The organism is Pseudomonas sp. MF6396, from assembly GCF_002018915.1.
GTDB classification, from domain to species: domain Bacteria; phylum Pseudomonadota; class Gammaproteobacteria; order Pseudomonadales; family Pseudomonadaceae; genus Aquipseudomonas; species Aquipseudomonas palmensis.
Genome location: NZ_MVOK01000010.1, coordinates 115,344 through 171,044, shown reverse-complemented (window position 1 = coordinate 171,044; position 55,701 = coordinate 115,344). Strand labels below are relative to the sequence as shown.

Genomic DNA, 55,701 nt, shown 5'->3' with positions numbered 1-55,701 from the left:
CACCTGGTAGCCAGGCGAGTCGGTGGGCACGATAAAGGCACTGATGCCGCGCTTGCCGGCTGCCGGGTCGGTCACCGCGAACACGATCACCACGCCGGCATTCTGCCCCGAGGTGATGAACTGCTTGCAGCCGTTGAGCACATAGTGATCGCCCTCGCGGCGCGCACGGGTTTTCAGGCTGCTGGCATCGGAGCCCGCCTGGGGCTCGGTCAGGGCAAAGGCACCGAGCATCGCGCCCGTGGCAAGCGGCGTCAGAAACTGCTGCTTCTGCTGCTCGCTGCCGAACTTGAGGATCGGCACGCAGCCCACCGAGTTGTGCACGCTCATGATGGTCGAGCAGGCACCATCGCCGGCGGCGATTTCCTCCAGGGCCATGGCGTAGGCGACATAGCCGGTGTCGCTGCCGCCCCACTGCTCCGGCACCAGCATGCCGAACAGGCCCAGCTCGGCCATCTGCTCGATAGCCTCCCGTGGGAAACGGTGCTCGCGGTCCCACTGCTCGGCAAACGGCCGCAGGCGCTCCTGGGCAAACTGGCGAACGGCGTCGCTGATCTGCTGTTGTTCATCGTTGACTAGCATGGCGCACCTCAGTCCAGACACTCGACAGCCATGGCCGTGGCTTCGCCACCGCCGATGCAGATGGCCGCGATGCCGCGGCGCAGGCCCTTCTGGCGCAGCGCGGCAAGCAGGGTCACCAGAATACGTGCGCCCGATGCACCGATGGGGTGGCCCAGGGCGCAGGCGCCGCCGTGGATGTTGACCTTGTCGTGGGGCAGGTCCAGCTGCTTCATCGCCGCCAGGGTGACCACCGCGAACGCCTCGTTGATTTCGAACAGGTCGACCTCGGCCAGGCTCCAGCCGGTGCGCTTGAGCAGCGCATCGATGGCGCCGATCGGCGCGGTGGGGAACAGTGCAGGCTCGTCGGCGAACGCCGCATGCCCGTGGATCACCGCCAGTGGCTTGAGGCCTCGCTGCTCGGCCTGGGACCTGCGCATCAGCACCAGCGCCGCCGCACCGTCGGAAATCGAGCTGGAGTTGGCTGCCGTGACCGTACCGCCTTCGCGAAACGCCGGCCTGAGCTGCGCGATCTTGTCCAGGCGGGCCTTGGGCGGCTGTTCGTCGTGGCTGACCAGGCGGGTCTGCCTGCCCTCGGTCACCTCCACCGGCACGATCTCGGCGGCAAAGCTGCCGTTCTCGATCGCCTGTTGCGCACGGGTCAGCGAGGCAATCGCAAAGTCGTCCTGAGCCTGGCGGCTGAAGCCCTGGGCCTGGGCGCAGTCCTCGGCAAAGGTGCCCATCAGGCGACCCTTGTCGTAGGCATCTTCCAGACCGTCGAAAAACATGTGGTCGATGACCTTGCCGTGCCCCATGCGGTAGCCGCTGCGCGCCTTGTCCAACAGGTACGGGGCGTTGGACATGCTCTCCATGCCGCCGGCCACCACCACCTCGGCGGTACCGGCCAGCAGCAGGTCATGGGCCATGATCGCGGCTTGCATGCCCGAGCCGCACATCTTGTTCAGGGTGGTGCAGGTGGTGCCCTTGTCCAGGCCGGCCCCCAGGGCCGCCTGGCGTGCCGGGGCCTGGCCGAGACCGGCTGGCAGCACGCAGCCGAACAGCACCTGGTCGACGCTGTCGGCAGCCACGCCCGCACGCTCGACGGCTGCGCGAATGGCGGCAGCGCCCAGTTGCGGTGCAGTCAGGCTTTTGAGATCGCCCTGCAGGCCGCCCATGGGCGTGCGCACGGCGCTGACGATTACGATGGGATCATGGGACATGCTCATGCGGTTCTCCTGAATTACTTGGCAGCCATGCGCAAGGCACCGTCGAGGCGGATCACCTCGCCGTTGAGCATGCTGTTTTCAATGATGTGACGCGCCAGCGCCGCGTACTCCTGCGGGCGCCCCAGACGCGGCGGGAACGGCACGCCGGCCGCCAGCGAGTCGCGTACTTCCTGGGTCATGCCGGCCATCATCGGGGTTTCGAAGATGCCCGGCGCGATGGTCATCACGCGGATACCGAAGCGCGCCAGTTCGCGGGCGGCCGGCAGGGTCAGGCTGGCAATCGCGCCCTTGGAGGCAGCGTAGGCCGCCTGGCCGATCTGCCCGTCATAGGCGGCGATGGAGGCGGTATTGATGATCACCCCGCGCTCGCCGTCGGCGTCGGCACCGCCTTCGGCCATGGCCGCTGCCACCAGGCGCAGCAGGTTGAAGCTGCCGATCAGGTTGACGTTGATCACCCGGCTGCAGCTGTCCAGGCCGTGCGGCCCCTGCCTGCCCAGGACCTTCTCGGCGCCGACGATGCCGGCACAGTTGACCAGCCCGTGGAGGCTGCCAAAGGCGCTGACGGCCGCGTCCACGGCGGCCTTGGCCGGGGCCTCCTGACTGATGTCGGCCACGGCGAAACGGGCCTTGTCACCCAGGGCTTGCGCCTTGGCTGCAACGGCCTCGGCGTTAAGGTCCACCAGCATCACCTGGGCACCGGCGCCGATCAGCATCTCGGCGGTGGCGGCGCCCAGCCCGGAGGCGGCGCCGCTGACGATGAAGTTCTTGTTGGCAATTTGCATAAGGGGTCCTCAGGCGCTGGCGACGGGCGCCGGCGCGGTGTGTTGTTTGGCTATTTCCTGATTGCGCAGGATGAAACGCTGCAGCTTGCCGCTCGGGGTCTTGGGCAGCTCGCCGACAAATTCGATTTCGCGCGGGTAGGCATGTGCATAAAGGCGCTGGCGCACATGCTGGCGCAGGTTTTCGGCCAGCTCCGGCGTGCCCTCCACGCCGCTGGCCAGCACCACGAACGCCTTGATCAGTTCGGTGCGCTCCGGGTCCGGCTTGCCGACCACGGCGGCCTCGATCACCGCCGGGTGCTCGATCAGCGCGCTTTCCACATCGAACGGCCCGACCCGATACCCGGAGGTGGTGATCACGTCGTCGCTGCGCCCGACAAAGCTGATGCTGCCGTCTTGGTTCAGCTCCACCGTGTCGCCGCTGAGGTAGTACTTGCCGACGAAGGCCTTGGTCTGGACCCCGTGGTAGCCACCGAACCAGCACAGCGGTGACTGCTCGCGGTCCACCGCGAGGATGCCGGGCTGGCCGGGCGGCAGTTCGTGCTGCTGTTCATCAAGCACAACGATGCGATGACCCGGGATGGCAAAGCCGGCCGAGCCCAGGTGCACCGGGTGACGCAGGCCGTGGTGGTTGCACAGCACCATGCCCAGTTCGGTCTGGCCATAGTGATCGTGGATGGGCACCTGCAGGTGTTCGGCGAACCAGCGGATCACCTCCGGGTTGAGCGGTTCGCCGGCGCTGCTGACCACCCGCAGGCGGCCCTTGATCGGCTCGGCGAAGGCCTGGCCGGCAGCGATCAGCATGCGATAGGCCGTGGGCGACCCGGCCAGGTTGGTGATGGCGTACTTGTCGATCACCCGGCAGGTACTTTCGACACTGAACGGGCCGTCGAAGAAGGTGGTGGCCTGGCCCAGCGCCAGCGGCCCGGTGACGGCGTAGTACAGGCCGTAGGCCCAGCCGGGGTCGGCCAGGTTCCAGAAGTTGTCTTCGGGGCGCAGGTCGATGGCGTCGCGCATGTAGCCCTGAAACGCCACGATGGCCCGCAACGGCACCGCCAGCGGCTTGGCCGGGCCGGTGGTGCCGGAGGTGAACATCAGCAGGAAGGGGGCCTCCCCGGACAACAGCACAGGCGCGCAGTCGGCGCTGGCAGCGTCGAGGGCAGTGTGAAAATCCAGGTCGCCGCTGCCGGCCTGGGCATCGACGGTAATGATCCGCGCACAGCCCTCGACCTCGTCGAGCTTCGGGCGGTTGGTGCGGTCGGTGACCACCACGCGGGCGCCGGAACTGTGCAGGCGGTGCTCGATGGCCTTGGGCCCGAAGGCAGTGAACAGCGGCTGGTAGACTGCCCCCAGGCGCCAGGTGGCGAGCACCGTGACCAGCAGCTCGACGGTGCGCGGCAGCAGCCCCGCCACCCGGTCGCCCGGCCCCACGCCCTGCGCCTTGAGCACATTGGCCAGGCGTGCGGCGCGCTGCTGCAGGTCGGCAAAGGTGTACTGCGCGCAGGCCCCGTCGTGGCGCTCCCAGTACAAGGCCACGCCGCCCTCGGCGGCGTGCCGGTCGCAACACTCGACGCAGGCGTTGAGCGCACCCAGGTTGCCCGCCAGCACGGCATCGGCAGTGTGCAGGTAATCGAAAGCACGCTGCGCGTCGTGGTAATCACGCATTGCCAGACTCCTCGTTTCTTATTGTTGGAATAGAACGAATGATCTGACGATAGTCGCGCCACCAGCGCGCAGCGACAATGGCCAAAGCTGTCAATCTGGATGACTGGTTTGGCCACTGCCTGCACAGCCCCCGGGGCTAGCCCGCAGGCGACGCGGCAGCCTCCAGCGCCGCCTGGGTCAGGCGCAATGCCAGCGCCTGCACTGCCGCCTCGCGTTCGCTGCGCAATGCGTTCATTCGCGTCAGGTACACCCCTTCCTGCAGCGTGCCCTGTTGCGCGGCCAGCACCTCGAGTCGATCCCAGAACGGTTGTTCGACCTGCTCGAACTCGCCTTCGTGAGCCTGGCGCAGGTAGGCCAGCCAGAAATCCCGGCCGCTGATGAACGTTGCCAGCTGGTCGGTCTGCTCGGCAGCCAGCACGACCCGCTGGGCCTCGTGTATCTGTGCCGGGGCCACGGCGGCCACTTCGGCGAACTGCATGTTGCGCGGTTGCCCGGGCAGGTCCAGTGCAGCGGCCAGACGGGTGCGATAGGCCAGGCTCACCTCGACCTCGTCCACCCCACGCGCCTCCTGCGTCCTGGCCTGGATGTCGGCACGCGCGAACTGTTCGACCTGTTCAAGACGAAACAGACGCCGCGCAAAAGCGAGCAACGCTTCGCCCTGCTGCTCGTTCGGGCTGTCCGCGCGCACGGTCTGAAACAGCAAATACCGCACTTCGAGCGCACTGTAGGTGGACGACACGCTGTCCACGCACGTGGTCGGGCTGGCCGCCAGCTCGAACAGTTCCTCGCGCAGCGCCGTGTGCTGCGCCATCGCCTCGAGCATGCGCCACACGCGCTGGTCCAGTTCGGCCCGGGTATGCTGGAAATCCGCCGACCCGGTCAGTTCGGTCAGCAACTGGAAGATGTCTGCGGCGCCAGGCTCTGCAATCAGGCTGTCCCAGTAACGGCTGCGCACATCCAGCTGCGCCTCGTTCGCCAGCTCCAGCCATAGTGCGCGGGCTTGCGCAGTCGTTTCAGCACGTACCATGACACCGGCCGCAGCCTCCACCACGGGCAGCAACTGCTGCAGATCGTTGATGCGGTCCCAGGTGGCCTGCGGCAGGGGGTTACGCTGGAGCAGGTAGATGTTCAGCGACTCGGGCACGAAGAACGTCTCCGGCAACTGGGTGATGAGGTTGTCGCGCAAGTCGACCACATCCAGAAACGGACATTCGAGCAACCCGGTCGGGAACAGCTGCAGGCGCGTACTGCGCAACCACACGTGGCGCAAGTTGTACATGCCGGCCATGTTCGGCAGGATCTCGATGGGATTGTTGTCCAGGTTCAGCACTTCAAGCCGATGCAGGGACGCAAGGGTATTGACCCCGGTGTTGCGCAGGTTGATCTGGTTGAGGTTCAGGTTCACCTCACGCAACCAGTTCATGCCGTTCAAGGCAGGCGGTATGCGCCCGAAGCGGTTGTTGGCCAGGTTGAGCCAGCGCACGCCGACAAAGCGTTGCAGGAAGCTGTTCGACAGCTCGGTCAGGCCCATGCCCACCAGGCTCAGGTCTATCACGTGGGAAAAATCGATACCGGCCCCCAGCGGCGGCAGATGCCCCACCGGCATCGCCACCAGGTTCAGGCGATAGCCGATCAGCGTGCCACCCCCATTGGTCACGCGATCGGTCTGTCGTCGCCAGCACCGGCGCAGCTCATCGGCCACCAGGCGTCGCCACTCGCGGGACTGGCCAAAGACCTCCCGACACCACAGCTGCAGGCTCGCATCGAGGCGCTGGTACTGGTCCAGCAGGCGCATCAGTGCCGTCATCGGTTCAACCGAGCCCCCCTGCAGTTCGGTCAGAAGCACATCGATCTGGAGTTGGTCATAGCCCGGGAACAGCACACGCACCACACTGACCAGGGACCGTCGTGTCGCACTGCCCCGGCCACTGAGCGGATACCCGATGCGACCGTCGGGCAAGCGTTGGGGCGGGCTGAAGCGCCCGGCCGAGCGCGCCTGCCCGATCAGTTGCGCGGCCTCGGAGGGATTGGCCAGGGCCCGCGCAGCCAGGGCCTCGCGCATTTGTGCCGCGCTGTCATGACGCGTCCAGCCCAGGGCGCGACGCTGCTCGCGCGTCAGGCAGCAGGCAATCGCCTCGAACATCCCCTGGGGCGCCGGGATCTCGTCGTCGAGCTCGTAGCCTTCAGTGTCGTACACCGAAAACTGCCCGTCGCGACGCACCAGCACGCGGGTCTGGCGGGTATCGCTGAGTGACAACTGGCGCTCGATCACCCGCCCGCTGGACGAACCTTCGCGCAGCTCCAGGTTCAGCCCGTCGGGCCAGGCCGGCATGCGTCGCAGCAAGCCGAAGGCCAGGCCCACGCTGTCGTCACTGTGCACGTTCTGCAGGCACAGCCCCTCCAGCGCCCTGCTCAATCGCGCCTCACGCAAGGTGTGGCGTGCCTGCTCGGCGACCGCCAGGGGAATGCGGCGAGTCTGATCCATCATCTGGCGCTGCGTGGCATCGGCCTGCTCTGCCAGCGCCTGGGCATAGCGTCGCGCCAGCCCGGGAAAGTCACGTTGCAACAGGCTCACACGGCTATCGGCAGCGGTCAGCGTGGCCGCCTCAAGGTGCTCGAACAGTTCGAAGCGCAAGCGCGGCATCTGCTCCCAGATGTGATCGAGCTCCGAGTCCTGCCCCGCGTCTTCGACACCCTGCAGATGCTCCCTGCAGAAGGCATGGAGCACAGGGTCCAGGCCCTGGGCATCGGTTTGCCGGTGCAGACGCTCGAAGAATGTCGAGATGCGCGTATCGATACCGAAGCGGACCAGGGTATCGCGCAGGCGAACCGGCATGCCCCGGTTCTCCACGTGCAGACCGCGCAGGCGCGCCTCGTCCATACCGGCAATCACCATGACCTGGTCGATCTGCGCATCGCTCAGCCCTTCGGCCAGCGGGCCCAGGCGCCGCACCAGCAGGGCATTGCCCGCCCACTGCAGCGCATGCTCGCCAGGCAGGCGCCAGGCGCCTTCGCCATTGGTTTCCAGGCCGGGCGAGTAGGCTTCGGCACGCTGCGGGTGCACCAAAACCCAGCGCCCATCGCGCTGCTGAACCTGATAGGTCTGCCCTTCATGCCTGAGCCACAGCGCGCCTGCATCCTCATACAAGCCATCGCTGCGCGGCACCAGGGCTTCAGGCAAAGGGTGGGCATGACGGTAGCTTGCCAGGTCTTCGTTCCACAGCCTGTATTGGCCCGTGCTGCGCACTATCGGCATGAGGCCGTCGACGAAGGCCGAACGTTTGGCCACCGCCACCAGGCCCGCCACACCCGCCCCTGTTGCAACGCTGGCCAGCACGTTTTCGGCCACGCCGGTCAGATGCGCCAGGGCCTCCTTGCGCTGGCCCTTGCTCCAGTCGACGGCGCCCTCATAGACCTCGCCCAGCAACTGCCCGACGCTACTGAGCAGCATGATCTGGCCAACCCCGGGGACGAACGAGGCCGCTATGCCGAGCAGGGTTTCACCTGCGGCCAGGTAGGCCTCGCGACGTGCTTCGGCCAGCGCATCGTCGACCCTGGCCGTAGGCACGGCAAGCACCGCTGCGTCGGCCTTGAGCCGGGCGATACGCCATTGCGCAAGGCTGGCGAACAACTCTCCGGCCAGCGGGTAATCGAGCAGTTCCAGGTCCGGGCGCGCCGCGTCTCGCTGCGCCTGCCACGCCGCGCCGAAAGCTGCACGCTCCTGCAGGCTGATCAGGCCCTGGAAGTAGCTCAGGTAATCAGCCGATTTCAAGGCCAGGCCCAGATCGGTTGCACAGGCATACCAGGTCGGATACTGACGCAGCGGGCGCTGCGGATCGCCAGGCAGAAACACCACCACCTGGCGCACCAGGCCGGCCTCGGTCCAGCGTATCGCCCCCTCCAGGGGTTCGCCACGGGCCAGAAAGGCGACCGCGCCCTGTACCTGCTGCCCCAGCACCTCGATGCTGCGCACCCTTACCGGGTGCTCGGCGTAAGTCACCTGGCTCGCCCCGTCGACCACCTGGCGCAGCATGCGGTAGGCCACCTCGTCGATGTCCTTTTTCAGGTAGCCGACCTGGGCGGCCACATCCAGCTGATCGCGCTGTTCGCGGGCCAGCAGCGCATGGCGCTGGCGCTTGAGTGCGTCATCCGGCGGGTCGAGCACACTGTCCAGATGAGCCTGATACTTCTGGCCCAGGTCCAGCGTGCGGCACAGGCCGGCAAACCGCTCGGGCGCGACGCCCAGTGCCTGACCCGCAGACACGATCGCCGTGCCGCGAAAGAATCCCCAGTAGCCGCCGGCAGTCTCGCTGAAGTTCTGCAGGGCACGCTGCAACAGCGGGCTCTGGATCTCGATCGCCTCCAGATAAGGCATGGGCGTGGCCGAAAGCCCCGGGCGGTACTGACGCAGGCGCACTTCCTTCCAGTGCGCCGCACGCGTGTCCAGTTGCAGCCCCAGGGTGTCGCGCAAGGCCTTGTCCAGCAGGGGCGCAGCGAACACGTCGGGCGACTGCAGGAGCTGGAACAACTCGGTCAACGCTTCAAGCGACGCCTGATGCCGGATCAATGCAGCGCTCACTGCGCGCGCCTGGTCCCTGGATGCCGTGCGCAGCCAACCCGGCAGGCGTTCGGCGATGAATTGATCGAGAATGGTGGGATCGTCTGTGGTGCCGGTGGTTTTGCGGGTGCTCGAGGTCGGGCTCATGGCGCCTGCTCCATCAAGGGGTGGGCACCCAGACTAGGAACAGCCCCGCCGGCAAGGGAGCGGGAAGGCTTGCCTCGCGGCCTCAGCCCGAACCCAGCACGAGGCTGCGGTAATGCCCGGGGTTGCACCCCGACCACTTGCGAAAGGCCTTGTAGAACGAACTGGTGTCGGCAAACCCCAGGCGTTCGGCGATCTCCACGTAGCTGACCTGCGCATCGACCAGCCAGCCGATGGCCAGCTCGCGGCGCACGCTGTCCTTGAGGGCCTGGTAGGTCTGGCCCTGCTCGGCCAGGCGTCGACGCAGGGTGGAGGCCGACAGGCACAGCTGCTGGGCCAGTGCCTCGGCATCCGGCCACTGGCTGGCGGGCAACTGGCGCAGGTCGTCGCGGATCCGCCGCGCCAGGCTGGTGGGGTCGCGGTACTTCACCAGAATGTTGGCCGGCGCCTCGGCCAGAAAACGCTGCAGCTCTTCAGGTGTGCGCCTGAGCGGCAGGTCCAGGCAATCGGCAGCGAAAATCAGCCGCGTGCGTGGGCGCTCGAACTGCAGGTTCTGTGAAAACATCACGCGGTAGTCATCGCAGTAGTCCGGCTCGGCGCAGCGCAATTCGATGGCCAGAATCGGAATGCGCCGACCCGCCAGCCAGCAGGCCACACCATGCACGATCATCCAGAAGGTGAAATAGGTGAAGGGTCGGCGCGGCGCCTCGGCGGGTTCGCCGATCACGATTTCAGCCAGGCTTTGCTGGCGCACCAGCACCGGGTGCAGGTGCTCGAGCATCAGCGACAGAAACCCCAGCGCGCACTCCAGCCCCGCGCCCAGGGTCGGCTGGGCCATGGACGAGCGGCAGATGAACGCCAGGCTGCCGCTGCGCAGCCCGCGCGGGTCCATGCAGAAGAACTCGTCGTTGCAGCGACGCGCCAGCAGCCGCCACAGCCGGGCATAGGCACTGGCCGGCACGCGGGCCTGGGGCTGCTCCAGTTGCTGCGGGTCGATCCCCACCCGCTGCAGCAACGCCGCAGCCGCCGCGCCGGGTGCGCTGCTTTGCAACAGGGCCTCGCGCACCAGTTGCATGGAGATGGTGTCTTTCTCCTTCATCGACCCTCACTCGTGTTGCAGGTGGTGTGTGCCGGCCATCTTAGGGGGCCGACGGCAAAACGCCAACGCCGTGTCATGCCGATGACGCCAGCCCGAGAAAGGCCTGGATCAGGCGCAACTCGCGGCGCCGCTCCAGGCAACCGAGCATGTGCTGGTTGACCAGCCCTGGCCCCACTATGGGCCGGGCCACCACCCGCGGATCGTGGCTGGTCTCCATCGACGAGACGATACCCAGCCCCAGCTGCGCGGCCACCGCCTCGGTCACCGCTTCGCGGCTGTCGAGCTCCAGCAGCACCCGTGGCTGCACCCCGGCCCGGGCACAGGCCTGGTCGAAGGTGCGCCGGGTGATCGAGCCGGGTTCGCGCAGCACCATGATCTGCTGGTCCAGTTCGGCAAGGGGCAACTCGGGGCGGCTGGCCCAGCGATGGCCGGCCGGCAGCAAGGCACAGATACGCGACGGGCCCAGGGCCTGCAGGTGCAGGCCCTTGCGCGGTTCGACCTCGGTCAGCACGGCCACGTCGGCATGCTCGGACAGCAGCGCCGCCAGGGTTTCCTGGGCATTGCCCAGGCGCAGGTTGACCGTGATGCCGGGGTAGCGCACGCGCAGTTGGGCCAGCATCGGCATGACCTGGTGTGGCCCGTCGGCGGCAACTTCCAGGCGCCCGGTAAGCAACTGGCGGTTGGCTTCGAGCATTACCTGCGCCTCCTCGGCCAGGCCGAACATCGCGCGGGTGATGGCGGCCAGGCGGGTGCCCTCCTCGGTCAGCTCCACACGCCGCGCAGTGCGCCGCAGCAGGGTGATCTGGTAATGCTCCTCGAGTGCCTTGATGTGCCCGGTGACCGCTGGCTGGCTGATGAACAGGCGCGCGGCAGCGCGAGTAAAGCTGCCCTCGCGGGCCACCGCATCGAAAGCGCGAAGCTGGAACAAGTTCATATCTATCGGCCTGACTTATGGTTGGCATAACGACAAACAATTTGATTGATGAAGCGCGCAATTGCAACGTAGGCACCGTAGTTTCAGCCCACCGCTTGCGAGGAGCATCGCCATGACCCACACCCCCGTCCTGCTGACGCCGGGCCCCCTGACCACCTCGGCACGCACGCGGCAGGCGATGATGCTCGACTGGGGCTCATGGGACCGCGAATTCAACACCTTGACCGCCAACCTGTGCCAGCAGTTGCTGAGCATCGTCAATGGCCACGCCAGCCACCACTGCGTGCCCCTGCAAGGCAGCGGCACCTTCGCCGTGGAGGCGGCCATCGGCACGCTGGTGCCCCGTGACGGCAAGGTGCTGGTACTGGTCAACGGCGCCTATGGCCAGCGCCTGGCCAGGATCTGCCAGGTGCTGGGCCGCGCATTCACCACCTTCGAGACCGCCGAAGACCAGCCCACCACCGCCGCCGATGTCCAACGCCTGATCCGCGCCGATGCCAGCATTACCCACGTGGCGCTGATTCACTGCGAAACCAGTACCGGCATCCTCAACCCGCTGGCGCAGATCGCCCAGGTCGTCGCCGAGCACGGCAAGCGCCTGATCATCGACGCCATGAGCTCGTTCGGCGCCCTGCCGATCGACGCGGCCCAAGTGCCTTTCGATGCCCTGATCGCGGCGTCCGGCAAGTGCCTCGAAGGCGTACCGGGCATGGGCTTCGTGTTCACCGACAAGGCCGCACTGGCTGGCGCCGAGGGCAACTCGCCGTCGCTGGCCTTGGACCTGCATGACCAGCATGCCTACATGGCCCGCACCGGCCAGTGGCGCTTCACCCCGCCCACCCACGTGGTGGCGGCGCTGCACGAGGCGCTGCTGCAGTACCACGAGCAAGGCGGCCTGGCGGCGCGCCACCAGCGCTATGCAAGCAACTGCAAGACCCTGCTCGACGGCATGGCGGCCATCGGCTTGCGCAGCTTTCTGCCCGCCGCCATCCAGGCCCCGATCATCGTCACCTTCCACGCCCCGCGTGACCCGCGCTACCAGTTCGCGGACTTCTACGAACGGGTCAAGGCCAAGGGGTTCATCCTCTATCCCGGCAAGCTGACCCAGGTCGAGACATTCCGCGTGGGCTGCATCGGCTGCGTCGGCCCCCACGAGATGCGCGCCGCGGTCCAGGCCGTGGCCGATGCGCTGCGGGAAATGGAAGTGCTGCACATCTGATTCCGTTTTATCCCCCTTTTCTGCGGTATACCGAACAAGGAACGCAATGATGAACTACAGCAACCCCACAAAACTGCAAGCGGCCATTCTCGACTGGGCCGGAACCGTGGTCGACTTTGGCTCGTTCGCCCCCACGCAGATCTTCGTCGAGGCCTTTGCCGAATTCGATGTACAGGTGTCCATCGAGGAGGCCCGCGGCCCCATGGGCATGGGCAAGTGGGACCATATCCGCACGCTGTGCGACCAGCCGCAGATTGCCGAGCGCTATCGCGCGGTGTTCGGCCGCGTGCCGAGCGATGATGACGTGACGGCGCTCTACAACCGCTTCATGCCGCTGCAGATCGAAAAGATCGCCACCCATTCGGCGCTGATCCCCGGCGCACTGCAGACCATCAGCGCCCTGCGCCGGCAGGGCCTGAAGATCGGTTCGTGCTCAGGCTATCCGAAGGTGGTGATGGACAAGGTGGTGGAACTGGCCGGGCGCAATGGCTATGTGGCCGACCATGTGGTGGCCACCGACCAGACCCCCAACGGTCGCCCGTGGCCGGCCCAGGCGCTGGCCAACGTGATTGCGCTGGGTATCGACGATGTGGCGGCGTGCGTGAAGGTGGACGACACCGTACCGGGCATTCTGGAAGGGCGTCGTGCCGGCATGTGGACCGTGGCGCTGGTGTGCTCGGGCAACGCGCTGGGGCTGACCCATGAAGGCTACCTGGCGCTGGATGCCGAGCAACTGGCCAGCGAGCGTGCGCGCATTCATGCGCTGTTCGAAGGGTCACGCCCGCACTACCTGATCGACACCATCAATGACCTGCCGCAGGTGGTGGAGGATATCAATCGGCGTTTGGCGCAGGGTGAGATGCCGCAGGGGGTGTAGACCGCGTTGGGGCTTTCGCCGGCAATGCCGGCTCCTGCAATCGGCAAGGCGGCTCCTGCAGGCCAGGAGCCGCCCTCGCCAGCCAAGGGCGCGCCTGGGCCCTATGCCAGGTGCCGCACCACCCACGCCGCATAACTGTCGATGAAGCTCTGCAGAAACGGCCGGGTCTTCTCCGAAAGCTTGCCATGCTCGTCGAACAGCGTCGCCGCCCCACCCACATAGGCCTCTGGCTGCTGCATGCAGGGCACATCGAGAAACACCAGGGACTGGCGCAGGTGGTGGTTGGCACCAAAGCCCCCCACCGCCCCCGGCGACACACTGATCACCGCCCCCGGCTTCTTGCTGAACACGCTCTGCCCATACGGGCGCGAGCCGACGTCGATGGCGTTCTTGAGCACCCCGGGCACCGAGCGGTTGTACTCGGGGGTCACGAACAGCACCGCGTCGCTGGCACGCACCTTGTCGCGAAAGGCCTTGTAGGCTGCGGGCGGGTCGGTGTCGATATCCTCGTTGTACAACGCCAGCTCGCCAATTTCGACGATACCCAGCTTGAGGCTGGCCGGTGCCAGCTCTGCAAGCGCCCTGGCGACCTTGCGGTTGATCGACTCCTTGCGCAAGCTGCCTACCAACACCGCAACCGAATAGACCTGGCTCATGACCACGCTCCAACCTGATCGACATAGAGAAGTGGTAGTTATAGACGCTACGGCGCGGCCCACAGGTTTTTTTCCAGGGGGACTAAACTTCCCAGGCAAAACAGTGGTCTATGGCCCATAGAGAACATTTCAGAGGGCACACGCCAAATGACAGCAGTACTGGTCGGACAATTTCATGCTCGGGATGCTGAAGGACGCATCTACCCCGTTCATGAATTTCAGGAAGCCACCCTGCAGGCCGATGGAAGTGCCGACTCCTTGCCGATCACCAGCTATCGCCTGGCCATCGGCGATCGGGTCAACCACCTGGGCGAGGATCGCTTCGAGCTGGTACAGAGCGGCGTGGAGATCACCCGTATCCCCTGATGCACCGCGCGGCCCGAGCAATCCGGCCGCGCCCTTTGCTTCAGGCAAACAAAAAGGGCGACCCTTGCGGGTCGCCCTTTTTGTGTTACCGCCAGCAGGGGCGGTGATGTTTGGTAGGCACAATTGGATTCGAACCAACGACCCCCACCATGTCAAGGTGGTGCTCTAACCAACTGAGCTATGTGCCTGCTGCGGGGCGCATTCTACTCAGGTTCAAGCCCCCTCGTAAAGCGAAATGTACAAAAAAATCAGCAGCTTTGCCGCGCCCATGAAAACGGCCCAAACGAAAAAGGCGACCCTCTCGGATCGCCTTTTTCGTGTACCGCCAGCAGGGGCGGTGATGCTTGGTAGGCACAATTGGATTCGAACCAACGACCCCCACCATGTCAAGGTGGTGCTCTAACCAACTGAGCTATGTGCCTGCTGTGAGGCGGCATTCTACGCAATCGACGCAGCGTGTCAATACTTTTTTTCACGCTAAGCCACTGAATACTAATATTTTTTACCCCAGCCCGGGTTTGCGCGATTTTTACCGTCTGGCTGGCGGGTGTTTATTATTGTTGATACGATCTGCACAATCGTAAAAAATATAGAACATACAACTACAAACCCTGAGGTGCCCGCACATGGCCAACACCCCCTACCCCCAGTCGTATTACGCCGCATCGGCCAACCCCGTCCCGCAGCGCCCGAGCCTGCAGGAAGAAGTACAGACCGACGTCTGCGTGATCGGTGCGGGTTACACCGGCCTGTCCAGTGCCCTGTTCCTGCTCGAGAACGGTTTCAGCGTCACCGTGCTTGAAGCCGCCAAGGTCGGCTTCGGTGCCTCTGGCCGCAACGGCGGTCAGATCGTCAACAGCTACAGCCGCGACATCGACGTGATCGAACGTACCGTCGGCCCCAAGCAGGCACAGCTGCTCGGCCAGATGGCCTTCGAGGGCGGGCGCATCATCCGCGAGCGCGTGGCCAAGTACAACATCCAGTGCGACCTGAAGGACGGTGGCGTGTTCGCCGCCCTGACCAAAAAGCAGATGGGCCACCTGGAATCCCAGCAACGCCTGTGGGAACGCTACGGCCACACCCAGCTGGAACTGATGGACCAGCGCCGCATCCGTGAAGTGGTCGCCTGCGACAGCTACATCGGCGGCATGCTGGACATGAGCGGCGGCCATATCCACCCGCTCAACCTGGCCCTGGGCGAAGCCGCCGCAGTGGAATCGCTGGGTGGCAAGATTTACGAACAGTCCCCGGCCATCCGCATCGAGCGCGGTGCCAACCCGGTCGTGCATACCCCGCAGGGCAAGGTGCGCGCCAAGTTCATCATCGTGGCGGGCAACGCCTACCTGGGCAACCTGGTACCGGAACTGGCCGCCAAGTCGATGCCATGCGGCACTCAGGTGATCACCACCGAGCCGCTGAGCGAAGAGCTGGCACGTACCCTGCTGCCGCAGAACTACTGCGTGGAAGACTGCAACTACCTGCTCGACTACTACCGCCTGACCGGCGACAACCGCCTGATCTTCGGCGGTGGCGTGGTATACGGCGCGCGTGACCCGGCCAACATCGAGGCGATCATCCGCCCGAAAATGCTCAAGGCCTTCCCGCAGCTCAAGGACGTGAAGATCGACTACGCCTGGACCGGCAACTTCCTGCTGACCCTGTCGCGCCTGCCGCAGGTAGGTCGTCTGGGCGACAACATCTACTACTCCCAGGGCTGCAGCGGCCACGGCGTCACCTACACCCACCTGGCCGGCAAGGTGCTGGCCGAGGCCCTGCGCGGCCAGGCCGAGCGTTTCGACGCCTTCGCCGAACTGCCGCACTACCCGTTCCCGGGTGGCCAGATGCTGCGCGTACCGTTCAGTGCCCTGGGCGCGTGGTACTACAGCCTGCGCGACCGCCTGGGCGTGTAAGCCGGCAACCCCGGGCCGTCACTGCCCCACGGCATTGACGGCCTGGCGGGCCGCCTGCTCCTGGCCTGCCTGGGCCAGTTCATTGGCGGCCTTGAGCCAGCGCTGGCGGTCCACCTGGGCCGGCAGTTGGCCGGGCGGCTGCACCAGCACCGCCCAGCTCCCCTCCTTCTTCCAGGCTGCGGCGAAATCGTCGAAGTCCATCAGCAAGCGCCGATTGTTGCCCGCACGCAGCAGCACCCGCGACTTGTAGCGGTCATAACCCACCAGCAGGGCATAGCGCGGCTCGCTCCAGAACGCCGAACCTTCCTGATAGCGCAACAGCACCGGATTGCCCGCGGCCACCTGGGTCAGCAACGCCGGCAGGGTGCCGTCGAGCGGGTACACCACCATGCCGTACTGGCGTGCCACAGTCGCTACCGAGGCCTGCAGCCTGTCGACACCTTGTGGCAGTTGCAAGGGCCCTTCGAGCAGGCCGGGGGTGATGCGCACCCCCTGCTGCGAGAGGATCGCGGCCAGCGCCATCGGCGCGCTCTGGTTGGCGTTACCACGGTAGAACGGCACCGCGCCCAGTTCCACGCGCTGGGGCAGGCTGTTGAGCTGGGATGAAGGCTGGCTGGCGCAACCGGCCAGGCTGGCGGCCAGCAGGCAAGCCAGCAGCAGACGATGGGACACGCGACGTTTGGGGGCGGTGGGCAACATGGACACTCGCTTGTGCTGATGCCGGGCAGACGACGCCCGGCCCTGGCTTGCGATCATAGGCTGGCGCAGGCCTGCGGTATAGCCCGCGGCACGCTTAGAGCGAACTGAACCAAGGCGCTGGACCACTGGTCAACCGTCTGTCACAGACGATGGGCTAGACTGAGCTTGTGTCCGAATGGCGAGTGCAGCTTGCCCAGTCGAAGGAGGCACGCAATGAGTCTGACGATGGGAATCTTTCTGTTGATAGGCACGTGGCTGGTGGTAGCCGCAGCCATGCTCTGGGGGGTGTTGCGCATCGCGCGCCGCCACCATCTGCACCATCCGCAGCCGACCAGGGCTGCATCCGAGGCACAGCGGCACGCTCGCCGCCACGCCAACGCGCACTGACGCGACACTGCATAACAACCTTCGCCGACAACGCCGGCATCTGCAGGTGCGTCCTGCAGAGCCGACGTCGCTGGCGAAGCGGTCAGTCAGGTTTCGCTTGCAGCGCCTCGCGCCGCTCGCGAGCCCGGCGCGACATGATGTTGAGCACCTCGATCGCGGTGGAGAACGCCATCGCCGCATACACATAACCCTTGGGCACATGGGCACCGAAGCCTTCGGCGATCAGGGTCATGCCGATCATGATCAGGAAGCCCAGGGCCAGCATCACCACGGTAGGGTTGTCGTTGATGAACCGGGCCAGCGGGTCGGCGGCCACCAGCATCACGATCACCGCACTGATCACCGCGATGATCATGATCGGCAAGTGCTCGGTCATGCCCACGGCCGTGATGATGCTGTCGATCGAGAACACGATGTCCAGTACCAGGATCTGCCCGATCGCCGCGGCAAAGCCCAGGGTCACGGTAGACGACGCCTTGGTCTCTTCCTTGGCACGCGGGTCGACGCTGTGGTGAATCTCGGACGTCGCCTTCCACAGCAGGAACAGGCCACCGGCGATCAGGATCATGTCCTTCCACGAGAAGGCATGGCCGAACACGTCCACCACCGGCTCGGTAAGCTGCACGATCCACGCCACGGTGCTGAGCAGGCCCAGGCGCATCACCAGCGCCATGCTGATACCGATGCGCCGTGCCTTGGAGCGGAACTGCTCAGGCAGCTTGTTGGTGAGAATCGAGATGAAGATCAGGTTGTCGATGCCCAGCACGATCTCCATGGCCACCAGGGTAGCCAGGGCCACCCAGGCGGTCGGGCTTGCAGCAAGTTCCAACAGGTATTCCATGAATCAATCCTGAATCAGTGTGAGTAAAAAATCAGATTTCCCGGGCGCTGTCGTCGCGCTCGGGTTTGTCCTGGGACTCATCGGGCTTTTTCGCCAGGGGCGAACCGGTCGCGTCGCTGAGCGCCTGCTGGGCGGCATCGTTGGTCTTGTCGATCGCTTCCTTGGCCGACTGGGCAGCCTGGTTGAGCATCTGCTGGGCAGATTTTTCCGCCTGCTCGCAACCGCTCATGGCCAGCAGCGCCAGCGCCATCACCAGGGGTGTGCCAATCGATTTGAAATACAGCATGGGTTCCTCTCTGAAGGTCTTGCCTTGATAGCGACGCATTCTAAAGAGACTGAAACATCCGGAAAATTCGTATTTTCAGCAGTTATACTTCGGTTTTTACGAATCGGAGATGCACATGCTCAACTACCGACAACTGCATTACTTCTGGGTCGTGGCCAAGACCGGCAGCATCGTGCGTGCCGGCGAGCAGCTCAATCTCACCCCGCAGACCATCAGCGGGCAGATCAGCCTGCTTGAGCATAGCTACGGTATCGAATTGTTTCGCCGTGTGGGACGCCAGCTCGAACTGACCGAGACCGGGCGCCAGGCCCTGTCCTACGCCGAGCAGATGTTCCAGATTGGCGGCGAACTGGAAGCAGTGCTGCGCGCCCAGCCCGATGAGCAGCAGATTCTGTTTCGCGTGGGGGTGGCCGACGTGGTGCCCAAGTCGATCGTGTACCGGCTGCTGGCGCCGACCATGGAGCTGCCCGACCCGCTGCGCCTGACCTGCCGCGAGGACAAGCTCGAACGCCTGCTGGCAGATTTGGCAGTACAGCGCCTGGACATGGTGATCTCCGACAGCCCGATGCCCAGCCATCTCGACATCAAGGGCTACAGCCAGAAGCTCGGGGAGTGCGGCATCAGTTTCTTCGCCACCCCGGCACTGGCTGCCCTGCATCCGGCGCCCTTTCCTGTCGGTCTGCAGCATGCACCGATGCTCATTCCCGGCCAGGAGACGGTGGTGCGCAGCCGGCTGCTGCGCTGGTTCGCCGAGCAACAGTTGCAGCCGCGCATCGTCGGCGAATTCGATGACAGTGCGCTGATGCAGGCATTCGGGCAGTCGGGCAGCGGCATCTTCATCGCCCCCAGCGTGATCGCCGACGAGGTCTGCCGCCAGTACGGGGTGGAGTTGATCGGCCAGACCGATGCCGTCACCGAGTCGTTCTATGCCATTTCGGTAGAGCGCAAGGTCAAGCACCCGGGTATCGTCGCGATCACCGAAGGTGCCCGCCGCGAGCTGTTCAACTGGCCTGCGCCCTGAGAGACACACGGCACCGACATCACATCCCGGGCCTAAACATTCCACGGCCCGAACCGTCGATAGAAGGACGCGCCGACGCATCGCGACAACACGCCCCACCTACCGCCAGGCAGTGTGCTGCGGTCAGGGCCCGCGTGCTGTGCTAAAGTCCCGCCCCTTTCGCCGCAGGGCTAGCCCGCGGCATGCCTTTGCTACGCTATCCGGGCCTCCCGGACCTTGCACAAGAACGAGAAACACCTGTCATGACCCCACTTCTGAACCTGTTGAACCGTACCAGTCTGGTACTGCAGATCGTGATCGGCCTGGTGGCCGGCATTGCCGTGGCGCTGCTCTGGCCAGCCGCCGCGCTGAACCTGGCATTTATCGGCAAGGTATTTGTCAGTGCACTCAAGGCGGTGGCACCCATTCTGGTGTTCATCCTGGTGATGGCTTCCATCGCCAACCACAGGCACGGCCAGGAAACCCATATCCGCCCTATTCTGGTGCTCTATCTTTTCGGCACCTTTTCCGCAGCGGTAGTGGCGGTGGTCGCCAGCATGCTGTTCCCCTCCCAGTTGGTGCTGGCCACTCATGATGTGGCGATGAGCCCGCCTGGTGGCATCAGCGAAGTGCTGCAAGGCCTGCTGCTGAGCGTGGTGGCCAACCCGGTGACTGCGCTGATGGAGGCCAACTTCATCGGCATCCTGGCCTGGGCGATCGCCCTGGGCGTGGCTATCCGACATGCCGGTGAAACCACCCGCACCGTGGTCGACGACCTGTCCAAGGGCGTAACGCTGATCGTGCGCATGGTCATCCGTTTCGCGCCTCTGGGAATCTTCGGCCTGGTGGCGGCGACCCTGGCCGAATCCGGCCTGGGGGCCCTGCTGGGCTACCTGCACCTGCTGGCGGTGCTGATCGGCTGCATGCTGTTCGTGGCGCTGGTGATGAACCCGCTGATCGTGTACTGGAAAATCCGTCGCAACCCATTCCCGCTGACGCTGCTGTGCCTGCGCGAAAGCGGCATCACCGCGTTCTTCACCCGCAGCTCGGCCGCCAACATTCCGGTCAACCTGGCCCTGAGCGAAAAGCTCGGGCTGCATGAAGACACCTACTCGGTGTCGATCCCGCTGGGTGCGACCATCAACATGGCCGGCGCGGCCATCACCATCACCGTGCTGACCCTGGCGGCGGTGCATACCCTGGGCATCAGCGTCGACCTGCCCACGGCCATCCTGCTCAGCGTGGTCGCCGCCGTGTGCGCATGCGGCGCCTCGGGGGTGGCGGGCGGCTCGCTGCTGCTGATTCCGCTGGCGTGCGGCCTGTTCGGCATTCCCAGCGAGGTGGCCATGCAGGTGGTGGCGGTAGGCTTCATCATCGGCATCCTGCAGGACTCGGCCGAAACGGCGCTCAATTCGTCCACCGACGTGCTGTTCACGGCCGCCGCGTGCGAGGCCGAGGAACGCCAGGCGAGCTGATCCTGGCAGGCATGAAAAAGCCCGGCAAGGCGTTGACCTTGCCGGGCTTTTTTCATGCCTGGGTAATCAGAACGCGCCCATGTAGTCGCGCTTGCCGATTTCCACGCCATTGTGGCGCAGGATGGCGTAGGCCGTGGTCACGTGGAAGAAGAACTGCGGCAGGCCGTAGGTCAGCAGGTAGCTCTGGCCGGTGAAGCGTTTTTCTTTCGGCGTACCCGGACGGGTGATGATCTCGATACCTTCCTTGCCGTCGATCTGCTTCGCCTCGATCTGCTCGACAAAGGCCAGCACCTTGGCGATCAGCGCCTGCAAATCGGCAAATGTGGTTTCAGTGTCGTCGTACTTGGGCAGTTCGACCTCGGCCAGGCGGGCCGAAACCCCCTTGGCGAAGTCCACCGCAATCTGCACCTGGCGAACCAGCGGGAACATGTCGGGGTACAGGCGCGCCTGCAGGAAGACATTGGCGTCGATATTCTTCGCCTCGGCGTGCGCCTGGGCCTTGCCCAGCACATCGCTCAGGGCATTGAGCATCTGCTTGAAAACGGGAACAGAGGCGGCGTACAGGGAAATGGTCATGACAGTCTCGCTGGGTGATGGATTGAGCGTGGCCGATTATAGACACGCTTGGCGCCGCCCGGCGGCTTGTCTTTTATTCTGCAAGGATTAGGCTAGTTGCCTTCCACAGCATAGGGAACGCGCGATGAGCACTGAGTTGGACACCCCCGTTGACGAGCAACGCCTCGACAGCACGCAAATCCGTATCCTCGGCGCCTTGATCGAAAAGCAGGCCACCAGCCCCGAAACCTACCCCCTCACCCTCAACGCCGTGGTGCTGGCCTGCAACCAGAAGACCAGCCGCGAGCCGGTGATGAACCTGACCCAGGGCCAGGTCGGCCAAAGCCTGCGTGCCCTCGAAAGCCAGGGCCTGGCGCGCCTGCAGATGGGCAGCCGGGCCGACCGCTGGGAGCACCGCGTCGACAAGGCGCTGGAGCTGGTACCAGCGCAACAGGTACTGCTGGGGCTGATGTTCCTGCGCGGGCCGCAGACGGTCAGCGAGCTGCTGACGCGCAGCAACCGCATGCATGAATTCGAGGATGCCGAACAGGTGCTGCATCAGCTGGAGCGCCTGGTAGCCCGGGGCTTTGCCCTGCACCTGCCGCGCCAGCCCGGCCAGCGCGAAGACCGCTACACCCATGCCTTCGGCGACCCGGCCGACATCGAAGCGATTCTGGCGGCACGCCAGCAAGGCGCGGAACGCCCTGTCGGCGGCGTGTCGGCCGAGCGCATCGAGGCACTGGAGGCGCGTATCGCGGCGCTGGAAGAACGCCTGGCGCAGCTGGAGTAGCCAGCTCGGCACAGGGTCGAGCAATGCTTTGCGGGAGCACGTTCAGCCGCTCCCGCTCACTGCCTGGCGCGAACCTGCCTGCAGGGCTCAATCGCCCCGCGCAAACGCCACCGCTTCGGCGATCTGCCGTGAATCGGGGCGCACCCCGGTATACAGCACGAACTGCTCCAGCGCCTGCAACGCAATCACCTCCAGCCCGGTAACCACTGGTTTGCCAGCAGCCTGGGCGGCCACGATCAAGGGCGTCTGCGCCGGCATCGCCACCACGTCGAACACCGCCTGCGCCGCCTCGATCTGCTCGTGCTCGAAGGCCAGTTGCTGCGCCTCGGCCCCGCCCGCCATGCCGATCGGTGTCACGTTCACCAGCAACCGGGCCCGCACACCGTGTGGCTCGGCCTGCCAGCGATAGCCACAGGTGCGGGCCAGCCGCTCGCCGGCCTCGCGATTGCGCGCAACGATCGTGCCGTCGCTGAAACCGGCATCGCGCAGCGCGCACGCCACCGCCTTGGCCATGCCGCCGCTGCCGCGCAGCGCCACGCTCCATGCAGGGTCCAGGCGATGCTGGTGAATCAGTTGACGCACCGCCAGGTAATCGGTGTTGAAGCCCTTGAGATGCCCCTGGGTGTTGACCAGCGTGTTCACCGAATCGATGGCCGCCGCCGAGGGGTCCAGTTCATCGAGCAACGCGATGCAGGCCTCCTTGAACGGCATCGACACACCGCACCCACGCACACCCAGCGCGCGAATGCCGGCCACGGCGGCCGGCAGGTCGGTGGTGGTCATGGCCTTGTAGTAGTAATCCAGCCCCAGCTGCTGGTACAGATGGTTATGAAAGCGCACGCCGAAGGTACCGGGGCGCCCGGCCAGGGACATGCACAAAACGGTGTCTTTGCTGGGGGTCATCGATTGGCTCCTGAAAACGGCAGGGGCACCAGTATGCACTCACTGCCCACCGAACCGTTGATCGGGGCTTACACAACCTTTACTCAACGCCCGTGCCATTTTTCCGGGGGCTGCGGTCTTATGGGTATCCCCGCGCCACGTCTTGGGTGTCTCGACAGCACCAGCGCCGGGGCTGCAAACCGAGGAGTCTTCATGAACCGTCACATCCCGAGAATCGCCCTGCTGGTTGGCGCCCTGGCCGTCTGCGGGCAAGCGGCCGCCCACGGTGGTGGCGGCGGCTGGCAGGGGGGTGCGGGCCCGGTGCTGGGCGCGGCCGTCGTCGGTGCCGTGGGGGGTGCGGTGGTGTCCGGCACCCACGACCGTACCGTCTACGTCGGGCGCCAGCCGGCCTACTACGGCCCCCCGCCGGTGTATGTCCAGGCCCCGCCGCCGCCGGTGTACTACCAGCCGTACCCGCCGTATCCGGTTGTGGAGCGCTACGTACCGGTGCCGCCGCCGTATTACCGCGAGCGCTACTACGGCCCGCCACCGGTGTACTACGGACCGCCCCGCTGGTAGCACCGGCCCTGCGCCCTGCCTGCGGGCAGGGCGCTGGCTGTCGGGGAAACCGCCCGCATTGGCTTGATCGCCGTTCAGGCCTAGGCTGGCATACCCTCACAGCCTGAACCCAGGAGTTCGCATGACCGCTGAAAAAGGATTTCCAGCCCCGCTCGACCCAGCCCAACACCCCCTTGCCGCCGCGCAGCAGATGACCCTGGCGATCATCCTCAGCGGCCAGTACAAGCTGCCACAGACGCCCGCCAAGGCGGCCGAGGCAGGCCACGAGTTGCTCAAGGCCGTCACCGCCGGCTACCTCAAGTCCCGCTAAGGTCCCGCTCGGCTGGTTCGGCACGCCGATCCAGCCGCTGCAAACGAAGCCCAGGGTTAAATAAATTTCATAGTTCGCCCAATGTTTACGGGGCAATCGACACAGACTCGACCATACTCCTAGAATGTAACGGCTTGTAATAAAAAACCCGTGCACAGCCAACGACATACCTACATTTAGTGAGCACCAACGTGAAAACCTCCCTGTCTATTCTCAGCCTGCTGCTGATGCTCACTGGCACTGCCAGCGTCACGTCGAACGCTGTTGCCCAACCGGCCCCCCAGGTCCAGCGCGACCCTGCCAAGCTGCACCTGGCCTCGGGCAGTGCACTGCTGATCGACCTGCAGACCAACAAGGTGCTCTATGCGAGCAACCCGGACCGTGTGGTGCCGATCGCCTCGGTCACCAAACTGATGACCGCGATGGTGGTGCTCGATGCCAAGCAGGCCATGGACGAACCCCTGACCATCACCATCGCCCAGACCAAGGAAATGAAGGGCGTGTACTCGCGGGTTCGTCTGGGTAGCGAGCTGAACCGTCGCGACACCCTGCTGATTACCCTGATGTCCTCGGAAAACCGGGCCGCCGCGACCCTTGCGCACCACTACCCCGGTGGCTACACCGCCTTCATCAAGGCCATGAACGCCAAGGCCAAGGCCCTGGGCATGAGTCATACCCGCTATGTGGAACCCACCGGCCTGTCGACCAGCAACGTGTCCACCGCTCGCGACCTGAGCAAGCTGCTGCTGGCCGCGCGCAGCTACCCGCTGCTGAGCGAGCTGAGCACCACCCGCGAAAAGACCGTGGCCTTCAACAAACCCAACTACACCCTGGGCTTTCGCAACACCGACCACCTGGTCAACAAGAGCAACTGGGACATCAAGCTGACCAAGACCGGCTTCACCAACGAGGCCGGCCATTGCCTGGTGCTGCTGACGCGGATGGACAATCGCCCGGTGGCCATGGTGATACTCGATGCCTTCGGCAAGTACACCCATTTCGCCGATGCCAGCCGCATGCGCCAATGGCTGGAAACCGGCGACGCCAAACCCGCCCCGGCCGTCGCGATCCGCTACAAGGCCGAACGCAGCCAGAACCGCCCTGCGGTCGACTGACCCGCCGAGGCTGCCGCGCCTTGCGCGGCAGCCTTCGGGCTTTACTGCCAAGCCCCACTCCCCTGCTGCGCTTCAATGTGCGAGAACTTCAACTGGCCGACCGCCTGTGCATGCCGAAGAGGTCGAGTAAATTCTGGCTCTGACAGCTCGTTCTATCGGTGTATTTGCGCAGGATTCGGGGCGCGCGCCACACACGCCCCCCACTCGACCCTCCAAGGAATCGCACCCATGAGCCAGACTGCATCATCCGAAACAATCCACGACCTGATCGGCGTCGGCTTCGGCCCCTCCAACCTGGCCCTGGCCATCGCCCTGGAAGAACTCGCCCAGACCAACGGCCATGCCCTCGATGCGCTGTTCATCGACAAGCAGAGCGACTACCGCTGGCACGGCAACACCCTGGCCACCCAGAGTGAACTGCAGATTTCCTTCCTCAAGGACCTGGTGTCCCTGCGCAACCCCACCAGCCCCTACAGCTTCGTCAACTACCTGCACCAGAAGAAGCGCCTGGCCGACTTCATCAACCTTGGCACCTTCTACCCCTGCCGCCTGGAGTACAACGACTACCTGCGCTGGGCCGCCGAGCACTTCGCCACCCAGGCGGTGTATGGCGAGGAGATCCTGCGCGTGGAACCTGAACTGCTGGACGGGCGTATCGACCACCTGCGCGTGATCTCCCGCAGCGCCCAGGGCCATGAACGCCTGCGCCGGGCACGCTCGGTGGTGGTGGGCAGCGGCGGCACGCCGAAGATCCCGCCGGTATTCGCGCCCTTCAAGGACGATCCGCGCGTGTTCCACCACTCCCAGTACCTGAACAGCCTGGAACAACTGCCGTGCACCCAGGGCAAGCCCATGCGCATCGCGATCATCGGCTCGGGGCAAAGCGCCGCCGAGGCCCTGATCGACCTGAACGACAGCTACCCGTCGGTCAAGGCCGACATGATCCTGCGTGGCTCGGCACTCAAGCCGGCCGATGACAGCCCGTTCGTCAACGAGGTCTTCACCCCCGACTACACCGACCTGGTGTTCAACCAACCCCAGGCCGAGCGTGCCAAGCTGATCTCCGAGTACCACAACACCAACTACTCGGTAGTGGACATCGACCTGATCGAACGCATCTACGGCATGCTCTACCGTCAGAAAGTCGCCCATCAGTACCGTCACGCCGTTCTGTGCCGACGCAACATCGAGGCCGCCGTCAGCACCGACAAGGGCATCGAGCTGACCCTGCGCGACCTGGCCACCGGCATTCAGCAGACCCACGTGTACGACGCGGTGATTCTTGCCACCGGCTATGAGCGCCGCTCCCATCGCGAGCTGCTGGCGCCACTGCAACAGCACCTCAAGGACTTCGAAGTGGACCGCGACTATCGCGTGCTGGCCAGCCCGGAGCTCAACGCGGCGGTCTACCTGCAGGGCTTCTGCGAAGCGTCACACGGCCTGAGCGATACCCTGCTGTCGGTACTGCCGGTGCGCGCAGCCGAGATCGGCCAGTCGCTGTACCAGAGCCTGGGCCAGCGCGCCAGCAACGCCCGCGCCAGCGCGACCCTGGCCAGCGCCTGAGCCTGCCCCGTGCTATCAGCGCTGCATGCAGCGCCGATAGCGCTCATCCACCCGTTTGGCAAACCATGCCGTGGTCAGCTTTCGGGTGATCTTGGGGCTCTTGAGTTCGATGCCTGGCAACTGCGCCCGCGGCAACGGCTTGCCCGCAGCCGCCTCGGCCAGTGCATACACCCGCTGATACAGCCGCGTGCGCTCGAATGCCAGGCTGTCCCCCTCCTCCAGTTGACTGCGAATGGTCGGGTTGCGCAGGCCGAGCCTGTCACCCAGGCGCCGTACCGCCTGTTCAGTGGCACCCGGAAAAATCGCCCCTGGCGCGATCAGGTCGCCATCCAGCGCCAGTTCCACGCCCGACGCCTGGCTGACCGCATGCTGGAACGCCGCGTTGCGGCTTGCGTACCAGCCTGCATTGAAGTCGGCAAACCGATACAGCGGCTGCTCGTAGCTGGCTGGGTAACCCAGCAGATGGGCGATGCCGAAATACAGCCCGCCGCGCCGAGTGAACACTTCCTGGCGCAGGGTGCCGCTGTAGGCATAGGGGTAGTCCTGGGCGTGGCGTTCGGCGAACGCGATGCTGACCTGCATCGGCCCCCCAGTGCGCACCGGGTTCAGGTCGCCGAGCAAGGTACGCCCAAGCGGTAGCGAACCGATCAGGTCGTCGAACAGTGCACTCAGCTGCTTCTCGCTGCGCACCGCCGCCAGTCGCTGGCTGTAGGTTCTGCCATCGGGCGAGTGGGTTTGCAGCGCGGCCTCCACCAGCCGCTGCGGTACATGCAGACGCGCCGCACGCCGGTCGATCTCGACGCGGGCAATGCGCCCCAGGCCGGGCACCTGCGGGTCGGCCTGGTAGGTCGACTCCTGCTCGGTCACCGCCAGCACTGCGCACAGGTTGCTGCGGCTGGGGTCGAGCTTCTGTGCGGCAAACGCCGTCTGAATGTCCGCCGCCCACCCTTCACGGTCACCAGTGGCGGCTGGCATCAGTGCAACCACCGTGGCGCGCACCTGGGCCGGCGTGGTCTGTTGCGCCCCACGCTGGCCGGCGCACCCCTGCAACAGCAGCGCCAGCGTGGCCAGCACCATCCATCCGCGTAAAGGCATACAGCCCCCGGCTATCGGTCGAGGGCCCCACAGTACACAGCCGGGGCCGGCCCGTGCAAACCGTCAGCAGCCCGGCTTGGTCAACTCGGTGCCGATGGTGACCGCATTGACCTTGACCTTGTCGAAGCTGGCCTGCGCCACTTCATCGAAGGTGCGCTCGCAGTTGAAGCGGGTGTCCACCACAAAGTCGTCACCCTTGGCCTTCTGCATGGCCTCGCTCCAGTGACCGGCCGCCGCGCTGGCCTCATCATCCACCAGCACCACCTCCAGCAGCACTTCGGTAAACCCCACTGCCCGCGGTCCTTGCCAGAGCGCGTACACCGACGGGTCGGCGGCATTGCCGCACATGCTCAGGCAACTGGCGTAGAACTCCAGCCCGCCTCCCGAAGACCCGGCCATTGCACCGAACGTCAGGGGCTGCGCGGCCGGCGGCGCAAAGTCGCCGATGAACGTGCTCAGGTCTGCCTTGCAGGTGGACGAGAGCTCCATGCGCAGCTCGCTGACCGTGCCGCCGCCGGCCGTGGCGGTGATTTCGCAGCCTTGCACCTTGTAAGTATGGGTGTCGCCGAACGAGGTACGCGCAACACCGGCTACCGACTCGAAGAAACGCAGGTTGGTGCCCAGCATCTCGCCATTGAACACCTGGGCCACCGTGGCCTGGGCCAGGGCCAGATTCGGCAGAGCGCTGAGGGTGAGTGCGCAGCAGAAGCCAGACAGTGCACGTGAACGCATCGGAACATCCTGTAAGGGCAGAAAATGAAGCGCGTACTGTAATCCAGGCTAACGGCAAATAGCCATCAAGCTCGCCCATCAGCCCAGCACGATGTAGTCGCTGCGCTGCACCAGCGGGGCATGCTCGCCTGCAATCAGGCGCACGTATCGGCCACCGAGCTGGTCGATGGCGATGCAGTCATCCACGTCCATCACTGCATCGGTGTGCGCCTGGCTCCAGTGACGTGCCATGCGTTGCTTGCCGATGGCCTTGGCCTGGGCCTTGCTGGTGGCCACCACCAACAGGTACTGGTGCGCCTCGCCGAACGCACCGGGCTCGTAGCCGCCCAGGTTGATGAAATACAGGCGTGGCTCGCCGGCAGCCGGCTGCATGTCCGACCAGTGCAGCTTGTAGCCGTCGACCCCGTCGACCTCCAGCCAGGAATCGATGTGCACGCCCCTGGCGCTGCCGAACCATTGCTCGCGCAATTGCGGGTAGGCCGCTTCGAGGGTCGGGGCCACCACGAACACCACATCGTGCACTTCGATGCGGGCCCGGGGGTGTTTGCCCCCCAGCATCACCACGAACAACATGATCCGCCCACCCTCAAGGTTGCTCGCCGACCAGGAAGGTCTTGCTGATGTGGCGAAATTTCTCGTGGCCGGCGCTGCCCAGCAGCTCGAACAGCACCATCTCGCGAGTCACGATCTGCGCGCCGGCATCACGCATGCGCTGCAGGCTGGCGCTCTTGCTGAGCAGGCTGCGGCTGTCGCAGGCGTCCTCCACCACGAACACCTGCCTGCCCAGCGCCAGCAGGCCGAGCACTGTCTGCAGCACGCACACGTGGGTTTCCATGCCGCACACAATCACCTGGTGGCGGGCCAGCAGGCTGGCGGGCAGGCAGTCGGCAGCCACGCAGGAAAAGTGCACCTTTTCCACCACCTCGGCAGCGGGCGCCGCCTCGAGCAGTGCCCCGACGGTGTGCCCGAGGCCCTTGGGATATTGTTCGGAAATCACCGTGGGCAACCCCAGTTCGGCCGTCGCCGCCAGCAACCAGCGGGTGCGGGCCAGCGTGCCGGCAGGGTCGCTGACCGCGCCGATGAGTTTTTCCTGAACGTCGATGACCAGCAGCGTGGCCTGGGTAGGGTCGATCAGCATTGCGTGCGCTCCATGGCGGGCGCCGGGGCGATGGGTGTCACCGCCAGGCGGCTTGCGGACAGAAACCCGGGCAGCGCGATGGCTGCCCGGGCCCGATCGGATGCTACCACGCGAGGCTCATGCGGTCAGGCGGTGCGGCTCCAGGGCCTGGCTGAGCACGCCCAGCACCTGCTCTTCATGCTCATGGATGAAGAAGTGCCCGCCGGGGAAGAGCGCCAGCGAGAAATCACCCTGGCTCTCCTGACGCCAGGCCAGCAACTGTTCCTGGGTCGCGCGATCCTCCTCGCCCCCGAGCACATGCAGCGGGCAACGCAGTGCCGGGCGCTGCCGATAGGCGTAGCGTCCGCACAACAGAAAGTCTGCGCGCAACACCGGTAGGGTCAGGCTCATCAGTTCCTCGTTGCCCAGCACTTCCTCCGAAGTACCGCCCAGGGTGCGCAACTCTTCGATCAGTTGCGGGTCGCTCTTGGGTTCGCGCCAGCTTTCGTCGTCGTAGCCTTCACGACGGGTCGGCGCCGCCGTACCGCTGGCAAACAACGCCACCGGCGGCGGGCAGCCCAGCGCCTGCAGCTCGTGCACCAGCTCGAACGCCAGCAGCGCCCCCAGGCTGTGCCCCAGCACCGCGTAGGGCTGGTGGGCGACAAGGCTCTGTTCGGCGGCCAGTTGCCGGGCCAGGGCCTGCATGTCGGTGTACAACGGCTCGCCAAGGCGTGCACCCCGCCCTGGCAGCTCCACCGGGCGCACGTTCAACCAGGCGGGCACCTTGCGCCGCCAGCGGCTGAAGACCATGGCGCTGGCACCCGAGTACGGCAGGCACAACAGGGTCAGTGACGACACGTGCCGCCCCTCACTGCGCCGCAGCGGTTTCGGCCATCTTCTGGCGCAGGCTCAGCGGGCGCATGTCGGTCCATACCTCATCGATGTACGCCAGGCACTCAGCCTTCAAACCGCTCTTGCCGACGGTGCGCCAGCCGTTGGGGATAGCCTTGTAGTCCGGCCAGATGGAGTACTGTTCCTCGTGGTTGACCACAACCTGGAACACGATATCGTCGCGATCGAATACGGAAGTCATTGCCTGTCTCCTTGGTTGAATGAGGCTCGTGGCGCGGGAGGCGTACGGGCGCTACTGGAGGAGACGAAGCGGCGTGCGGATAAATTAGCGACGCTGGGAAAATCCCGCGGCACCTGCCGGCGCTAGCAGTTGAAGGTCAGGTTGTAATGCACCGAGCGGTGGTCCGATGCCCCCGGCGCAGAGACGTTCCCCGGCGCCGGCACCTGCGAGGTGCCATTGGTCACCGCATAGTCCAGCATGTTGCTCGGCGCCACGCTGGGGTGGGTGCTGCCGCCCGCCAGCTCGATACGGGCGATGTCTTCGGGCGACACCCAGTTGCCACGCGTCGGCACCGGGGGAGTGGTCGGTCGCGGATCGCGGTTGAAATCCCCCAGCAGCGCGAACGGCGTATCGGTGTGCCAGCTGATCTCCCTCAACATGCGCGCGGCGTTGACGCCCCCGCCGGAAATGGCATGCAGGTTGAAGATCGCCAGCTCCGGCGTGTTGCCCGCCAGCGCTCGTCGCCTCACACGCACCCCCATGGCCGGGCGGTAAAGGGGCGGGCCCGCCACCGGCAATTGCCCGTCCGAGATGATGGCCAGTTGGCTGACCATGAACTCGCCGGGGTCAGGCATCACGATCGCCAGGTTCACCCGCAACCGCTGCACATCGAGGAAGTAGATCAGGTAGCGCTCGGGCCGGCTGCGGGTGCCGGCCTGCCAGCTGTAGACATGGATGTCGTGGTGACTGCCGAACTGGTCGGCCACCCGTTCGGTGCGGCTGAACACCGCAGAATGCGGGGCAACGCCGACCTCCTGCAGAACCACCACATCGTTGCTGCGCAGCAGCGGCAGGACCCCGGTCAACCATTTGCTCTCGGTGCTGACCGATGCGCCCTGCAGGTTCCAGGTGGCCACCCGTATCGGCACCTCAGTGCGCGCGCTGCGACCTATTTCGATCTGTGCCGAGGGCCCTGCAGTGTTCACTCGGCTGTGGTAGTAATCACGAATGCGCCCATGCAGGCGAATGTGCGCATGCCACGGGCCGAAGATGGCCATGACCCCGTGCTGGAGCATGCGCAAGGGGTCGCCAGGATCCAGCAGGTGTGGCCCCTGTACGCTCCTTAGGCCATTCATGACCAGGGCATGGTGCACACGGTAGAGCCCGATCATCACGCCATGACGATACAGCCCTGGCGAGGCCTGAAGATGCTGCAGCACCGTGGTGTCGCTGTACCAGCGGCGCAACAGGGTGGTCATGCATGCCCCATAGCCGGCCTGTGCCTCATGGTTGCTGCTGCGTATCAGGCGTGCCGAAACGATGTAGTTCAGGTAGACCAGGGTATGCACGCAGTCCCGGGGCCTGGCGGCGGCGAGCAGCGCCACCGCGTCCATGAACACCACGTCGACCTGCTCTTCGAACACAACGGCCGGCATGTCGGGCACCAGGTTGTTGTCGATGTACAGGCCAATGACACGGTCAACGGGCATGGGAACACCTCCACCGGGTCAGGCCTTCTGGAACAGCGCAAACAGCTCGCCATCGAGCACGCCCAGCCCCACCCGCTCGGTAGCGGCCAGGTTGCTGCTGACCGTTGCCGGGCTGAGGGCATTGCCGTCATAGGCGTATTGATAGAGCGCGCGACCGTCGGCATTGGCAATGCTGCGGGTGAAGGCGAGTTTGAGCAGCCCCGCGTGAACCGTCACACCCGGCATGAACGGGTAGGCCTGCTCGATGAACACCCGTGGCTCGGTCCAGGCCTGCTTGCCGTCGTACTTCACCAACAGGGTCCGACCATCGCCATCCTTGTAGAACAGGTGGATCAGGCCCTGGTAGACAATGGCGATCGGGTCGTCGGGGGTGGTCACCGCTACCCCCCTGGCCCTGAGCACCGGGCCATTGCCCCAGTTTTCCAGGTCTTCGCTGCTCAGGCACTCGATCTGCCTCGTGTGGCCGTGCCGATAGAAGGCGTGCAACCGCCCTTGAAACTCCACCAGCGACGGCGAGCCGTGCATGGGCTGACTCAACGTCATGGGCTCGAACCCCATGAGCGTGTCGTTGTAGGAGGCCAGGGTGTATTCACCCTGGTCATCGCTTCGAAACGCATGGACCTTGTCCTTGAACACAAAAAGCGCCAGTGACCTGCTCGGGGTCACCATCAGTGGCAGCACCGCCGGCGTCGTCCATACGTCGATGCCACTCACTTTCGCGACGAATTCGGCCACGTTGCCGTCGGCGTTGTAGGCGCAATAGAGCACGCCCCGGTGTACGACTACCCGGCAACCGCCAGCCACAGGCTGCGACTCGGTAGGGAAAGCACGGTTGAAGATGCCGTGCATGTTGGCTGCGTAACAAAGTTGCATCGCCTGCTCCAGAGGTACAAAGAGCCCCCAGTAGAACAGCGCAGCCCGGCCGGATCAGCCGGGCAAAGCCCAGCGTGTACGTGAGAAACCGGAAGTTGCACGGGCCCGGGCGTGACCTGCCGGGCTGGCAGCAGGCGCACATCGCTGTGCGATTGTTCGGGCCAGATGCACAACACGGGGTTCGCACCGGCGCAGCGCAGGCGTATCGTATGCACTCGAATCCTGATAGGTAACACGGAGTTTCCCCATGCTTGGCGTAACGGACTACGGTGCCTTCGTGATTGCCTTCCTGGTGCTGCTGGCGATCCCGGGGCCGGGCAATTTCGCGCTGATCACTGCCACCGGCAAGGGCGGCATCAAAGGCGGCCTGGGCGCCACCTTCGGCGTCATCCTGGGTGACCAGGTGCTGTTGTGGCTGGCCGTGGCCGGTGTGGCAGCGCTGCTCACCACCTACCCGGCAGCGTTCCATACCGTGCAATGGCTGGGTGCAGCGTACCTGGCCTACCTGGGCCTGCGCATGGCCCTGGCCAAACCCGGCAGCACGCCGGTACGGCCGATGAAGTCCAAGCACTACCTGCGCCAGACCATGATGATCACCCTGCTCAACCCCAAGGCGATCATGTTCTACATGGCGTTCTTTCCGCTGTTCGTCGACCCGGTCCGGCATCAGGGCTTCGTGACGTTCGGCTTCATGGCGGTGACCATTGCCGTGCTGACCTTCCTGTATGGCCTGGTGGCCGTGCTGCTGACCCACAACCTGGCCGCCCGCCTGCGCGCCAACCCCAAGGTCTCGAACCTGCTCGAACGCCTGGCCGGCATGTGCCTGGTGGGCTTCAGCATCAAGTTGGCGGTACTGCGCTAAACCCCTGGCGCGGGTCTACTACACTTGCCTGACCTTGAAGCGGCGCGGCAAGTGAGACGACATGAAGCGACTGACACAATTGATCGGCGGCGCCCTGCTGGCACTGGGCCTAGCCTCCCAGAGCCTGGCGGCGCCCGCTGCGGCCCCCATCCACTTTGGCGACATCACCTGGGAAAGCGGCAGCCTGACCACGCAACTGCTGCGCTTTATCGTCGAGAAAGGCTACGGCTACCCCACCGACACCCTGCCCGGCAGCACCGTGAGCATGGAGGTGGCGCTGGCGCGCAACGACATCCAGGTGATCGCCGAGGAGTGGGCTGGCCGCAGCCCGGCCTGGACCAGGGCCGAGCAGGCCGGCCAGGTGTTCAGCATCGGGGACACGGTCAAGGGCGCCGACGAAGGCTGGTACGTGCCCGCCTACGTGATCAAGGGCGATGAACAGCGCGGCCTCAAGGCACTGGCCCCGGACTTGCGTTCCGTCCAGGACCTCAAGCGCCATGCCCCACTGTTCAAGGACCCCGAGTCACCCGACAAGGGCCGCTTTCTCAACAGCCCCAGCGGCTGGACCTCCGAGACCGTCAACAGCCAGAAGCTCAAGGCCTACGGGCTGGACGGGCAGTACGTGAACTTTCGCAGCGGCTCGGGCGCGGCGCTGGACGCCGAAATCACCTCCGCCATCCGCCGTGGCAAGCCGGTGCTGTTCTACTACTGGTCGCCCACCCCGCTGATGGGCCGCTACGAGCTGGTGCGCCTTGAAGAGCCGCCATTCGACGCCCAGGCCTGGGCCACCCTCACCGACCCCGGCAACCCCGAGCCCAAAGGCACCCGCTCGCTGCCGGCCAGGCTGTCGATCGGCGTATCGGCGCCGTTTCGCGAGCAATACCCGGAGCTGGTGGCATTCTTCGCCAAGGTCGATCTGCCGATCGCCACCCTCAACAGCGCCCTGGCAACGATGAGCGAGCAGCGCCAGGCGCCGGACGCTGCAGCGCAGGCCTTTCTGAAGGCGAACCCGAGCATCTGGAAGGCCTGGCTGCCCGCCGAGGTGGCGACCAGGGTCGAGTCGGCCCTGTGAGTACGGGCTTTCCCGAGGCGCTGCACGTTTCGTTCGCAGACAGCGTCAATCGCTTCGTCGACTGGCTGGTGCTGGCCTACGGCGACCAGCTTCGGGCGGTCTCGGACGGGCTGCTGCAACTGCTGGTAGGGTTGGAAAACCTGCTGCGCGCCACGCCGTGGTGGTTGCTGCTGGCGCTGGTGGCACTGCTGACCTGGCACGCCACACGCAGTGTGCGGCGGGCGCTGCTGCTGAGCGGCCTGCTGTTTCTGATCGGGGTGGTCGGCCTGTGGGACAAGCTGCTGCAGACCTGCGCGCTGGTGCTGGTGAGTACCGGCCTGTGCCTCCTGATCGGCATTCCGTTCGGCATCTTGCTGGCCAGCCGGCCACTGGCACGCCGGTTGCTGATGCCGGTGCTGGACGTGATGCAGACCCTGCCCAGTTTCGTGTACCTGATCCCGGTGCTGATGCTGTTCGGGCTGGGCAAGGTGCCGGCGATCTTCGCCACCCTGGTGTATGCCCTGCCGCCGCTGGTACGCCTCACCGAACTGGGCCTGTCGCAGGTGGACCCGTCGCTGACCCAGGCCGCTCAGGGGCTGGGCGCCAACCGCTGGCAGCGCTTGCGCCGGGTGGCATTGCCGTTGGCGCTGCCGAGCATCCTGGCCGGCCTGAACCAGTCGGTGATGATGGCGCTGTCGATGGTGGTGGTGGCCTCGATGATCGGCGCGCGCGGCCTGGGTGAGGACGTGCTGGCCGGCATCCAGACACTGAACGTGGGCAAGGGGGTCGAGGCCGGGCTGGCCATCGTTGCGCTGGCGATCGTGATCGACCGCATCACCCAGGCGTATGGCAAGCCGCGGTGAAGCCTTCCTGGTGCAACAGCGTTGATCTGCACCGCCCTTTCAAAGTACTCGTTGCCGGATAGACCAAAGGGGCCGTTCAGCCCGCGCGCACTAAACGCAACTCGTCTACGCTGCTCAAAAGCCTGCCGGCACACTGAAAGGGAGTTCGAGCGTGCGAGCCTACCGTATCCTGTCCGCCGCAACACTGTGCCTGGTCAGTGCATCGGCCAGCGCTTTCCAACTGTCACCCTACGGCAAGGTGAACAATGGTGCCTACACTCGTGTCTTCAGCGAGGCGGTACACGAAAACCTGACCCTGGCATCGATCAGGCAGGCAGCGATTCCCGATGCCCTTAAAGCGGATCAGAACTTCATCGAAAGCCTCATCGCGGGCGCACGCTGGAACGATGATCCGCTGGGTTTCATGAAGACGGGTGTACCAGTGGATTTCTACCTTTCGTTCAAAGACTCGTGCAAGCGTTCAACACAGATCAATCCCACCTGGGACCTCATGTATCGCACCCACTGCGGCGACATGCAGTACCTTCACGCCATGGCCTCAAGCGCTCTGGAAACCACGACACAAACACGCGCCAGAATCATGATGTGGGCCGAATTCACATTCCGTGTTTCCACCGGAGAAATCCCCAAGAACCGCTACTTTCGCAGCGTGCCGCAACTGATGAGCCCCGAAGGTGGCGAGCAGTTCAGCCAGTCGCTCACCCACAGCAACACCCGACGGTTGCTATGGCAGCCCGAAGACCTTTTCAGCAAGAACTGCACGCGTATGCCCGCACTCAATGCAATGCTGCGAGGACACGGCTGGACAGAGTCGCGCTGTGACGATTCGCACAATGAGCATGCTGCCAGCACCATCCAGAACCTGGCGTTGGGCTCGTTACTGCACCTGCTGCAGGACTCCTTCTCCGACAGCCATGTACGGCGCTTCCCCCTGCATGATGAGCACGTCTCTCGGCTGGCAGGGGTGCAGGGCGTCGAACAGTTCGGCAACTATGCCAAACAGGACTCGAGCCGCCACAAGGTGGCAGACAGGCTGCCGGAAACGGCCAATGACGCCCAGCCGCTTGATCTGAAGCACCTCAGTGCACAGCTGATCGCACTCTCGGTAACAGGGCGCGACGGTACGGGCGCCGCGCAATGGGAGCAAGCCAGGCCGCTACTCGAACACGCCTTCGATATCAGCCGGGCACAACCCGTCTCGGGCGCGATAGGCTATGAAAAACTCGACCGGTAATGGCACTGGAGGGCCTTTACCGACTGCCGCTATCCCCTTAGACTACAGGCCTTTTCCCGCATCCCGAGGTATTCGTCCAATGCGCCATTGATGCCACCGTCGTTTCAGACGGCCCGTCTTCAGCCCCGTCACCGGGGGAAGCACCAGGCATCCTTGGAGGTTCGCATGACGAACACGTCATCCCTGACGCTGGACAGCGTCACCTATGCACTGCCAGATGGCAGGCTGCTGTTTTCCAACCTCACCGAACGTTTCGACCAGCGCCGCACCGGCCTGGTGGGGCGCAACGGCGTGGGCAAATCCATACTCGCACGCCTGATGGCCGGTCAGCTCGAGCCCAGCGATGGCCGCTGCCTGCGCCAGGGGCGCGTGCACTACCTCGCTCAACAGCCGATCACCTCCCGCACCACGGTCGCCGACCTGGCCCAGGTACGCCAGGTGATAGAAGCGCTCCAACGCATCGAGGCTGGCAGTACCGCCGCGAGCGACTTCGAGACTGTCGGCGAACGCTGGAACATACGCGAGCAACTGCACAGCCACCTGGCCCGCGAGCAGCTCGGCATGCTGCGCTGGGATCGCCCCGCCGAAACGCTGAGCGGCGGCCAGGCCATGCGCGTGGCACTGCTGGGTGCGTTTCTCGGCGACGCCGACTACCTGATTCTCGACGAGCCCACCAACCACCTGGACGCCCCCAGCCGCGCCGCCCTGATGATCATGCTCGAACGCTGGAACAAGGGGCTGCTGGTCATCAGCCACGACCGCATGCTGCTCGCCAGCATGCAGCGCATCGTCGAGCTGTCGCCCTCGGGCCTGCACAGCTACGGGGGCGACTACAGCGCATTCACCGCTTGCAAGGCCCGCGACACCGAACTGGCCGAGCGCAATCTCGAGCGTCTGAAGCTCGAACGCCAGCGCCAGGCCCGCGACCTGCAGCGTCAACACGAGCGCCTCGAACGCCACCAGGCCAGGGCCGGCCACGAGGCCAGGCACAGCAACCAGGCGAAGATCCTGCTCGACCGTCAACAGCAACGCAGCGAGGCCACCGCAGGCAGGCAGCAGCGCAACCACCTGGCCACGCGCCAGGCCATGGACGCCCAGGTGCGTGAAGCCGCTCAACGCCTGGACCCACAGCAGCCGGTGGTACTGCACGCGCCGGCACGTCAGTTGCCGCCAGGCAGCCAGATCGCCTGGCTGCGTGACCTTGAGCTACCCCACATCGAGCATCCGCACGCGCTCGACCTGGTGCTGTACGTCGGCCAGCGCCTTGCCCTCACCGGCGCCAACGGCAGCGGCAAATCCACGTTGCTCAAGGTGCTGGCCGGGCAACTGCCGCCTAGAAAGGGTGAATGCGAGACCCGCGCCAGCGTGGCGTACCTGGACCAGCAGTGCAGCCTGCTCGACCCGAGCGTATGCGTGCTGGAGCATGTGCGCGAGGCGTGCCGTGAACTCGACCAGAGCAGCGTGCGCACCCGATTGGCGCAACTGGGCCTGGATGCAGACCGCATCACCCTGCCCAGCGGCCTGCTCAGTGGCGGCGAACGGCTCAAGGCAGCGCTGGCCGCGGTACTCTACAGCGACCAGCCAGCGCAATTGCTGTTGCTCGACGAACCCAGCAACCACCTCGACCTGCCATCGTTGCAGGCCCTGGAACAGATGCTCTGCCAGTATCAGGGGACCCTGCTGGTGGCGTCCCATGACCTGGTGTTCCTGCAACACCTGCAGTTGCAGGGGCAGCTGTGCATGCCGCAATCAGAACTGCACGGCTTCGGTGACGCACAAGGTGGCAAAACCACTGCCCAGGGTGAGGTTGTGATGGGCGACGATGGCCTCGGCGCCTAGGCCGGGGGTATCCATGCAGGTGTGCGCGTCGCTGACCAGTACCGGGCGCACGCCCAGCTCGGCAGCAACGCGGCAATTGGTATCGACGCAGTACTGGGTTTTCATGCCGACCACCACCAGCTCTTCAACGCCCGCCTGCTGCAGCCACTCACGCAGCGGCGTGTTCCAGAAGGCACTGGGCCGGAACTTGTCGAACACACGGTCGTATTGCTCGTCTACCTCCAGCGCCGGGAGCAGTTGCCAGGGTGTGCTGCCGGCCTCGATCGGCGAACCCTGCGGGCCGGTGTGGCGCGCGACGAATATCGGCGCCCGGGCCGCCCGTGCGGTGCCGATCAGGCGGTTGATGTTGGCCAGTATCCGATCGCCCTGCCAGGGCTGTTCGGGGCCATGGAACAGGCCGACCTGCATATCCAGAATCAGTAACGCGCGCCGTACGGGCATGGTGTCTCTCCTTAAGATGCCAGCCGGACGCGCCAACCAAAAGGCCCCGTCCATTACTGGCGGGGCCTTGGGTGACCTGCTGCGTTCGCTTTACACAGCCACCCATCGCCCGCCGATGGCGGTCGTGGTGGTGCGGGTCGAGGTCAACAGGTCGATATTCATGTCACGCACAATGCTCCACGAGCCCTGCGTCGGTCAAGCCCATGGCGGCGCGACCACTCACGCTCGTCACGCCGGACCTGAAGCGCTGGCGGCCGGGCACCGGCGCAATCGGCATCTGCCCGTTTCCGATCTGCACGGGATGTATTATCGTGGCTGCTTGCGCAATATGCGTGGCCTGACCATACAGGCATTTGCCAACCGATCGAGGGTGCCATGAGTAACGAGAGCATTAACTGGGACAAGCTGGGCTTTGACTACATCAAGACCGACAAGCGCTACCTTTCCTACTTCCGTGATGGCGAGTGGGACAAGGGCACCCTGACCGAAGACAACGTACTGCACATCAGCGAAGGCTCCACCGCGCTGCACTACGGCCAGCAATGCTTCGAAGGCATGAAGGCCTACCGCTGCAAGGATGGCTCGATCAACCTGTTCCGCCCCGACCAGAACGCCCTGCGCATGCAGCGCAGCTGCGATCGCCTGCTGATGCCGCGGGTGCCGACCGAACAGTTCATCGAGGCCTGCAAGCAGGTGGTCCAGGCCAACGAACGCTTCGTACCGCCGCACGGCAAGGGTGCCCTGTACCTGCGTCCGTTCGTGATCGGCGTGGGTGACAACATCGGCGTACGCACCGCGCCGGAGTTCATCTTCTCGATCTTCGCCATCCCGGTTGGCTCGTACTTCAAGGGCGGCATGACCCCGCACAAGTTCCTGATCTCCGATTTCGACCGTGCCGCGCCCCAGGGCACCGGCGCCGCCAAGGTCGGTGGCAACTACGCAGCCAGCCTGCAACCAGGCTATGAGGCCAAGAAGGCCGGCTTTGCCGACTGCATCTACCTCGACCCGCTGACCCACAGCAAGATCGAGGAAGTGGGTTCGGCCAACTTCTTCGGCATCACCGCCAACAACGAGTTCGTGACCCCGAAATCCGCCTCGGTGCTGCCGGGCATCACCCGCCTGTCGCTGATGCAACTGGCCGAATCGCGCCTGGGCCTGAAGGTGATCGAGGGCGACGTGCTGATCAACCAGCTGGACCGCTTCAGCGAAGCCGGTGCCTGCGGCACCGCTGCGGTGATCACCCCGATCGGCGGCATCCAGTACAACGGCAAGCTGCACGTGTTCCACAGCGAGACCGAAGTCGGTCCGGTGACCCAGAAGCTCTACGCCGAGCTGACCGGTATCCAGAGCGGTGATGTCGAAGCGCCGGCGGGCTGGATCGTCAAGGTCGCCTGAATGCATCGCGGGTCAAGCCCACTCCCACAGGTTCATCGCAACCTTGTGGGAGCGGGCTCGACCCGTGACTGGCTGCGCAGCAGCCCTTTTTCAAGATGAATTTTTCTTTAACCCGGGCACCGCCTATTCTTTGGCACAATCGAGTCTCCACACGCCGCCCAGGTAAGAGCATGCCCCGCGTACTGACTATCGAAGACGATGCCGTCACCGGCCAGGAAATCGTCGCCGAACTCTCCAGCCACGGCCTTGAGGTCGACTGGGCCGACAACGGTCGTGAAGGCCTGGCCAAGGCAATCGCCGGCGGCTACGACCTGATCACCCTCGACCGCATGCTGCCCGAAGTCGACGGCCTGACCATCGTCACCACCCTGCGCAACCTCAAGATCGCCACGCCGATCCTGATGATCAGCGCCCTCTCCGATGTCGACGAACGCGTGCGCGGCCTGCGCGCCGGTGGTGACGACTACCTGACCAAGCCGTTTGCCTCCGACGAGATGGCGGCGCGCGTGGAAGTGCTGCGGCGCCGCAACAGCGTGCCGATGGCCCAGACCCGCCTGCAGGTCGCCGACCTGGAGCTGGACCTGATAAGCCACGAGGCCCGGCGCGGCGAGCAGACCCTCAACCTGCTGCCCACCGAGTACAAGCTGCTGGAATTCCTGATGCGCCACGCCGGCCAGGTCATCACCCGCATGATGATCTTCGAGGAAGTCTGGGGGTACCACTTCGACCCCGGCACCAACCTGATCGACGTGCACATCGGGCGTCTGCGCAAGAAGATCGACGCCGCCGGGCAAACCCCGCTGATTCGCACCGTGCGGGGCTCCGGCTATGCCATTGCCGAACCCGTCTAAGGGCTGGAGTTCGTCCACCAGCCGCCTGCTGGCGCTGTACAGCTTTCTGTTCGTGGCCTGGAGCAGCATCCTCATGGGGGTGCTGTACTTCGAGGTGTCCGGCTACCTGAACAAGCTCACCCGCCATTCCCTGTTGCAGCGCCAGCACCTGTTCGCACACATGAGCGGCAAGCAGCTCGACGACGCCCTGATCGCCAGCCAGGCCTTCGACGAACGCAGCTTCGATGCCTACGGGCTGTTCGACGCGCAGTTCAACCCACTGGACGGGCAGATCCGCCAGATCCCGCCCGAGCTGGGCCTGGATGGCAGGATCCACGAGCTCAGCCGCTGCCTGGACGCCGACGACCCGCGCATGCCAAAAGACAGCTGTGATGCCGTGGCGCTCAAGGTGCGCGATGGCCGCTGGCTGGTGCTGGTACGCGACAACGGTTCGCTGTTCGTGGTCACGCGGATCATTCTGCATGCGTTGCTGTGGGGGCTGTCGCTGACCATCATTCCCGGCATCGCCGGCTGGTACCTGCTGCGTCGCCGCCCGCTCAAGCGCATAAGGGCGATCCAGGCCAGTGCCGAGCTGATCGTGGCCGGCGACCTCACCCACCGTCTGCCGCTGTCGTCGCGCCGTGACGAACTGGACATGCTGGCAGCCATCGTCAACGCCATGCTCGACCGCATCGAGCGGCTGATGCATGAGGTCAAAGGCGTGTGCGACAACATTGCCCACGACCTGCGCACCCCGCTGACGCGCCTGCGGGCCCAGCTGTACCGGATCCGCCAGCAGGTCGGCGACGACTCGATCCAGGCCGACCAGATGGACCAGGCCATCAGCGAAACCGACACCCTGATGGCGCGTTTTCGCGGGTTGCTGCGCATCAGCGAACTGGAAGACCGCCAGCGCCGTGCCGGCTTCGTCGAGCTGGACCCGCGTGCCCTGCTGGTAGAGCTGCATGACTTCTACCTGCCGCTGGCCGAGGACGGCGAAATTCGCCTGACCCTGGTGCTGCCCGACCAGTTGCCGGCGCTCAAGGGCGACCGCGAGCTGCTGTTCGAGGCCCTGGCCAACCTGCTGGGCAATGCCATCAAGTTCACCCCGGCCGGTGGTCAGGTGCGGATGCGAGCCCGTGAAGACGCCCAGGGCGTGCTGATCGAGGTGGAGGACAGCGGGCCGGGGATTCCGGCGGACGGGCGCGAGGCCGTGCTCAAGCGGTTCTACCGCAGCGAGGAAGGTCATCGGCACAACGGGTTCGGGCTGGGGCTTTCGATCGTTGCAGCGATCGTCGACCTGCATGGATTCGGACTGGAGGTGGGCGCAAGTGAGCTGGGTGGGGCGCGGCTGGTGTTGCAGTGCAGGCCGCAGGCGGCCAGTTAGGGCCCTTTCGCCGGCAAGGCCGGCTCCTACAGCAACCTGTGCAGGAGCCGGCCTCGCCGGCGAAAAGTTCAGCGCGATCAGTCAGCCAGACGCCAGGTCGTCGTGCCCTTGCCGTCTTCCAGCACCACGCCCATGGCGGTCAGCTGGTCGCGGATGCGGTCCGATTCGGCCCAGTTCTTGTCGGTACGTGCCTGCAGACGCGCCTGGATCAACGCCTCCACTTCAGCCGCATCGACCTTGCCTTCGGCGCCCGCCTGCAGGAAGTCGTCGGCCTCCAACTGCAACACGCCCAGCAGCTCGGCCAGCTCGCGCAAACGGCCCGCCAGGCCAGCGGCCACCTCAGGCTCGGCCTCGCGCACGCGATTGATCTCGCGCACCAGGTCGAACAGCACCGCACAGGCTTCAGGCGTGCCGAAGTCGTCGTTCATGGCCGCGGCAAAACGCTCGACATACGACTCGCCACCTTGCGCGGCCACGCGCGGCAAGCCGCGCAGCGCATGGTAGAAGCGCTCCAGTGCGCCCTTGGCTTCGCGCAGGCTGTCCTCGGAGTAGTTGATCGAGCTGCGGTAGTGGCTCGACACCAGCAGGTAGCGCACCACCTCAGGGTGATACTTGTCGAGCACGTCGCGAATGGTGAAGAAGTTGTTCAACGACTTGGACATCTTCTCGCCATTGATACGGATCATGCCGCAATGCATCCACGCCTTGGCGTACTGCTTGCCGGTGGCCGCCTCGCTCTGGGCAATCTCGTTCTCGTGGTGCGGGAACTCCAGGTCGTTGCCGCCACCATGAATGTCGAAGCTCTCGCCCAGGCAGCAGGTCGACATCACCGAGCACTCGATGTGCCAGCCCGGACGGCCCGGGCCCCACGGCGATTCCCAGCTCGGCTCGCCGGGCTTGACGCCCTTCCACAGCACGAAGTCGAGCGGGTCCTGCTTGGCCTCGTCGACCTCGATGCGGGCACCGATGCGCAGGTCTTCGATCTTCTTGCGCGACAGCTTGCCGTAGCCGACGAACTTGCCGACGCGGTAGTACACGTCGCCGTTGCCCGGCGCGTAGGCATAACCCTTGTCGATCAGGGTCTGGATCATCGCGTGCATGCCGGCGATGTGGTCGGTGGCACGCGGCTCCTGGTCCGGCGGCAGGATGTTCAGACGGCGCTCGTCCTCGTGCATCGCGTCGATCATGCGCGCGGTCAGCGCTTCGAACGATTCGCCGTTCTGGTTGGCGCGGTTGATGATCTTGTCGTCGATGTCGGTGATGTTGCGCACATAGGTCAGGTCGTAGCCGCTGTAGCGCAGCCAGCGCGTGACCAGGTCGAACGCGACCATGCTGCGCCCATGGCCCAGGTGGCAGAAGTCGTACACGGTCATGCCGCACACGTACATGCGAACCTTGTTGCCATCGAGCGGAACGAAAACTTCCTTGGTCTTGCTCAGGGTGTTGTAGATGCTTAGCACGTAGAGTTCCTTAGCTGCCCCACGAATCGCGCAGGGTCACGGTGCGGTTGAACACCGGCTTACCCGGCGTGGAGTCTTTCAGGTCGACGCAGAAGTAGCCTTCGCGCTCGAACTGGAAGCGGTCTTCGGGCTGGGCCTGGCCCAGCGAAGGTTCCGCACGACAACCGCTCAGCACCTGCAGCGAATCGGGATTGATGTTGTCAAGGAAGCTGCCGCCGTCGTCGGTCTTCTCGGGGTTGGCCGAACGGAACAGGCGGTCATACAGACGTACTTCGCACTCGACGCTGGCCGCGGCCGGCACCCAGTGGATCACACCCTTGACCTTGCGGCCTTCGGGGTTCTTGCCCAGGGTGTCGGGGTCGTACGAGCAGCGCAGCTCGACGATGTTGCCCTCGGCATCCTTGATCGCCTCGTCGGCGCGGATCACGTAGCTGCCACGCAGGCGCACTTCACCGGCCGGCTCCAGGCGCTTGTAGCCCTTGGGCGGCTCTTCCATGAAGTCGTCGCGGTCGATGTAGATCTCGCGGGCGAACGGCAGTGCACGCACGCCCATGTCTTCCTTGGGGTGACGCGGCAGTTCGAGCTGCTCGACCTGGCCTTCGGGATAGTTGGTGATGACTACCTTCAGCGGGCGCAGTACGCACATGGCCCGTGGCGCGGTGCGGTCCAGGTCGTCACGGATGCTGAATTCGAGCATCGACATGTCGACCACGCCGTCGGAACGGTTGGTGCCGACCATCTCGCAGAAATTGCGGATAGACGCTGGGGTGTAGCCACGACGGCGGAAGCCCGACAGCGTGGACATGCGCGGGTCGTCCCAGCCCTGTACGTGCTGCTCGTCCACCAGTTGCTTGAGCTTGCGCTTGCTGGTGATGGTGTAGTTCAGGTTCAGACGGCTGAACTCGTACTGGCGCGGCTTGCACGGCACCGGCAGGTGGTCGAGGAACCACTCGTACAACGGACGATGGCTTTCGAACTCCAGGGTGCAGATCGAGTGGGTGATGCCCTCGATGGCGTCCGACTGGCCATGGGTGAAGTCGTAGATCGGGTAGATGCACCAGGTGTCGCCGGTCTGGTGATGATGGGCATGGCGGATGCGGTACAGGATCGGGTCGCGCAGGTTCATGTTCGGCGAGGCCATGTCGATCTTGGCGCGCAGCACGCGCTCGCCATCCTGGAACTCGCCGGCCTTCATGCGCGCGAACAGGTCGAGGTTTTCCTCGACGCTGCGCTCGCGGAACGGGCTGTTCTTGCCCGGCTCGGTCAGGTTGCCGCGGTACTCGCGGGCCTGCTCCGGGGTCAGGTCGCACACATAGGCATTGCCCGACTTGATCAGGTCGACCGCCCACGCGTGCAACTGCTCGAAGTACTGGGAGGCATAGCGCACCGGGCCGGTCCACTCGAAGCCCAGCCACTTGACGTCACGCTGGATGGCGTCGATGTACTCCTGGTCCTCTTTGGCCGGGTTGGTGTCATCGAAGCGCAGGTGACAGGCACCGCCGAATTCCTGGGCCAGGCCGAAGTTCACGCAGATCGACTTGGCGTGACCAATGTGCAGGTAGCCGTTGGGCTCCGGCGGGAAACGGGTGACGATGCTGGTGTGCTTGCCCGAATCCAGGTCGGCCTGCACGATCGGACGCAGGAAGTTCACAGGGACGGCGGGCGCGCCTTTGGCAGCGGCGTTGGGAGCGTTGTCAGCGGTGGGCTTGCTCATAGGATCCTTGAAATACCGGTACACGGCCCGGGTAGGCCGACTGAATCAAAGCGCTTATCATAGCCCAAGCGCCCGAGCTGCCGACAGGGCAGCGCCGACAAACTGGCGCTATATTCGGCTGGCCGGGCAAAAAAACTGCCGTGACGTGCGTATCGTGGCCTGTAAACTGTGCGTCAGGGTTACTACGCGATCCTGCGCACCCATTTCTTGAATGCCTGAAAAGCGAGAATTTGAGCATGACCCAAGTCAAACTGACCACCAATCACGGTGACATCGTCATCGAGCTGAACGCCGAGAAAGCCCCGATCACCGTGGCCAACTTCATCGAGTACGTCAAAGCCGGTCACTACGAGAACACCGTGTTCCACCGCGTCATCGGCAACTTCATGATCCAGGGCGGCGGTTTCGAGCCGGGCATGAAAGAGAAGAAAGACAAGCGCCCGAGCATCCAGAACGAAGCCGACAACGGCCTGAGCAACGACAAGTACACCATCGCCATGGCCCGTACCATGGAGCCGCATTCGGCCTCGGCGCAGTTCTTCATCAACGTCGCCGACAACAGCTTCCTCAACCACAGCGGCAAGAACGTGCAGGGCTGGGGTTACGCAGTGTTCGGCAAAGTCACCGAAGGCACCGACGTGGTCGACAAGATCAAGGCCGTTGCCACCGGTTCCAAAGCCGGCCACCAGGACGTGCCAGCCGAAGACGTGATCATCGAGAAAGCCGAGATCATTGGGTGATACTGCTGATCTCCGATCTGCACCTGCAAGAAGAACGCCCGGACATTACCCGGGCGTTTCTTGATCTGCTGGCCACCCGTGCCCGCAGCGCGCAAGCGCTGTACATTCTCGGGGACTTTTTCGAGGCCTGGATCGGCGACGATGCCATGACGCCCTACCAGGCGTCGATCTGCCAGGCCTTGCGTGCGCTGAGCGACACGGGCACCCAGGTGTTCCTGATGCACGGCAACCGCGACTTCCTCATCGGCCAGGCGTTCTGCAAGGCCGCAGGCGCCACCCTGCTACCCGACCCCAGCGTGGTCGAGCTGGGCGGCGAGCCGGTGCTGCTGATGCATGGCGACAGCCTGTGCACCCGTGACGAAGGCTACATGAAGCTGCGCCGTTACCTGCGCAACCCCGTGAGCCTGTGGGTGCTGCGCCACCTGCCGTTGCGCACGCGGCACAAGCTTGCGCGCAAGCTGCGCAGCGAAAGCCGCGCGCAGACGCGCATGAAGGCCAATGACATTGTCGATGTGACGCCCGAGGAGGTACCGCGGGTGATGCAGCAGCATGGCGTGCGCACCCTGGTGCATGGGCACACCCATCGCCCGGCGATCCACAAGCTGGTGGTGGGCGATGCGCCGGCGCGGCGTATCGTGCTGGGCGACTGGGATCGCCAGGGGTGGGCGCTGCAGGTGGATGAACAAGGGTTCCAGCTGGCACCCTTCGACTTTGCCTGACCCCTTCGCCGGCAAGGCCGGCTCCTACAGGTTTTGCGTAATCCTGTAGGAGCCGGCCTTGCCGGCGAAGCCTTTTTCAGTGCCCGGCCGACGCCGGCCCGGCCTTGGCCGCGAACGGCGGCTTGGCCAGCCACACCAGCAGCACCAGCCCGACGAACACCCAGCCCATCAACGTGAAGTAATCCACCGTCGACATCATGTACGCCTGGCTGTTGAGCATCTGCTCCAGCTGCGCATACGACTGCCCGTTCGCCCCGCCCAGGTGGCCGAGCATTTCACGGGTGGCCGGCTCATAGGTACTGATGCTTTCGCTCAGGTACGCATGGTGCTGGTCGGCCCGGCGAATCCAGATCCAGGTGGTCAGCGACGCGGCAAAGCTGCCGCCCAGGGTCCGCAGGAAGGTCGCCAGCCCCGAGCCGTCGGCGATCTGCTGCGGCGGCAGGTCCGAAAGCAGGATGCTCAAGGTGGGCATGAAGAACAACGCCACGCCGATACCCATGAACAGCTGCACCAGGGCGATGTGCTGGAAGTCCACCTCGTTGGTGAAGCCGGCCCGCATGAAGCAGCTGGCACCGATTGCCACGAACGCCAGCCCCGCCAGCACGCGCAGGTCGAACTTGTGCGCGTACTTGCCCACGAACGGCGACATCAGCACCGGCAGCAGGCCGATCGGCGCCACCGCCAGCCCCGCCCAGGTGGCGGTGTAGCCCATCTGGGTCTGCAGCCATTGCGGCAGGATCAGGTTGATGCCGAAGAACCCCGCATACCCACCCACCAGCACGATGGTGCCGATGCGGAAGTTGCGGTGGGCAAACAGGCGCAGGTTCACCACCGGATGCTTGTCGGTCAGTTCCCAGATGATGAATACCGCCAGGAACACCACCGAAATCAGGCTGCCGATGACGATGAAACTGGACTCGAACCAGTCCAGGTCATTGCCCTTGTCGAGCACGATCTGCAATGCCCCCACCCCGACGATCAGGCTCAGCAGCCCGATGTAGTCCATCGGCTGGCGGCTGGTGCTCACCGGACGGGTGCGCATCTGCTGACGCACCACGGCGGCGGCGAACAGGCCGATCGGCACGTTGATGAAGAAGATCCACGGCCAGCTGTAGCTGTCGGTGATCCAGCCACCGAGTATCGGCCCGGCAATCGGCGCCACCACGGTGACCATCGCCAGCAGCGCCAGGGCCATACCCCGCTTGGCCGGGGGGTACACCGCAATCAGCAGGGTCTGGGTCATGGGGTACAACGGCCCGGCCACCACGCCCTGCAACACGCGAAAGCCGACCAGCTCGGGCATCGATTGCGAGATACCGCACAGGAACGACGCCAGCACGAACAGCAGCGTGGCCCAGATGAACAGCTTCACCTCGCCGAAGCGCCGGCTCAGCCAGCCGGTCAGCGGCAAGGCTATCGCGTTGCTCACCGCGAACGAGGTGATGACCCAGGTGCCCTGCTCCGAACTCACCCCCAGGTTGCCGGAGATGGTAGGCAGGGCGACGTTGGCGATGGTGGTGTCGAGCACCTGCATGAACGTCGCCAGCGACAGGCCGATGGTGGTCAGCAGCAGGCTTGGCGGGGTGAACGAAGCCTGCCCGCTCATCGCTGCGCAGTCTTGCCGCTGGCGGCGCTGTTGTCATGGATCAGGCGCGCGATCAGGGTATCGGCCTCCACCAGCTGGCGGTCGTACACCTGGGTGGCGAACGAGGCTTTCTGCGGCGGCTGTTGCGCCAGCACCGGGCCGCTCTGGTCGTGCAGGTCGACGTCGACCTGGGTCGACAGGCCGATCCGCAGCGGGTGTTCGGCCAGTTGCTCGGGGTTGATGTGGATCCGCACTGGCACGCGCTGGACGATCTTGATCCAGTTGCCGGTGGCGTTCTGCGCCGGCAGCAGGGCGAAGGCGCTGCCGGTACCGGCGCCCAGGCTGTCGATGGTGCCGCTGTACTTCACGTCGCTGCCGTACAGGTCGGCAACGATGTCCACCGGCTGACCGATACGCATGTTGCGCAGCTGGGTTTCCTTGAAGTTGGCGTCGATCCACAGCTGATCCAGCGGAATCACCGCCATGGTCGCGGTGCCCGGCTGCAGGCGCTGGCCCAGTTGCACCGTGCGCTTGGCCACATAGCCGGTGACCGGCGCCACCAGGGTGGTGCGGGCATTGTCCAGGTAGGCCTGGCGCAGGTCGGCGGCGGCAGCCTGCACTTCGGGGTGCGAGGAGACCACGGTGTCGTCGACCAGCGCGGTGGTGGTGTTGAGCTGCTGCTGGGCATTGCTCAGCGCGCTTTGTGCCGATGCCAGGTCGTCACGGGCGTGGGACAGCTCCTCCTGCGAGATCGCCCCGCCGGCGGCCAGGGTCTTGCGTCGGTTGTAGTTTTCCTGGGCCTTCTGCAGCTCGGCCTTGCGCGCCCCCACCTGGGCCTTCTGCCCGTCGACGTTGCTGTAAAGCCCACGCACCTGGCGCACGGCGCGCGCTAGCTTGGCCTCGGCGCTCTGCAGGCCGACCTCGGTGTCGCTCGGGTCGAACTGGATCAGCACCTGGCCGGCGTGCACCAGGTCGCCATCGTCGGCGCCGATGCTGGTGACGGTGCCGGTGACCAGCGGGGTGATTTCCACCACGTTGCCGTTCACATAGGCGTCGTCGGTGTTTTCGCTCCAGCGCCCGTAGAGCTCGTGCCAGGCCCACACACCGGCGCCAAGCACGAGTACGAGCACCAGCAGCCCGAGCAGCAGCGTCTTGCGCTTGCGCTGATTGTTGAGGTCCTGCTCGGTAGGGGCAGTGTCCGGGGAGGATGCAGTGGCCATGAGAAATACCTTGGCGTTTTATTGATTGCGGGAAGTCGAGGGCAATGCGGCGGCCTGGGTGTCGGCCTGGTAGCCGCCCCCCAGCGCCTGCATCAACTGGATCGACAGGTCGATCTGTTCGGCGTTCAGTTCGGCCAGCTGACGCTGCGACTGCAGCAGCTGCTGTTCGATGCTCAACACATCCAGGTAGTTGCCGATGCCGGAGCCATAGCGCTGCATCACGGTGTCGTAGGACTGCTGGGCGATGTCGGTGGCACGTTGCTTGGCTGCAATCTGCTGGCCCAGTGCATGCAGCTGGTCGATGCTGTCGCTGACCTCGCCCAGTGCACGCACCAGGCTCTTGTTGTATTGCGCCACGGCCACGTCGTAGTCGGCATCACGGGCATCGAGGTCGGCGCGCAGGCGCCCGCCGTCGAAAATCGGCAGCGACACGGTCGGGGCGATGTTGAAGAAGCGGCTGGGCGCGCCGAAGATCGCATCACCCAGCAGTGCCTGGGTGCCGGCGGCGGCGCTCAGGTTGAGGTTGGGGTAGAAGCGTGTCTTGCTCGCATCGATCGACTTGCTCGCCGCCTCGACCCGCCAGCGCGCGGCCACCAGGTCCGGACGCCGGCCCAGCAACTCGGCCGGCAGCACCGAGGGCAGCGCCACCGCAGCAGGCTTGAGCACATTGGGGCGGGCGATCTGCTGGCCACGGTCGGGGCCCTTGCCCAGCAGCACCGCCAGCGCGATCTGCGCGCTGCGCAGCTGCTTCTGGGCATTGATGGCCTGCTCCTGGGAGCTGGCCTCCAGGCTTTCGGTCTGCTGCAGCTGGTACTGGCTGTCGATACCCGAGGCCAGCCGGCGCTGGCTGAGTTCGAGCATCTGGCGGGTACGCTTGAGGTCTTCCTGGGTCAGGTCGTTGACGATGTGCGCCTGGCCCAGCTGGCTGTAGGCACGGGCAACGTCGGCGGCCAGGGTCAGTTGTGCGGCCTGGCGGTCCACCTCGGCGGCACGGGCCTGGCCCAGGGCGGCTTCCCAGGCATCGCGTTGCCCACCCCAGAGATCGAAGGTGTAGTTGAAGGTCGCGCTCAGGCTGCGCAGGGTGGAGTAGCTGCCGCCCTGCCCCGTCGGGTCCTGGTCACGGGCCAGGCGCGAGCGGCTGACCCCGGCGCTGGCATCCAGCGTGGGCATGCGCTCGGCGTCGGCAGCGTAGGCCGCGGCGCTGGCCTGATGGGCACGGGCGCTGGCAACCTGCATGTCGGGGCTGTCGCGCAAGGCCTCGCCGATCAGGCTGTTCAGTTGCGGGTCGCCAAGGCGGGTCCACCAGTCGCCCTTGGGCCAGGCCGCAGGCGACAGGGCAACGCCGCCGAGGGTCTTGCCAGCCTGCAGGTCGGCGGCGCCGAGGCGCCGGCCCTGGGTATCGAGGCCACTGTAGTTGGCGCAACCGGCCAGGCTCAGGGTAAGCACCAGCAGGCTTGCACCGGCACGCAGGGCTCGTGGTTTCATTGGGCCTCCACGCGCAGAGCGGTGACGGCATCGCCGGCCGCCAGCAGCACCTTGGTCAGGATCTTTTCCAGGGTCTTGAGCTCGTCCGGGGTCAGCACGCCAACCAGCTCGTTCATCGCCGAGGCACCGATCTGGGGCAACTGGCCGGCCAGCACATCGCCATCGGCGGTGAGCTCCAGGCGTACCTGGCGGCGGTCCTGCGGGCAGCGGCTGCGGGCGATCAGGCCCTTCTGCTCCAGACGATCGAGCATGCGCGTCATCGACCCGCTGTCCAGGCTGAGGAAACGGCACAGTTCGGCGGGGGTATCGACCCCGTACTGGGACACGATGATCAGCACCTTGAACTGCGCGGCGGTGACGCCGAAGTCCTGCAGGTGGCTGTCCAGAATGCGGTCCTTCACCAGTGCGGCGCGCCCCAGGAGCATGCCGATGGTGCAGGACTGGAAGTTTTCGGGGGTGAAGTGCTGCATGAAGAGAGATACCTGCTTAGGCAGTGGATGCCGCAGATATTACTGCTCAGGCAGCGAATGGCCAAGCATTAATTAGCTTGCTTTCTATTTGGTCGACAAAAGGAGGTATTGCGGCGCCCGTATCGCGGGCCAAGCCCGCCCCCACAGGATGGGTCATCAGCCTGTGGGCGCGGGCTTGGCCCGCGATGTTTTCAGGCCGGCACGCCGCTATGGAAGCGAAACTCCACGTCCGGCGTGGTGATCAGTTCGGCTTCCACCTCGCGCACCCGCTCCACGGTGCGCTCCACATCCGCCGCCTCGCCATACTGGTACGCCAGCTTCAGGTACCCCTGGTAATGGCGCGCCTCGCTCTTGAGCAGCCCGTGGTAGAACTTGCCCAGTTCCTCGTCCAGGTGCGGCACCACCGCAGCAAAGCGCTCGCAGCTGCGCGCCTCGATGAACGCGCCGACCACCAGCGTGTCCACCAGCTTCACCGGCTCGTGCGCGCGCACCACCTTGCGCAGCCCCGAGGCATAGCGCCCTGCCGACAATGGGCGCAAGGCCACCTTGCGCTTCTTCATCAGGCGCAGCACCTGCTCGTGATGCACCAGCTCCTCGCGGGCCAGGCGCGACATCATGTTGATCAGGTCGACATGCGTGTTGTACTTGGCAATCAGGCTCAGCGCCGTGCTGGCGGCCTTGAACTCGCAGTTCTTGTGATCGATCAGCATCGTCTCCTGGTCGGCCAGGGCGGCATCGACCCAGGCATCCGGGGTGCGGCAGGCGAGGAAGGCTTCGATTTCGGGAATAAGGGACATAGGCTCACAAACGGGCATGGGGTGTCGACAAGACCGGCGATTATACCGGCGGCAGTGGCGATCACCAGTGACTATGCTTGATGCATATCAACATCCACCGCATCCGGGGCGCCGACTATAGTCAGGCATCGCATGCCATTGTCGAAGGAGTTCTCCCTCATGCTTTTAGAAGTTCGCAGCATCCTGGTGGTGCTCGACCCCGACCACGCCCACAGCAAGGCCCTGACCCGCGCCAAGCTGATCGCCGGCGTCACCAAGGCACGCCTGCACCTGCTGATGTGCGACAAGAAGCAGGACCACAGTGCCCTGCTCAGCCTGCTCGCCAGCCAGTTGCACGACGATGGCTACGACAATGTCACCTATGAGCAGGCCTGGCACGACACCCTGCACGAGTCGATCATCGACGTGCAGAAAGCCGAAGGCTGTGAGCTGGTGATCAAGGAACACCGACCGGAAAACGCGCTGAAGAAGTTCCTGCTGACGCCTTCGGACTGGAAACTGCTGCGCCAGTGCCCGTGCGCGGTGCTGATGGTCAAGACCGAGCGCCCCTGGACCGGTGGCGTGATTCTGGCGGCGGTGGACGTGGGCAACGACGATCAGGAGCATCGCAAGCTGCACGCCAGCATCATCGACCACGGCTATGCCATTGCCAGCGTGGCCAAGGGCAACCTGCACGTGATCAGCGCCCACCCCTCGCCCATGCTCTCGGCGGCGGACCCGGTGTACCAGCTCAAGGACACCATCGAGAAGAAGTACCGCGACGAATGCGCTGCGTTCCAGGCCGAATTCGATATCGCCGACGATCGCCTGCATGTGGCCGAAGGCCCGGCGGACGTGCTGATTCCGCACACGGCTAAAAAGTACGAAGCCGTGGTGACGGTGATGGGTACGGTGGGGCGTAGCGGGATCACCGGTGCGCTGATCGGCAACACCGCCGAGGTGGTGCTCGATTCGCTGGAATGCGATGTGCTGGTGCTCAAGACCGAGGACCAGGTGAAGCACCTGGACGAGCTGGCCAGAGGCTGAAGACCCCATCGCGGGTCAAGCCCGCGCCCACAGGGTAAGCGATGATCCAGTGGGCGCGGGCGTGACCCGCGATGGGAACACCGCTTAACCCAGCGCATCCTTGAGAAAGCCCGGCGCGATGTAGCGCTGATAGTGCGCCTCGGACAACAGAAAGAATTCCCGATCGATGGCATCGCGCAGCTCGGGCAGCTCCCAGTCGCGAAACTCCGGCAGCAGCACCATCCCGTACGCTTCCAGCTCGCGGATCACCCGCGCGCCCCGCGCAATCAGCTGATAAGCCCAGCAGTACTCGGACTGATGCGGCACGAATCGAATCTTGCGCAGCTCCAGCTGGCCGCGCAGCTTGTCGGCGTCGAACACCTCCAGCTTGGCCGCCATCACCTGCACCAGCAGGTGTTCCAGGCGCAGCCACACCGCACGCTTTTCATCGTCGTTGTAGCCGTTCCAGTGGATCACCTCATGGTGAAAACGCTTGCACCCGCGACACACCAGGTCCCCGTAAACCGTGGAACACAGGCCGACACAAGGCGTTTTTATTGACTGATTGGACATGAAAGATTCAACGGCATGGCGATGGAACAGACGGCCATGTTAGCCCTTTGTCTAACGGGGGTCACGCCGTAAAGTCGTTGCAATCGCCTTACCTTTGGCGCGTTTTTACCGTAGAATCACCCGGCCTTTTTAAGGCAGCAATGTCCGTTAGAAGCTGTTTTCAAAGCGTCACGAGCACAGTTGATCCGGTAGAACGGCGTTGGCTCGGGGTATTCGAACATCGAATGCACCGCGCCAGCCCTCATCAGCCTCCGTTCTACAGGCGTAAAACTTTGAAAGCAGCTTCTGTAAGGATGTCCTGCAACCCTGGCTACGCGGCTCAAAAAGCCGTATTGCGCATGGGTGCCGGCCATTCTGGATGAGCGTCCCGGACACCCATTTGGGACCACTGATGAGGGTAATAACTGTGCTTGAAGCCTACCGCAAACACATCGAAGAGCGTGCCGCCCAGGGTATCGTGCCCCAGCCGCTTAACGCCGAACAAACCGCAGGCCTGGTCGAGCTGCTGAAGAATCCCCCCGCTGGCGAAGAAGCCGTCCTCGTCGACCTGATCACCAACCGCGTACCACCAGGAGTGGACGAAGCCGCCTACGTCAAGGCCGGTTTCCTGTCGGCGGTCGCCAAGGGCGAAGCCACCTCCCCGCTGATCAGCAAGCAGCGCGCCGTTGAACTGCTGGGCACCATGCAGGGCGGCTACAACATCGCCACCCTGGTCGAGCTGCTGGACGACGCCGAACTGGCCGCCGTTGCCGCCGAACAGCTCAAGCACACCCTGCTGATGTTCGACGCCTTCCACGACGTGGCCGAAAAAGCCAAGAACGGCAACGTTCACGCCAAGGCGGTACTGCAGTCCTGGGCTGACGGCGAGTGGTTCAAGAAGCGTCCGACCCTGGCCGACAAGATCAGCCTGCGCGTCTTCAAGGTCACCGGCGAAACCAACACCGACGACCTGTCCCCTGCCCCGGACGCCTGGTCGCGCCCTGATATCCCGCTGCACGCCCTGGCCATGCTGAAAATGGCCCGCGACGGCATCGTGCCGGACGTGCAAGGCGCCATCGGCCCGATGAAGCAGATCGAGCAGATGCGCAACGAAGGCTTCCCGATCGCCTACGTCGGTGACGTGGTCGGTACCGGTTCCTCGCGTAAATCGGCGACCAACTCGGTGCTGTGGTTCTTCGGCGA

General features: G+C 65.0%; 54 protein-coding genes and 2 tRNA genes (2 of these 56 running past the window's edge). 24 read left to right on the top strand and 32 right to left on the bottom strand.

The features are described 5' to 3' along the window. The 7 genes from MF6396_RS12870 to MF6396_RS12840 all read right to left on the bottom strand — a co-directional run. Positions 1 to 579: the 5' portion of an acyl-CoA dehydrogenase gene (locus MF6396_RS12870; protein ID WP_078480512.1), read on the bottom strand. Its footprint begins 549 nt before the window's first position; 579 of the gene's 1,128 nt are visible here — the first part of the coding sequence; its start codon is at positions 577 to 579; its stop codon lies off the left edge, out of view. Between the two features lie 8 nt (positions 580 to 587). Beyond that, positions 588 to 1,781, bottom strand: coding sequence for an acetyl-CoA C-acyltransferase (locus MF6396_RS12865; protein ID WP_058541898.1), 1,194 nt, complete (start codon positions 1,779 to 1,781; stop codon positions 588 to 590). Positions 1,782 to 1,795: 14 nt separating this feature from the next. Beyond that, on the bottom strand, positions 1,796 to 2,563 hold the full coding sequence (locus MF6396_RS12860) for an SDR family NAD(P)-dependent oxidoreductase (protein WP_078480510.1): 768 nt from the start codon (positions 2,561 to 2,563) through the stop codon (positions 1,796 to 1,798). 9 nt (positions 2,564 to 2,572) lie between these two features. Beyond that, positions 2,573 to 4,225 carry an AMP-binding protein gene (locus tag MF6396_RS12855; protein WP_078480509.1) on the bottom strand — a complete coding sequence of 551 codons (1,653 nt, stop codon included), beginning with the start codon at positions 4,223 to 4,225 and terminating at the stop codon, positions 2,573 to 2,575. A gap of 136 nt (positions 4,226 to 4,361) precedes the next feature. Continuing rightward, a complete protein-coding gene (locus MF6396_RS12850; protein ID WP_078480507.1) occupies positions 4,362 to 8,930 on the bottom strand; it encodes an NEL-type E3 ubiquitin ligase domain-containing protein in 4,569 nt (1,522 codons plus the stop codon). Positions 8,931 to 9,012: 82 nt separating this feature from the next. Further along, entirely contained in the window at positions 9,013 to 10,026 is a 1,014-nt protein-coding gene (locus MF6396_RS12845; RefSeq protein ID WP_078480506.1) for an AraC family transcriptional regulator, read from the bottom strand. A gap of 73 nt (positions 10,027 to 10,099) precedes the next feature. After that, a complete protein-coding gene (locus MF6396_RS12840) occupies positions 10,100 to 10,960 on the bottom strand; it encodes a LysR substrate-binding domain-containing protein (RefSeq protein WP_078480505.1) in 861 nt (286 codons plus the stop codon). 112 nt (positions 10,961 to 11,072) lie between these two features. Here MF6396_RS12840 and MF6396_RS12835 point away from each other — a divergent pair, with 112 nt between their 5' ends. Further along, positions 11,073 to 12,179, top strand: coding sequence for a 2-aminoethylphosphonate--pyruvate transaminase (locus MF6396_RS12835; protein ID WP_078480504.1), 1,107 nt, complete (start codon positions 11,073 to 11,075; stop codon positions 12,177 to 12,179). Positions 12,180 to 12,228: 49 nt separating this feature from the next. Further along, a complete protein-coding gene (phnX, locus tag MF6396_RS12830) occupies positions 12,229 to 13,056 on the top strand; it encodes a phosphonoacetaldehyde hydrolase (RefSeq protein WP_054915714.1) in 828 nt (275 codons plus the stop codon). A 101-nt stretch (positions 13,057 to 13,157) separates the two neighbouring features. Here phnX and MF6396_RS12825 read toward each other — a convergent pair whose 3' ends face one another. After that, on the bottom strand, positions 13,158 to 13,712 hold the full coding sequence (locus MF6396_RS12825; RefSeq protein WP_078480502.1) for an NADPH-dependent FMN reductase: 555 nt from the start codon (positions 13,710 to 13,712) through the stop codon (positions 13,158 to 13,160). A 147-nt stretch (positions 13,713 to 13,859) separates the two neighbouring features. Between MF6396_RS12825 and MF6396_RS12820 the strand changes: the two genes are divergently transcribed. Further along, positions 13,860 to 14,078: a hypothetical protein gene (locus tag MF6396_RS12820; protein ID WP_043859680.1), complete on the top strand. Its 219-nt coding sequence runs from the start codon at positions 13,860 to 13,862 to the stop codon at positions 14,076 to 14,078. Between the two features lie 111 nt (positions 14,079 to 14,189). Here MF6396_RS12820 and MF6396_RS12815 read toward each other — a convergent pair. Then, positions 14,190 to 14,266, bottom strand: a tRNA-Val gene (locus MF6396_RS12815). Between the two features lie 157 nt (positions 14,267 to 14,423). Beyond that, positions 14,424 to 14,500, bottom strand: a tRNA-Val gene (locus MF6396_RS12810). A 204-nt stretch (positions 14,501 to 14,704) separates the two neighbouring features. Between MF6396_RS12810 and MF6396_RS12805 the strand changes: the two genes are divergently transcribed. Beyond that, on the top strand, positions 14,705 to 15,988 hold the full coding sequence (locus tag MF6396_RS12805; protein ID WP_078480501.1) for an NAD(P)/FAD-dependent oxidoreductase: 1,284 nt from the start codon (positions 14,705 to 14,707) through the stop codon (positions 15,986 to 15,988). A gap of 18 nt (positions 15,989 to 16,006) precedes the next feature. On the opposite strand, the gene MF6396_RS12800 is transcribed toward MF6396_RS12805, so the two are convergent. Next, positions 16,007 to 16,744: a peptidase C39 family protein gene (locus tag MF6396_RS12800; protein ID WP_054915713.1), complete on the bottom strand. Its 738-nt coding sequence runs from the start codon at positions 16,742 to 16,744 to the stop codon at positions 16,007 to 16,009. 156 nt (positions 16,745 to 16,900) lie between these two features. On the opposite strand from MF6396_RS12800, the gene MF6396_RS28800 reads away from it, so the two are divergent. Further along, on the top strand, positions 16,901 to 17,074 hold the full coding sequence (locus MF6396_RS28800; protein WP_167400240.1) for a hypothetical protein: 174 nt from the start codon (positions 16,901 to 16,903) through the stop codon (positions 17,072 to 17,074). A gap of 82 nt (positions 17,075 to 17,156) precedes the next feature. On the opposite strand, the gene MF6396_RS12795 is transcribed toward MF6396_RS28800, so the two are convergent. Both MF6396_RS12795 and MF6396_RS12790 read right to left on the bottom strand, forming a co-directional pair. Continuing rightward, positions 17,157 to 17,915: a TerC family protein gene (locus tag MF6396_RS12795; protein ID WP_043863034.1), complete on the bottom strand. Its 759-nt coding sequence runs from the start codon at positions 17,913 to 17,915 to the stop codon at positions 17,157 to 17,159. A 31-nt stretch (positions 17,916 to 17,946) separates the two neighbouring features. After that, positions 17,947 to 18,201 (bottom strand): hypothetical protein, encoded by a 255-nt coding sequence (locus MF6396_RS12790; protein ID WP_078480500.1) that lies wholly within the window; start codon positions 18,199 to 18,201, stop codon positions 17,947 to 17,949. Positions 18,202 to 18,316: 115 nt separating this feature from the next. On the opposite strand from MF6396_RS12790, the gene nhaR reads away from it, so the two are divergent. Together nhaR and sstT are read left to right on the top strand one after the other, a co-directional pair. Then, complete coding sequence (gene nhaR / locus MF6396_RS12785) at positions 18,317 to 19,222, top strand: transcriptional activator NhaR (protein ID WP_043863167.1); 906 nt, start codon at positions 18,317 to 18,319, stop codon at positions 19,220 to 19,222. 242 nt (positions 19,223 to 19,464) lie between these two features. Then, entirely contained in the window at positions 19,465 to 20,676 is a 1,212-nt protein-coding gene (gene sstT, locus MF6396_RS12780) for a serine/threonine transporter SstT (protein WP_043863036.1), read from the top strand. 66 nt (positions 20,677 to 20,742) lie between these two features. On the opposite strand, the gene MF6396_RS12775 is transcribed toward sstT, so the two are convergent. Further along, positions 20,743 to 21,252, bottom strand: a complete 510-nt coding sequence (locus MF6396_RS12775) for a DUF1993 domain-containing protein (protein ID WP_054915710.1) — start codon at positions 21,250 to 21,252, stop codon at positions 20,743 to 20,745. A 124-nt stretch (positions 21,253 to 21,376) separates the two neighbouring features. Here MF6396_RS12775 and MF6396_RS12770 point away from each other — a divergent pair, with 124 nt between their 5' ends. Continuing rightward, positions 21,377 to 22,021 carry a YceH family protein gene (locus MF6396_RS12770; protein WP_043863038.1) on the top strand — a complete coding sequence of 215 codons (645 nt, stop codon included), beginning with the start codon at positions 21,377 to 21,379 and terminating at the stop codon, positions 22,019 to 22,021. An 87-nt stretch (positions 22,022 to 22,108) separates the two neighbouring features. Here the strand turns inward: MF6396_RS12770 and MF6396_RS12765 are convergent, their stop codons facing one another. After that, the gene (locus tag MF6396_RS12765) at positions 22,109 to 22,924 is read right to left on the bottom strand and encodes a shikimate 5-dehydrogenase (RefSeq protein WP_043863039.1); all 816 of its coding nucleotides are present in this window, start codon (positions 22,922 to 22,924) and stop codon (positions 22,109 to 22,111) included. 192 nt (positions 22,925 to 23,116) lie between these two features. Between MF6396_RS12765 and MF6396_RS12760 the strand changes: the two genes are divergently transcribed. The 4 genes from MF6396_RS12760 to MF6396_RS12745 all read left to right on the top strand — a co-directional run bounded on the left by MF6396_RS12760 (position 23,117) and on the right by MF6396_RS12745 (position 26,470). Beyond that, positions 23,117 to 23,482, top strand: coding sequence for a hypothetical protein (locus MF6396_RS12760; protein ID WP_078480498.1), 366 nt, complete (start codon positions 23,117 to 23,119; stop codon positions 23,480 to 23,482). Between the two features lie 121 nt (positions 23,483 to 23,603). Continuing rightward, the gene (locus MF6396_RS12755) at positions 23,604 to 23,792 is read left to right on the top strand and encodes a hypothetical protein (RefSeq protein ID WP_043863041.1); all 189 of its coding nucleotides are present in this window, start codon (positions 23,604 to 23,606) and stop codon (positions 23,790 to 23,792) included. Positions 23,793 to 23,983: 191 nt separating this feature from the next. After that, positions 23,984 to 24,907 carry a D-alanyl-D-alanine endopeptidase gene (pbpG, locus tag MF6396_RS12750; protein WP_078480536.1) on the top strand — a complete coding sequence of 308 codons (924 nt, stop codon included), beginning with the start codon at positions 23,984 to 23,986 and terminating at the stop codon, positions 24,905 to 24,907. 228 nt (positions 24,908 to 25,135) lie between these two features. Then, entirely contained in the window at positions 25,136 to 26,470 is a 1,335-nt protein-coding gene (locus MF6396_RS12745; protein ID WP_043863042.1) for a lysine N(6)-hydroxylase/L-ornithine N(5)-oxygenase family protein, read from the top strand. 15 nt (positions 26,471 to 26,485) lie between these two features. On the opposite strand, the gene MF6396_RS12740 is transcribed toward MF6396_RS12745, so the two are convergent. The 8 genes from MF6396_RS12740 to MF6396_RS12705 all read right to left on the bottom strand — a co-directional run bounded on the left by MF6396_RS12740 (position 26,486) and on the right by MF6396_RS12705 (position 32,849). After that, positions 26,486 to 27,565 (bottom strand): DUF1615 domain-containing protein, encoded by a 1,080-nt coding sequence (locus MF6396_RS12740; RefSeq protein ID WP_078480497.1) that lies wholly within the window; start codon positions 27,563 to 27,565, stop codon positions 26,486 to 26,488. A gap of 63 nt (positions 27,566 to 27,628) precedes the next feature. Continuing rightward, a complete protein-coding gene (locus MF6396_RS12735) occupies positions 27,629 to 28,297 on the bottom strand; it encodes a hypothetical protein (RefSeq protein ID WP_054915706.1) in 669 nt (222 codons plus the stop codon). Between the two features lie 78 nt (positions 28,298 to 28,375). Further along, positions 28,376 to 28,870 carry a DUF1543 domain-containing protein gene (locus MF6396_RS12730; protein WP_043863045.1) on the bottom strand — a complete coding sequence of 165 codons (495 nt, stop codon included), beginning with the start codon at positions 28,868 to 28,870 and terminating at the stop codon, positions 28,376 to 28,378. Positions 28,871 to 28,883: 13 nt separating this feature from the next. Continuing rightward, on the bottom strand, positions 28,884 to 29,435 hold the full coding sequence (locus MF6396_RS12725) for a hydrolase (protein ID WP_078480495.1): 552 nt from the start codon (positions 29,433 to 29,435) through the stop codon (positions 28,884 to 28,886). A 117-nt stretch (positions 29,436 to 29,552) separates the two neighbouring features. Next, positions 29,553 to 30,272 (bottom strand): thioesterase II family protein, encoded by a 720-nt coding sequence (locus tag MF6396_RS12720; protein ID WP_043863047.1) that lies wholly within the window; start codon positions 30,270 to 30,272, stop codon positions 29,553 to 29,555. A gap of 10 nt (positions 30,273 to 30,282) precedes the next feature. Continuing rightward, a complete protein-coding gene (locus MF6396_RS12715) occupies positions 30,283 to 30,507 on the bottom strand; it encodes an MbtH family protein (protein WP_043863048.1) in 225 nt (74 codons plus the stop codon). A 122-nt stretch (positions 30,508 to 30,629) separates the two neighbouring features. Further along, positions 30,630 to 31,976, bottom strand: coding sequence for an endonuclease/exonuclease/phosphatase family protein (locus MF6396_RS12710; RefSeq protein ID WP_058541890.1), 1,347 nt, complete (start codon positions 31,974 to 31,976; stop codon positions 30,630 to 30,632). 18 nt (positions 31,977 to 31,994) lie between these two features. Next, a complete protein-coding gene (locus tag MF6396_RS12705) occupies positions 31,995 to 32,849 on the bottom strand; it encodes a hypothetical protein (RefSeq protein WP_078480494.1) in 855 nt (284 codons plus the stop codon). 247 nt (positions 32,850 to 33,096) lie between these two features. Between MF6396_RS12705 and MF6396_RS12700 the strand changes: the two genes are divergently transcribed. From MF6396_RS12700 to MF6396_RS12680, 5 genes are all read left to right on the top strand, one after another. Then, on the top strand, positions 33,097 to 33,711 hold the full coding sequence (locus MF6396_RS12700) for a LysE family transporter (protein ID WP_043863051.1): 615 nt from the start codon (positions 33,097 to 33,099) through the stop codon (positions 33,709 to 33,711). A 61-nt stretch (positions 33,712 to 33,772) separates the two neighbouring features. Next, positions 33,773 to 34,783, top strand: a complete 1,011-nt coding sequence (locus tag MF6396_RS12695; protein ID WP_054915702.1) for an ABC transporter substrate-binding protein — start codon at positions 33,773 to 33,775, stop codon at positions 34,781 to 34,783. After that, the gene (locus MF6396_RS12690; protein ID WP_043863053.1) at positions 34,780 to 35,625 is read left to right on the top strand and encodes an ABC transporter permease; all 846 of its coding nucleotides are present in this window, start codon (positions 34,780 to 34,782) and stop codon (positions 35,623 to 35,625) included. Before MF6396_RS12695 ends, MF6396_RS12690 begins: the two co-directional genes overlap by 4 nt. A 151-nt stretch (positions 35,626 to 35,776) precedes the next feature. Next, on the top strand, positions 35,777 to 36,859 hold the full coding sequence (locus MF6396_RS12685) for a hypothetical protein (RefSeq protein WP_058541888.1): 1,083 nt from the start codon (positions 35,777 to 35,779) through the stop codon (positions 36,857 to 36,859). A 165-nt stretch (positions 36,860 to 37,024) separates the two neighbouring features. Then, the gene (locus MF6396_RS12680; RefSeq protein ID WP_063612029.1) at positions 37,025 to 38,698 is read left to right on the top strand and encodes an ABC-F family ATP-binding cassette domain-containing protein; all 1,674 of its coding nucleotides are present in this window, start codon (positions 37,025 to 37,027) and stop codon (positions 38,696 to 38,698) included. On the opposite strand, the gene MF6396_RS12675 is transcribed toward MF6396_RS12680, so the two are convergent. After that, complete coding sequence (locus MF6396_RS12675; protein WP_058541887.1) at positions 38,609 to 39,139, bottom strand: cysteine hydrolase family protein; 531 nt, start codon at positions 39,137 to 39,139, stop codon at positions 38,609 to 38,611. The genes MF6396_RS12680 and MF6396_RS12675 overlap by 90 nt on opposite strands. Positions 39,140 to 39,514: 375 nt before the next feature. Here MF6396_RS12675 and MF6396_RS12670 point away from each other — a divergent pair, with 375 nt between their 5' ends. From MF6396_RS12670 to MF6396_RS12660, 3 genes are all read left to right on the top strand, one after another. Beyond that, positions 39,515 to 40,534: a branched-chain amino acid aminotransferase gene (locus tag MF6396_RS12670; RefSeq protein WP_078480492.1), complete on the top strand. Its 1,020-nt coding sequence runs from the start codon at positions 39,515 to 39,517 to the stop codon at positions 40,532 to 40,534. Between the two features lie 170 nt (positions 40,535 to 40,704). Then, the gene (locus MF6396_RS12665; protein ID WP_078480491.1) at positions 40,705 to 41,385 is read left to right on the top strand and encodes a response regulator transcription factor; all 681 of its coding nucleotides are present in this window, start codon (positions 40,705 to 40,707) and stop codon (positions 41,383 to 41,385) included. Next, positions 41,363 to 42,751 carry a sensor histidine kinase gene (locus MF6396_RS12660; RefSeq protein ID WP_078480490.1) on the top strand — a complete coding sequence of 463 codons (1,389 nt, stop codon included), beginning with the start codon at positions 41,363 to 41,365 and terminating at the stop codon, positions 42,749 to 42,751. Before MF6396_RS12665 ends, MF6396_RS12660 begins: the two co-directional genes overlap by 23 nt. Positions 42,752 to 42,828: 77 nt before the next feature. On the opposite strand, the gene cysS is transcribed toward MF6396_RS12660, so the two are convergent. Together cysS and MF6396_RS12650 are read right to left on the bottom strand one after the other, a co-directional pair. Then, complete coding sequence (cysS, locus tag MF6396_RS12655; protein WP_058541885.1) at positions 42,829 to 44,211, bottom strand: cysteine--tRNA ligase; 1,383 nt, start codon at positions 44,209 to 44,211, stop codon at positions 42,829 to 42,831. Between the two features lie 10 nt (positions 44,212 to 44,221). Then, complete coding sequence (locus MF6396_RS12650) at positions 44,222 to 45,925, bottom strand: glutamine--tRNA ligase/YqeY domain fusion protein (RefSeq protein ID WP_043863060.1); 1,704 nt, start codon at positions 45,923 to 45,925, stop codon at positions 44,222 to 44,224. A 236-nt stretch (positions 45,926 to 46,161) separates the two neighbouring features. On the opposite strand from MF6396_RS12650, the gene MF6396_RS12645 reads away from it, so the two are divergent. Together MF6396_RS12645 and lpxH are read left to right on the top strand one after the other, a co-directional pair. Next, complete coding sequence (locus MF6396_RS12645; protein ID WP_043863061.1) at positions 46,162 to 46,665, top strand: peptidylprolyl isomerase; 504 nt, start codon at positions 46,162 to 46,164, stop codon at positions 46,663 to 46,665. Next, positions 46,662 to 47,384 (top strand): UDP-2,3-diacylglucosamine diphosphatase, encoded by a 723-nt coding sequence (lpxH, locus tag MF6396_RS12640; protein ID WP_058541884.1) that lies wholly within the window; start codon positions 46,662 to 46,664, stop codon positions 47,382 to 47,384. Before MF6396_RS12645 ends, lpxH begins: the two co-directional genes overlap by 4 nt. Before the next feature lie 76 nt (positions 47,385 to 47,460). On the opposite strand, the gene MF6396_RS12635 is transcribed toward lpxH, so the two are convergent. From MF6396_RS12635 to MF6396_RS12615, 5 genes are all read right to left on the bottom strand, one after another. Beyond that, the gene (locus tag MF6396_RS12635; RefSeq protein ID WP_058541883.1) at positions 47,461 to 48,990 is read right to left on the bottom strand and encodes a DHA2 family efflux MFS transporter permease subunit; all 1,530 of its coding nucleotides are present in this window, start codon (positions 48,988 to 48,990) and stop codon (positions 47,461 to 47,463) included. After that, positions 48,987 to 50,189 (bottom strand): HlyD family secretion protein, encoded by a 1,203-nt coding sequence (locus MF6396_RS12630; RefSeq protein ID WP_058541882.1) that lies wholly within the window; start codon positions 50,187 to 50,189, stop codon positions 48,987 to 48,989. Before MF6396_RS12630 ends, MF6396_RS12635 begins: the two co-directional genes overlap by 4 nt. An 18-nt stretch (positions 50,190 to 50,207) precedes the next feature. Beyond that, positions 50,208 to 51,674, bottom strand: a complete 1,467-nt coding sequence (locus MF6396_RS12625; RefSeq protein ID WP_078480488.1) for an efflux transporter outer membrane subunit — start codon at positions 51,672 to 51,674, stop codon at positions 50,208 to 50,210. Beyond that, complete coding sequence (locus MF6396_RS12620; RefSeq protein ID WP_058541880.1) at positions 51,671 to 52,144, bottom strand: MarR family winged helix-turn-helix transcriptional regulator; 474 nt, start codon at positions 52,142 to 52,144, stop codon at positions 51,671 to 51,673. The genes MF6396_RS12625 and MF6396_RS12620 overlap by 4 nt, the downstream gene beginning before the upstream one ends. Positions 52,145 to 52,335: 191 nt before the next feature. Next, positions 52,336 to 52,941: a tRNA-(ms[2]io[6]A)-hydroxylase gene (locus MF6396_RS12615; protein WP_043863067.1), complete on the bottom strand. Its 606-nt coding sequence runs from the start codon at positions 52,939 to 52,941 to the stop codon at positions 52,336 to 52,338. 159 nt (positions 52,942 to 53,100) lie between these two features. Here MF6396_RS12615 and MF6396_RS12610 point away from each other — a divergent pair, with 159 nt between their 5' ends. Then, on the top strand, positions 53,101 to 53,967 hold the full coding sequence (locus tag MF6396_RS12610) for a universal stress protein (protein ID WP_043863068.1): 867 nt from the start codon (positions 53,101 to 53,103) through the stop codon (positions 53,965 to 53,967). A gap of 84 nt (positions 53,968 to 54,051) precedes the next feature. Here MF6396_RS12610 and MF6396_RS12605 read toward each other — a convergent pair whose 3' ends face one another. Next, positions 54,052 to 54,519 (bottom strand): DUF1289 domain-containing protein, encoded by a 468-nt coding sequence (locus MF6396_RS12605; protein ID WP_043863069.1) that lies wholly within the window; start codon positions 54,517 to 54,519, stop codon positions 54,052 to 54,054. 406 nt (positions 54,520 to 54,925) lie between these two features. Between MF6396_RS12605 and acnB the strand changes: the two genes are divergently transcribed. Then, positions 54,926 to 55,701: the 5' portion of a bifunctional aconitate hydratase 2/2-methylisocitrate dehydratase gene (gene acnB / locus MF6396_RS12600; protein ID WP_054915695.1), read on the top strand. Its footprint extends 1,834 nt past the window's final position; only the first 776 of its 2,610 coding nucleotides appear in the window; the start codon lies at positions 54,926 to 54,928; its stop codon lies off the right edge, out of view.

Coding starts and splice junctions, on each gene's coding strand:
- MF6396_RS12865 (WP_058541898.1), bottom strand. CDS start 1,781: ATGAGCATGTCCCATGATCCCATCGTAATCGTCAGCGCCGTGCGCACG.
- MF6396_RS12860 (WP_078480510.1), bottom strand. CDS start 2,563: ATGCAAATTGCCAACAAGAACTTCATCGTCAGCGGCGCCGCCTCCGGG.
- MF6396_RS12855 (WP_078480509.1), bottom strand. CDS start 4,225: ATGCGTGATTACCACGACGCGCAGCGTGCTTTCGATTACCTGCACACT.
- MF6396_RS12850 (WP_078480507.1), bottom strand. CDS start 8,930: ATGAGCCCGACCTCGAGCACCCGCAAAACCACCGGCACCACAGACGAT.
- MF6396_RS12845 (WP_078480506.1), bottom strand. CDS start 10,026: ATGAAGGAGAAAGACACCATCTCCATGCAACTGGTGCGCGAGGCCCTG.
- MF6396_RS12840 (WP_078480505.1), bottom strand. CDS start 10,960: ATGAACTTGTTCCAGCTTCGCGCTTTCGATGCGGTGGCCCGCGAGGGC.
- MF6396_RS12835 (WP_078480504.1), top strand. CDS start 11,073: ATGACCCACACCCCCGTCCTGCTGACGCCGGGCCCCCTGACCACCTCG.
- phnX (WP_054915714.1), top strand. CDS start 12,229: ATGAACTACAGCAACCCCACAAAACTGCAAGCGGCCATTCTCGACTGG.
- MF6396_RS12825 (WP_078480502.1), bottom strand. CDS start 13,712: ATGAGCCAGGTCTATTCGGTTGCGGTGTTGGTAGGCAGCTTGCGCAAG.
- MF6396_RS12820 (WP_043859680.1), top strand. CDS start 13,860: ATGACAGCAGTACTGGTCGGACAATTTCATGCTCGGGATGCTGAAGGA.
- MF6396_RS12805 (WP_078480501.1), top strand. CDS start 14,705: ATGGCCAACACCCCCTACCCCCAGTCGTATTACGCCGCATCGGCCAAC.
- MF6396_RS12800 (WP_054915713.1), bottom strand. CDS start 16,744: ATGATCGCAAGCCAGGGCCGGGCGTCGTCTGCCCGGCATCAGCACAAG.
- MF6396_RS28800 (WP_167400240.1), top strand. CDS start 16,901: ATGAGTCTGACGATGGGAATCTTTCTGTTGATAGGCACGTGGCTGGTG.
- MF6396_RS12795 (WP_043863034.1), bottom strand. CDS start 17,915: ATGGAATACCTGTTGGAACTTGCTGCAAGCCCGACCGCCTGGGTGGCC.
- MF6396_RS12790 (WP_078480500.1), bottom strand. CDS start 18,201: ATGCTGTATTTCAAATCGATTGGCACACCCCTGGTGATGGCGCTGGCG.
- nhaR (WP_043863167.1), top strand. CDS start 18,317: ATGCTCAACTACCGACAACTGCATTACTTCTGGGTCGTGGCCAAGACC.
- sstT (WP_043863036.1), top strand. CDS start 19,465: ATGACCCCACTTCTGAACCTGTTGAACCGTACCAGTCTGGTACTGCAG.
- MF6396_RS12775 (WP_054915710.1), bottom strand. CDS start 21,252: ATGACCATTTCCCTGTACGCCGCCTCTGTTCCCGTTTTCAAGCAGATG.
- MF6396_RS12770 (WP_043863038.1), top strand. CDS start 21,377: ATGAGCACTGAGTTGGACACCCCCGTTGACGAGCAACGCCTCGACAGC.
- MF6396_RS12765 (WP_043863039.1), bottom strand. CDS start 22,924: ATGACCCCCAGCAAAGACACCGTTTTGTGCATGTCCCTGGCCGGGCGC.
- MF6396_RS12760 (WP_078480498.1), top strand. CDS start 23,117: ATGAACCGTCACATCCCGAGAATCGCCCTGCTGGTTGGCGCCCTGGCC.
- MF6396_RS12755 (WP_043863041.1), top strand. CDS start 23,604: ATGACCGCTGAAAAAGGATTTCCAGCCCCGCTCGACCCAGCCCAACAC.
- MF6396_RS12745 (WP_043863042.1), top strand. CDS start 25,136: ATGAGCCAGACTGCATCATCCGAAACAATCCACGACCTGATCGGCGTC.
- MF6396_RS12740 (WP_078480497.1), bottom strand. CDS start 27,565: ATGCCTTTACGCGGATGGATGGTGCTGGCCACGCTGGCGCTGCTGTTG.
- MF6396_RS12735 (WP_054915706.1), bottom strand. CDS start 28,297: ATGCGTTCACGTGCACTGTCTGGCTTCTGCTGCGCACTCACCCTCAGC.
- MF6396_RS12730 (WP_043863045.1), bottom strand. CDS start 28,870: ATGTTGTTCGTGGTGATGCTGGGGGGCAAACACCCCCGGGCCCGCATC.
- MF6396_RS12725 (WP_078480495.1), bottom strand. CDS start 29,435: ATGCTGATCGACCCTACCCAGGCCACGCTGCTGGTCATCGACGTTCAG.
- MF6396_RS12715 (WP_043863048.1), bottom strand. CDS start 30,507: ATGACTTCCGTATTCGATCGCGACGATATCGTGTTCCAGGTTGTGGTC.
- MF6396_RS12710 (WP_058541890.1), bottom strand. CDS start 31,976: ATGCCCGTTGACCGTGTCATTGGCCTGTACATCGACAACAACCTGGTG.
- MF6396_RS12705 (WP_078480494.1), bottom strand. CDS start 32,849: ATGCAACTTTGTTACGCAGCCAACATGCACGGCATCTTCAACCGTGCT.
- MF6396_RS12700 (WP_043863051.1), top strand. CDS start 33,097: ATGCTTGGCGTAACGGACTACGGTGCCTTCGTGATTGCCTTCCTGGTG.
- MF6396_RS12695 (WP_054915702.1), top strand. CDS start 33,773: ATGAAGCGACTGACACAATTGATCGGCGGCGCCCTGCTGGCACTGGGC.
- MF6396_RS12680 (WP_063612029.1), top strand. CDS start 37,025: ATGACGAACACGTCATCCCTGACGCTGGACAGCGTCACCTATGCACTG.
- MF6396_RS12675 (WP_058541887.1), bottom strand. CDS start 39,139: ATGCCCGTACGGCGCGCGTTACTGATTCTGGATATGCAGGTCGGCCTG.
- MF6396_RS12670 (WP_078480492.1), top strand. CDS start 39,515: ATGAGTAACGAGAGCATTAACTGGGACAAGCTGGGCTTTGACTACATC.
- MF6396_RS12665 (WP_078480491.1), top strand. CDS start 40,705: ATGCCCCGCGTACTGACTATCGAAGACGATGCCGTCACCGGCCAGGAA.
- MF6396_RS12660 (WP_078480490.1), top strand. CDS start 41,363: ATGCCATTGCCGAACCCGTCTAAGGGCTGGAGTTCGTCCACCAGCCGC.
- MF6396_RS12650 (WP_043863060.1), bottom strand. CDS start 45,925: ATGAGCAAGCCCACCGCTGACAACGCTCCCAACGCCGCTGCCAAAGGC.
- MF6396_RS12645 (WP_043863061.1), top strand. CDS start 46,162: ATGACCCAAGTCAAACTGACCACCAATCACGGTGACATCGTCATCGAG.
- MF6396_RS12635 (WP_058541883.1), bottom strand. CDS start 48,990: ATGAGCGGGCAGGCTTCGTTCACCCCGCCAAGCCTGCTGCTGACCACC.
- MF6396_RS12630 (WP_058541882.1), bottom strand. CDS start 50,189: ATGGCCACTGCATCCTCCCCGGACACTGCCCCTACCGAGCAGGACCTC.
- MF6396_RS12625 (WP_078480488.1), bottom strand. CDS start 51,674: ATGAAACCACGAGCCCTGCGTGCCGGTGCAAGCCTGCTGGTGCTTACC.
- MF6396_RS12620 (WP_058541880.1), bottom strand. CDS start 52,144: ATGCAGCACTTCACCCCCGAAAACTTCCAGTCCTGCACCATCGGCATG.
- MF6396_RS12615 (WP_043863067.1), bottom strand. CDS start 52,941: ATGTCCCTTATTCCCGAAATCGAAGCCTTCCTCGCCTGCCGCACCCCG.
- MF6396_RS12610 (WP_043863068.1), top strand. CDS start 53,101: ATGCTTTTAGAAGTTCGCAGCATCCTGGTGGTGCTCGACCCCGACCAC.
- MF6396_RS12605 (WP_043863069.1), bottom strand. CDS start 54,519: ATGTCCAATCAGTCAATAAAAACGCCTTGTGTCGGCCTGTGTTCCACG.